At 51.9% G+C, this 57671-nt stretch carries 37 protein-coding genes (1 of these 37 running past the window's edge); 24 read left to right on the top strand and 13 right to left on the bottom strand.

The annotated features are described in order from the left end of the window. The 5 genes from ACTQ3A_RS09300 to ACTQ3A_RS09280 form a co-directional block, all read left to right on the top strand. Window positions 1-1068, top strand: partial view of a hybrid sensor histidine kinase/response regulator gene (locus tag ACTQ3A_RS09300; RefSeq protein ID WP_441101338.1) — the 3' portion only. The gene continues 537 nt to the left of window position 1, outside the view; only the last 1068 of its 1605 coding nucleotides appear in the window; its start codon lies off the left edge, out of view; it ends in the stop codon at window positions 1066-1068. Between the two features lie 96 nt (window positions 1069-1164). Beyond that, the gene (locus ACTQ3A_RS09295; RefSeq protein WP_441101337.1) at window positions 1165-1548 is read left to right on the top strand and encodes an Hpt domain-containing protein; all 384 of its coding nucleotides are present in this window, start codon (window positions 1165-1167) and stop codon (window positions 1546-1548) included. Window positions 1549-1806: 258 nt separating this feature from the next. Next, the gene (locus tag ACTQ3A_RS09290) at window positions 1807-2397 is read left to right on the top strand and encodes an AAA family ATPase (RefSeq protein WP_441101336.1); all 591 of its coding nucleotides are present in this window, start codon (window positions 1807-1809) and stop codon (window positions 2395-2397) included. 262 nt (window positions 2398-2659) lie between these two features. Continuing rightward, window positions 2660-5428: a bifunctional amino acid transporter/iron-containing alcohol dehydrogenase gene (locus tag ACTQ3A_RS09285; protein WP_441101335.1), complete on the top strand. Its 2769-nt coding sequence runs from the start codon at window positions 2660-2662 to the stop codon at window positions 5426-5428. Between the two features lie 201 nt (window positions 5429-5629). Next, window positions 5630-7000 carry an aspartate aminotransferase family protein gene (locus ACTQ3A_RS09280; protein ID WP_441101334.1) on the top strand — a complete coding sequence of 457 codons (1371 nt, stop codon included), beginning with the start codon at window positions 5630-5632 and terminating at the stop codon, window positions 6998-7000. A gap of 373 nt (window positions 7001-7373) precedes the next feature. Here the strand turns inward: ACTQ3A_RS09280 and ACTQ3A_RS09275 are convergent, their stop codons facing one another. The 4 genes from ACTQ3A_RS09275 to ACTQ3A_RS09260 all read right to left on the bottom strand — a co-directional run bounded on the left by ACTQ3A_RS09275 (window position 7374) and on the right by ACTQ3A_RS09260 (window position 13019). Then, window positions 7374-8519 (bottom strand): PDZ domain-containing protein, encoded by a 1146-nt coding sequence (locus ACTQ3A_RS09275; RefSeq protein ID WP_441101333.1) that lies wholly within the window; start codon window positions 8517-8519, stop codon window positions 7374-7376. Between the two features lie 220 nt (window positions 8520-8739). After that, entirely contained in the window at window positions 8740-9378 is a 639-nt protein-coding gene (locus tag ACTQ3A_RS09270; protein ID WP_441101332.1) for a DUF4340 domain-containing protein, read from the bottom strand. A gap of 210 nt (window positions 9379-9588) precedes the next feature. Next, window positions 9589-11850 carry a Gldg family protein gene (locus ACTQ3A_RS09265; RefSeq protein WP_441101331.1) on the bottom strand — a complete coding sequence of 754 codons (2262 nt, stop codon included), beginning with the start codon at window positions 11848-11850 and terminating at the stop codon, window positions 9589-9591. Then, complete coding sequence (locus ACTQ3A_RS09260) at window positions 11850-13019, bottom strand: ABC transporter ATP-binding protein (RefSeq protein WP_441101330.1); 1170 nt, start codon at window positions 13017-13019, stop codon at window positions 11850-11852. The genes ACTQ3A_RS09265 and ACTQ3A_RS09260 overlap by 1 nt, the downstream gene beginning before the upstream one ends. A gap of 382 nt (window positions 13020-13401) precedes the next feature. Here ACTQ3A_RS09260 and ACTQ3A_RS09255 point away from each other — a divergent pair, with 382 nt between their 5' ends. The 3 genes from ACTQ3A_RS09255 to ACTQ3A_RS09245 all read left to right on the top strand — a co-directional run bounded on the left by ACTQ3A_RS09255 (window position 13402) and on the right by ACTQ3A_RS09245 (window position 17345). Next, window positions 13402-14157, top strand: coding sequence for a cupin domain-containing protein (locus ACTQ3A_RS09255; protein ID WP_441495300.1), 756 nt, complete (start codon window positions 13402-13404; stop codon window positions 14155-14157). Between the two features lie 194 nt (window positions 14158-14351). Then, window positions 14352-15029, top strand: a complete 678-nt coding sequence (locus ACTQ3A_RS09250; protein ID WP_441101328.1) for a class I SAM-dependent methyltransferase — start codon at window positions 14352-14354, stop codon at window positions 15027-15029. A 120-nt stretch (window positions 15030-15149) separates the two neighbouring features. Further along, window positions 15150-17345, top strand: a complete 2196-nt coding sequence (locus tag ACTQ3A_RS09245; protein ID WP_441101327.1) for a Tex family protein — start codon at window positions 15150-15152, stop codon at window positions 17343-17345. A 275-nt stretch (window positions 17346-17620) separates the two neighbouring features. Here ACTQ3A_RS09245 and ACTQ3A_RS09240 read toward each other — a convergent pair whose 3' ends face one another. From ACTQ3A_RS09240 to ACTQ3A_RS09230, 3 genes are all read right to left on the bottom strand, one after another. Next, window positions 17621-18988, bottom strand: coding sequence for a sodium-dependent transporter (locus ACTQ3A_RS09240; protein WP_441494660.1), 1368 nt, complete (start codon window positions 18986-18988; stop codon window positions 17621-17623). Between the two features lie 27 nt (window positions 18989-19015). Next, the gene (pdxR, locus tag ACTQ3A_RS09235; protein WP_441100444.1) at window positions 19016-20200 is read right to left on the bottom strand and encodes a MocR-like pyridoxine biosynthesis transcription factor PdxR; all 1185 of its coding nucleotides are present in this window, start codon (window positions 20198-20200) and stop codon (window positions 19016-19018) included. A 362-nt stretch (window positions 20201-20562) separates the two neighbouring features. After that, window positions 20563-21426, bottom strand: a complete 864-nt coding sequence (locus ACTQ3A_RS09230; RefSeq protein ID WP_441100445.1) for a YitT family protein — start codon at window positions 21424-21426, stop codon at window positions 20563-20565. 376 nt (window positions 21427-21802) lie between these two features. On the opposite strand from ACTQ3A_RS09230, the gene ACTQ3A_RS09225 reads away from it, so the two are divergent. The 5 genes from ACTQ3A_RS09225 (at window position 21803) to ACTQ3A_RS09205 (ending at window position 28713) form a co-directional block, all read left to right on the top strand. After that, entirely contained in the window at window positions 21803-22837 is a 1035-nt protein-coding gene (locus ACTQ3A_RS09225; protein WP_441100446.1) for a 3-deoxy-7-phosphoheptulonate synthase, read from the top strand. 142 nt (window positions 22838-22979) lie between these two features. Beyond that, on the top strand, window positions 22980-24707 hold the full coding sequence (locus ACTQ3A_RS09220; protein ID WP_441100447.1) for a vWA domain-containing protein: 1728 nt from the start codon (window positions 22980-22982) through the stop codon (window positions 24705-24707). 290 nt (window positions 24708-24997) lie between these two features. Beyond that, window positions 24998-26506, top strand: a complete 1509-nt coding sequence (locus ACTQ3A_RS09215) for an ATP-binding protein (RefSeq protein WP_441494661.1) — start codon at window positions 24998-25000, stop codon at window positions 26504-26506. Between the two features lie 122 nt (window positions 26507-26628). Further along, window positions 26629-27159, top strand: a complete 531-nt coding sequence (locus ACTQ3A_RS09210) for a hypothetical protein (RefSeq protein WP_441100449.1) — start codon at window positions 26629-26631, stop codon at window positions 27157-27159. 189 nt (window positions 27160-27348) lie between these two features. Next, window positions 27349-28713, top strand: a complete 1365-nt coding sequence (locus tag ACTQ3A_RS09205) for an NCS2 family permease (protein WP_441100450.1) — start codon at window positions 27349-27351, stop codon at window positions 28711-28713. Between the two features lie 171 nt (window positions 28714-28884). Here ACTQ3A_RS09205 and ACTQ3A_RS09200 read toward each other — a convergent pair whose 3' ends face one another. Further along, the gene (locus tag ACTQ3A_RS09200) at window positions 28885-31320 is read right to left on the bottom strand and encodes a GH36-type glycosyl hydrolase domain-containing protein (protein ID WP_441494662.1); all 2436 of its coding nucleotides are present in this window, start codon (window positions 31318-31320) and stop codon (window positions 28885-28887) included. Window positions 31321-31710: 390 nt separating this feature from the next. Between ACTQ3A_RS09200 and ACTQ3A_RS09195 the strand changes: the two genes are divergently transcribed. The 9 genes from ACTQ3A_RS09195 to rsmA all read left to right on the top strand — a co-directional run bounded on the left by ACTQ3A_RS09195 (window position 31711) and on the right by rsmA (window position 48317). Beyond that, window positions 31711-32736, top strand: a complete 1026-nt coding sequence (locus ACTQ3A_RS09195) for a LacI family DNA-binding transcriptional regulator (protein ID WP_441494663.1) — start codon at window positions 31711-31713, stop codon at window positions 32734-32736. A gap of 262 nt (window positions 32737-32998) precedes the next feature. Continuing rightward, entirely contained in the window at window positions 32999-34483 is a 1485-nt protein-coding gene (locus tag ACTQ3A_RS09190) for a carbohydrate ABC transporter substrate-binding protein (protein ID WP_441494664.1), read from the top strand. Between the two features lie 135 nt (window positions 34484-34618). Further along, on the top strand, window positions 34619-35530 hold the full coding sequence (locus ACTQ3A_RS09185; protein WP_441100454.1) for a carbohydrate ABC transporter permease: 912 nt from the start codon (window positions 34619-34621) through the stop codon (window positions 35528-35530). A 16-nt stretch (window positions 35531-35546) separates the two neighbouring features. After that, on the top strand, window positions 35547-36416 hold the full coding sequence (locus tag ACTQ3A_RS09180; protein ID WP_441476535.1) for a carbohydrate ABC transporter permease: 870 nt from the start codon (window positions 35547-35549) through the stop codon (window positions 36414-36416). Between the two features lie 367 nt (window positions 36417-36783). Further along, window positions 36784-37767: an exonuclease domain-containing protein gene (locus tag ACTQ3A_RS09175; RefSeq protein ID WP_441495299.1), complete on the top strand. Its 984-nt coding sequence runs from the start codon at window positions 36784-36786 to the stop codon at window positions 37765-37767. Between the two features lie 102 nt (window positions 37768-37869). After that, window positions 37870-41061 carry an isoleucine--tRNA ligase gene (gene ileS / locus ACTQ3A_RS09170; RefSeq protein ID WP_441494666.1) on the top strand — a complete coding sequence of 1064 codons (3192 nt, stop codon included), beginning with the start codon at window positions 37870-37872 and terminating at the stop codon, window positions 41059-41061. Between the two features lie 311 nt (window positions 41062-41372). Beyond that, the gene (locus ACTQ3A_RS09165; protein WP_441100459.1) at window positions 41373-43871 is read left to right on the top strand and encodes a glycogen/starch/alpha-glucan phosphorylase; all 2499 of its coding nucleotides are present in this window, start codon (window positions 41373-41375) and stop codon (window positions 43869-43871) included. 83 nt (window positions 43872-43954) lie between these two features. Beyond that, window positions 43955-47161, top strand: a complete 3207-nt coding sequence (locus ACTQ3A_RS09160) for a hypothetical protein (protein ID WP_441494667.1) — start codon at window positions 43955-43957, stop codon at window positions 47159-47161. Between the two features lie 184 nt (window positions 47162-47345). Then, on the top strand, window positions 47346-48317 hold the full coding sequence (gene rsmA / locus ACTQ3A_RS09155; RefSeq protein WP_441495301.1) for a 16S rRNA (adenine(1518)-N(6)/adenine(1519)-N(6))-dimethyltransferase RsmA: 972 nt from the start codon (window positions 47346-47348) through the stop codon (window positions 48315-48317). Between the two features lie 222 nt (window positions 48318-48539). On the opposite strand, the gene ACTQ3A_RS09150 is transcribed toward rsmA, so the two are convergent. The 5 genes from ACTQ3A_RS09150 to proS all read right to left on the bottom strand — a co-directional run bounded on the left by ACTQ3A_RS09150 (window position 48540) and on the right by proS (window position 55139). Further along, window positions 48540-49118 (bottom strand): ferritin family protein, encoded by a 579-nt coding sequence (locus ACTQ3A_RS09150; RefSeq protein WP_441494669.1) that lies wholly within the window; start codon window positions 49116-49118, stop codon window positions 48540-48542. Between the two features lie 121 nt (window positions 49119-49239). Then, a complete protein-coding gene (locus tag ACTQ3A_RS09145) occupies window positions 49240-49698 on the bottom strand; it encodes a Fur family transcriptional regulator (RefSeq protein ID WP_441100463.1) in 459 nt (152 codons plus the stop codon). 255 nt (window positions 49699-49953) lie between these two features. Further along, window positions 49954-50478, bottom strand: coding sequence for an anaerobic ribonucleoside-triphosphate reductase activating protein (gene nrdG, locus ACTQ3A_RS09140; RefSeq protein WP_441494670.1), 525 nt, complete (start codon window positions 50476-50478; stop codon window positions 49954-49956). Window positions 50479-50993: 515 nt separating this feature from the next. Then, a complete protein-coding gene (gene nrdD, locus ACTQ3A_RS09135) occupies window positions 50994-53228 on the bottom strand; it encodes an anaerobic ribonucleoside-triphosphate reductase (protein WP_441100465.1) in 2235 nt (744 codons plus the stop codon). Between the two features lie 471 nt (window positions 53229-53699). Continuing rightward, window positions 53700-55139 (bottom strand): proline--tRNA ligase, encoded by a 1440-nt coding sequence (gene proS / locus ACTQ3A_RS09130; protein WP_441100466.1) that lies wholly within the window; start codon window positions 55137-55139, stop codon window positions 53700-53702. 261 nt (window positions 55140-55400) lie between these two features. Here proS and ACTQ3A_RS09125 point away from each other — a divergent pair, with 261 nt between their 5' ends. Continuing rightward, complete coding sequence (locus tag ACTQ3A_RS09125) at window positions 55401-56747, top strand: CCA tRNA nucleotidyltransferase (protein ID WP_441494671.1); 1347 nt, start codon at window positions 55401-55403, stop codon at window positions 56745-56747. 256 nt (window positions 56748-57003) lie between these two features. Further along, complete coding sequence (locus ACTQ3A_RS09120) at window positions 57004-57342, top strand: HU family DNA-binding protein (protein WP_441100470.1); 339 nt, start codon at window positions 57004-57006, stop codon at window positions 57340-57342. Window positions 57343-57671 lie beyond the last annotated feature (329 nt).

The following is a 57671-nucleotide window of genomic DNA, read 5'->3' as shown; positions in this document are numbered from 1 at the left end:
AGGGCTGCCGAGTCGGATCTCGGAAGCAATACCGCCTTTGACGATTATCTGCACAAGGTGTCCATGTCCGGAACCTACATGAACGAGACCATCAATGACGTGCTGGATCTCCGGAGAATCTCGAGAAATGAGATCGTCCTGAAAGAGGAGGAGATTTATCTCAAGCCGTTTTTTGAGGAGATACAGCGGATGATCGCTCCGTCCATGTACGAGAAGGGCCTGATCTTCCGCATGAACACGGAGAACGTGTCAGATCTGACGGTCATGGCAGATCATCACTGTCTGCAGCAGATACAGCTGAAGCTTCTGCAGAGCGCGATTAATTACACCATTCAGGGCGGGAGAATTGATCTGGATGTCAGGGAACTGTTCCGGACGCAGGAGATGGTCACGCTGGAGTTCTCGGTGAGAGACCGGGGAATCGTCATCGATCAGGAGCGGCTGAAGGTATTGTTCCAGCCATACGATTATCTGAAGAGCAAAATCGATTCCCATATCGGTTCCCTGGATATCGATCTGATTATCCTGAAAAGCTATGTGCGCGCCATGGGCACGGATACGCTTACGGCCGAGTCGGATGCTTCCAGAGGGACCCGCATCTCCGTCACGCTTACGGTTCCGCTGGCGGAGGAGCAGTATGACGAACGCCCGGATTCACAGGAGATGGATTTCAGCGGAAAGAGAGTGTTGGTGGTAGATGACAACGAAATCAATCTGGAGATTGTGCGCAAGATTCTGTACAGCAGGAACATTGAGGTTGTCAGCGCAAAGAACGGGCAGGAGGCCGTGGACCTGTTCCGCAGGGAAAATGGCCGTTATGACCTGATTCTGATGGACATTCTGATGCCGGTTATGGATGGCCTGGAGGCCACCCGTAAGATCCGGGCGATGCGCGATATTCCGGGTGCGGCGCATGTCCCGATCATCGCGATGACGGCAAATGCCTTCCGCGAGAATTTTGAAGAAAGCTTCAATGCCGGAATGGATGCTCATCTTGTGAAACCGATCGAGCCCGAGCGTCTGATCATGGTGATGTCGGATGTAATGGGCCGCAGGGAACAGGCCTGATGTGCGGTTCTGTCCGGCGGGAGATGGTGATCCCGGATGTAATGGGCCGCAGGGAACAGACCTGACGTGTGGTTCTGTCCGGCGGGAGGTGATGGTATGGATAAGCTGATCGAAGAATTAAAAAACTGGGGTGCGGATACGGATGCGGGCATTCAGAGGGTGATGAACGACGAGGAATTCTACCGGATGCTCGTTCTGAAGTTCGCGGATTCACCTGAGTTTGAGACGCTGGAGGATGCTCTCGACCGTGGTGACAGAAAGGCTGCTTTCGGCATCGCCCACAGCCTCAAGGGCGCCTCCGCCAACCTCAGCCTGACACCCTTCTACCGTGCGGTGGCCGCGGTTGTCGAGGATCTCAGAAAGTATTCCGGTGTTGGAAGAGAAGCTGCTGAAGAGGACACGGAACTCGAGCTGCATCTGCAGCAGTATCGGATGGAGAGGGATCTTCTGATGAATCTTACGAGGAAGTACGTCGGCTGACCGGAAACTGCCGGTTAATTCGTGGTATGTGCGGAGAGACTGAATCTACTGAAAATTAATTATTGAGATCCGTATCTTTAAGTGTTATCTTTCTTAATGTCAAATAAATCAGGTACGGATATTAAGACAAGGGCGTCTTGCTTATGACATGGTCATGTGCGAGGCGCTTTTGTTTATACATTTTTTAGATTTCTGCTTGTTTTTTATTAGTTCTCTATTCGTTGCTCCGGCCTGAGATTTCGGATAAGGAGGCGGCTGATGAACCATTTGGTTGTCACAATAGGATGTGAGTACGGCGCCGGCGGTCCCCAGATCGGCAGGATGCTTGCGGAAGCTCTGAATATCGAATATTACGACAGGGATCTGATCGATAAGGTTGTCGATCAGCTGGGCGTGGACAAGGAGCTGGTAAAAGAGGCAGATACCAAGGCAAATGTCAAGTACAGCTTTGAGACAAGCCTGGGGCCCAGATACGCGAACCTCACGAATCGCGTGATCTACACGCAGTACGAGGTCCTTCACAATATGGCGGAGAAATCCTCCTGTGTGATCATCGGCAGGAGCGCGAACTACATTCTGAAGGACAGAGATGATGTCCTGAATTTCTTTATCTATGCTCCGAAGGATGTGAGAATCGGTTCGATCATGGAACAGGATCATGTTTCAAGGGACAAGGCGGAAGCCGAGATCGACTATTACGATGAGATGAATCATTCGAGGCATAAGTATATTACCGGTACATACAGAGGCGACAGACGCGGAAGAGATCTGATGATCGACAGCAGCAGGCTTGGCTGGGAAAAAACCGCGAAATACCTTCTGATGTTCATAGAGATGCTTCATGAGTGAAAATCTGTAACATCGCCGTCAAACCAGGCTGCGATCCGCTTGCAGAGCATACGAATTCAATCGATGGAAGATGGACAAGGGCGTCCGGACAGATATATGGATCTGTCTGGGCGCCTTTCCTTGTATTTACGCGAACAGTGAGCCGCAGCCGAATGCGAAGTATTCGTGTGCGGCGAGCGTCGCGATAGCGAGATAAAACTCGCACAGCGTGTTTTATCTCGTTCGGACAGCACAGAGAATCCGGAAAGAAAAGGAGGCAGGTATGGAGAGCAAAAAAGAATCGGAATTTACGAAGGTTTTCAGCGCGTGGGATATCCTGGTTATTGCGTTCGGCGCGATGATCGGCTGGGGCTGGGTAGTCTCTACCGGTGACTGGATCGAGAGAGGCGGAGTACTTGGCGCCGTTCTGGGATTCGTTCTCGGCGGCGTGATGATATTCTTCATCGGCCTTACTTATGCGGAGCTGACGCCCGCGATGCCTGAGTGCGGCGGCGAGCACGTATTCAGCTTCAAGGCAATGGGCGCGAATGGCTCATTTGTCTGCAGCTGGGCGATCATCCTCGGATACGTCAGTGTCGTATGCTTCGAGGCCTGCGCGCTTCCGACGATTATCACCTACATCTATCCCGGATTCCTGAAGGGTTATCTGTATACGGTCGGTGGTTTCAAGGTATATGCATCCTGGCTTGCGGTTGCGGTTGCGATGTCGATTTTTATTACCTATATCAATATCCGCGGCGCGAAAACAGCGGCCGTCCTGCAGACGGTCCTCACCGTTATTATCGGAGGTGCGGGAATTCTCCTGATTGTGGCTTCGGTTATTACCGGAAGCCCGGCCAATCTGGAAGGTCAGATGTTTGTGGGATCCGGAAGCGGAATCGCGCGGAATATCCTGCGCGTGGCCATGATGAGCCCCTTCTATTTCATTGGTTTTGACGTTATCCCGCAGGCGGCGGAGGAGATCAATGTTCCGCTGAAAAAAATCGCGAAGATGCTTCTGCTTTCTATCGTACTTGCCGTTGCGTTCTATGCTCTGGTTATTTTTGCAGTCGGCTACGTCATGAATTCCGGCGCGATCGCCGCTTCTGCCTCCAGCGGATCCGGTCTGGTGACAGCGGATGCGATGGCTGCGGCGTTCAAGACATCGGTGATGGCGAAGGTACTGATCGTCGGCGGAATGTGCGGAATTGTAACGAGCTGGAACTCTTTCCTGATCGGTGGAAGCCGTGCGATGTATTCCATGGCAGAGTCCTATATGATCCCGAAGTTTTTCGGGAAGCTTCATGAGAAATACAAGACGCCGATTACCTCTCTGGTTCTGATCGGCGTACTCAGCTGCCTGGCACCTTTTGCGGGAAGAAAGATGCTGGTGTGGATCGTTGACGCGGGAAACCTCGCCTGCTGTCTTGCTTACTGCATGGTTGCGATGTCCTTCGTGATTCTGCGGAAAAAGTCTCCGGAAATGCCGAGACCCTATAAGGTAAAGCACTACAAGGTTGTCGGCTTTTTCGCCATTGTTCTTTCCGGTTTCATGGTGCTGATGTACATCCTTCCGGGAACCGGCGCTACGCTTTCTCTTCCCGAGTGGGTAATCGCAGGAGGATGGGGAGCGTTCGGAGTTGTTCTGTATGCGGTCTGCAAGGTGAAGTACGGCGAGAAGTTCGGAACTCTTGTCGATGTGGCAAACGATGAGCTGGATGCCGAGGCGGCGAGAGAACGTCAGGCAGCGGCCGGAATCGCAGCCGCAGAGGCGGGCGCAGAGCCGGCGCCGGCGATGGCATCAAAGACCATTTCTCCGGATTTCGCGAAAGCAAAAGCATTCAATGCAGCCGGAGCCGAAATGCTTCGGGATGCTTCAGCAATTCCGGATACCTTCCAGTATTTCCTGCCGGTGAACCTCGTGTTCGGATATGGAAAAACAAAGGAGGCCGGAGCGCTGGCCGGGAAGTATGGACATAAGGCACTGATTGTCACGGGACGTTCCAGCGCGAAGAAATCCGGACTGCTTGACAGAGTCCGTGACAGCCTGCAGGAAGCCGGCCTGGAGACCGTTCTGTATGACAAGGTTACCGCGAACCCGCTCACCACAACGGCACAGGAGGGCGCGGACCTCGCGAAGCAGGAAGGCTGCGATGTGGTTGTCGGCATCGGCGGAGGAAGCATCATGGACGCAGCCAAGGGCATGGCATTCATGGCAGTCAATGACGGAGCGTTTGACGATTACATCTACAATCGGAGGTCGAGTGATCAGGCACTTCCGCTCGTGCTGATCCCCACAACATGCGGAACAGGATCCGAGGGAAATGGTTTCGCGGTGTTCACGAACCCGGAAACCGGAGACAAGAAGTCGCTCCGCAGCCCGGCGATCGTTGCAAAGGCATCGATTGTAGATCCGGAGAATATGATGACGATGCCGAAGAAGGTGCTTGCTTCTGTCGGATTTGATGCCCTGTGTCACTGCATGGAGGCTTATACAGCCAGAAAATCACAGCCCTTTACCGATGCGCTCTGCATGTACGCAATCCCGCTGATTGTCGGTAATCTGGTGGATCTGTATCAGGGAAAGGAAAGCAGAGAAGCATGGGAGGCAATGTCAATCGCCAGCACCATCGGCGGAATGGTCATCAATACCGCCGGAGTCACCCTTGCCCATGCGATGGAGCATCCGGTCAGCGGTCTGAAAAATGTAACACACGGCGCAGGACTTGCTGCCATCACGCCTTACGCGATTGCAGCTTCCTGGGAGGGAAACCGTTTCAAATATGGAAAGCTTTCGAGAATGCTCGGGGGCTACACGGCAGAGGATTGTGCCGAGAAGGTGCGCACCCTGCTCAGGGAGCTTGATCTGAACATCACACTGGAGGATCTGGGAGTCACTGAGGGAGATATCCCGTGGCTGACACAGAACTGCTTCAAAGTATCGAAGGCAAACATCGATAATAACCCGACAATGCTCGCCGAGGAGGATGTGGCGGAGATTTACCAGAGAGCTCTTCACGGAGAGTCGCTGAATCTCGCACGCACCGCCTGAAACAACGGCATTGGTTCAGGCGATGATGTATTTATCTGATCGATGATGTGATCGTCAGGTCGATGAGTGCAGTTCACAAAACAGGTATTTCGTTTATTTTTCTAAAGAAGGCACGGACACGGGACAGTGGAATTTCCAAAGATCCCGTGCTCCATACCAGATATATATGTTAAATATTTTTTTGTACAGGAGGAAAAGAAAATGGCATTAGCAGAAGATTTACCGAAGATTGTAACTGGTCAGGTTCCGGGACCGAAGGCAAAGGCTATTCTGGACAGAAGAGATGCGGCGGTTCCAAAGGCTCTGTGCGGCCAGACTTATCCGGTCGTTATCGAGCGCGGCGCAGGCCCGATTGTGAAGGATGTTGACGGCAACGAGTTCCTTGACTGGATCGGCGGTGTGGGCGTACTGAACATCGGATATTCTCATCCGGAAGTCATCGAAGCGGTCAAGGAGCAGTCCGAGAAATATTTCCACACAATCTTCAACGTCATCTGTCATGAAGGATATATAAAGCTGGCTGAGGGACTGAACAAACTGATCCCGTGCCGCGGAGATGTGAAGAAGACCTATTTTGCAAACTCCGGTGCCGAGTGTGATGAGAACGCAATCAAGGTTGCAAAATCCTATACACACCGCGGAGGCGTGATCTGCTTCACCGGCGCTTTCCACGGACGTACAAACCTGACGATGGCACTGACCGCGAAGAAGGCATTCGCACAGGGCATGGGACCCTTCCCGGCTGAGATCTATCGTGCGCCGTATCCGTACCTGTACCGCGCACCGAAGGGATACAGCGAGGAAGAGGCGATCGAGTACTATCTGAACGGATTGAAAAAGGTATTCGACGAAGGAATCCCGGCAAATGAAGTTGCATGTATGATTGTTGAGCCTCTTCAGGGCGAGGGCGGATTCATCCCGGCTCCGATCGAATGGGTAAAGGCGGTCCGCAAGATCTGCGATGACAATGGAATCCTGCTGATCGCTGATGAGGTTCAGTGCGGAAACTGCCGTACCGGAAAATATTTCGCGTCTGAGTACTGGGCTGAGGCGGGAGCTGCTCCGGATATCGTTACAACCGCGAAATCTATCGCTGCAGGCATGCCGCTCAGCGCAATCACCGCAAGAGCAGAGATCATGGACGCTGTTCCGGCAGGAACCATCGGCGGTACCTATTGCGGCAACCCGGTTTCTGTCGCTGCAGGCAACAAGGTAATGGAGATCTATCTGAGAGATGACTTCCCGGCAAAGGCAAGACATATCGGCGAGATGATTATGGGAGGATACAAGGAGCTTCAGAAGAAATATCCGGTGATCGGCGATGTCCGTGGTCTTGGAGCGATGATCGGTATCGAGTTCGTAAGAGATCCGGAGACAAAGGAGCCTGCAACAAAGTTCACTGCAAACCTGATTCAGTGCGCGCTTCAGAAGGGACTTCTGATTGAGAATGCAGGAACAGCAAGCAACATTGTTCGTTTCCTGGCACCGCTCGTAATGACAGATGAGCAGACAAAGAAAGGACTTGAGATCTTCGAGGAGTCCATCAAGGAAGCACTTGCAATGGGTCTGTAATCAAGGATCCGTGATGAGACCGCGCAGTCATTGAAGGGATGGAGCCGGATGAAGGTTCGCCTTATGACAGAAGAGCACGACACCGGCTGCGCGGCATGAAGAGGGTACTTCGTACAAAATATATATATTTAACAGGGGCGGGAGCACGCCGGTCAGATACCGCGTGCTCCCGCTTCTTCGTTATACCTGCTGTTTTTGAAATCGGATCCGGTTTTTCAGGCACCTGCTGACTTCGAGATTGGCTCCGGTTTCTCTGATACCTGCAGAGTTCGAAATCGGATCCAGTCTCTCTGATACCTGCTGTCTCCGAAATCGCATCCGGTCTCTTACATAAGCTTCGTGTGTGACGAGCCTGGTCTGCGTTTCCAAGAGGTTAGCCCTGTGATTCTCCCTGTGCTTCCGCGTAGGAGATCAGTGTGGCATCGTGCGTGGAGGTCTTCCAATCATCACCGGCCTGACGCTCGATGGTGAGCTTGATCTTGTCACCGGAGGAATGTCCGGAGATGATTTTCTTGAGCTCGTCATAGGAGCTGACCGAGGTACCATCAACAGCCGTGATGATATCTCCCTCCTTAAGGCCGGCAAGAGATGCGGGGCTTCCGGAGAGGACGGTCTTGACATATACGCCGTCCGGATAACCGGAGGTATCGACATCGGTCAGGGAATCAATGTCCGCGCAGGTTATTCCAAGGAAGCCGGCGTTTTCATTTACCGAGGAGGAATCGTCGGAACTGCTGTCCACGCTGTTCTGATCGGAATTGCCGCTGTCGGAATCATTGTCATTACCGTTGTTTCCGGAGTTGTTTTGTCCCGGAAGCTGGAAGCCTCCGTTGTCCTGACTGAAATCAGGCAGGTTATCGGAAAGATCCGATTCGATGGATTTCTCGATCTTTGACGCTGCCCTGTCCATTGAGCTGCTTATGGCAGCCGGAATTGTCAGAGACAGGATCCCCGCTGCCACAACACCTGCGACGGCTCCGGTGAGAACGGTGAATCCGATTTTCTTCCCGGTGCCGCTGTGGTGTCTGCATCCTCCATTGGCGTAGGGATTGCTGTTCCAGGGACCATTGCCGGCATTGTTGTTCCATGGGCCATTTCCGGCAGAACCATTACTGCCATTGCCGTTCCATGGGCCGTTTCCGGCGGAACCATTACTGCCATTGCCGTTCCATGGGCCGTTTCCGGCGGAACCATTGCCGGCATTGCCGTTCCATGGGCCGTTTCCCGTAGACCCATTGCTGTTTCCGTTACTGTTCCAGGAGCTGCCGCCGTTTCCAACGTAGGGGTTGCCGTTTCCGTTATTGCTCCACGGATTGCGGCTTCCGGAGGAAGTGTCAGAGTTCTGGCTTCCCCAGGGATTGGGATTGCCCTGGTTTGTTCCGTTGTTCTGTGCGGATGAATCTGCAGCGCCATTCGCGTTATTATGGTTTGTTTCGCTGCTGTCCTGCCCCATTGCGTTACTGCTCTGGCTGCCTGTGTTGTTCTGATTCATCTCATTATTATTCTGGTCATCATACATGATTCATGTCTCCCTTCGATCGGATGCAGACCTCTTTTGTTCATCCGGTTATTTTCAATATCTGTGGTATGTCAATCACATCTAATGGTTATAATAATAGAAAATAAACGTGAAAAATAAGTGAACACAGGGTGAAAATCCGATGTAGAACGGAAAAGCTCCCGGCGCCGGCAGAATTGCCGGTATCCCGGAAGCTTTTTCAGACTGCAGCCGAAGGATTTTAGCTGGATGCGGATGTCGACGTGGCTGAAGTGCCGGCAGCGGATGATCCCGAGACAGCTTCCGTTGGTGTATCTTCGCTCGAAGAGGAAGATGTGGAGGCCACGAGATTCGAGGTCGTCAGGTTAAAGTCACTGTAGATCGTCGAGGATATGGTGTAGACCGTATCCGCGTCATCGACGCGCAGATAGTACTCAGAGATCTGGCTGTTGTAGTCGCCAACCTCAAGCTTATGCGTTGAGCCGTCTGAGAGGGTAATCGTGATTGTCATGACCGGACTGTCGAGACCATACTGCGTGAAGTCTGTCACATCTGTGATTTCGTTGTCCGAGCTGAGATCCGAGAGCGCATCGGTCATGGTCTTGATCTGTGTGGTATCCACCTTTTCATCCGGGAAGTCGGCAAAACTCCAGGTGTCGGTGTCAGCGTCATGATTGACGTTGAATCCGCCGGCGTCATTGGTTGCGGTAATGTTCTTAATTCCGGAGATATCATCGTCCGAGAGGGAGAGTGCGGTATAGGAGGTACTCTTTTCAGTTGCTTCCTTGTGGGCGCTGTAAGCCTTTGCGGCAAAATAGGCGCCAATGGCGCACCCCAGAATGACCAGAAGAGTAATCAGCTGAATTTTCTGTTTTTTCATTTTATCTCATCCGTTCTAATCATAATGTCTTGTCTGCTGTTGTCTGCTGTCCGTGCTGTATCCGGTCCGTACTGTATCCAGTCGGTGCTGTACTCAGCCGGTGCTGCATCCAGTCGCTGCTGTATCCAGCCTGAGCTGTATATACAGCCGGGTCCTGTCCTGCTTTTTTCTCTCCTTCGGGGAGGAATGCAGGGCAGGAACGGAAGCGTTTTATTTTTTCCTGCGGATAACCCAGATTGTGATTCCGAAGGCCAGAAGAACAACCGGGATCAGGATGACAAACAGGATGGTGAGAAGGACAGCGGTGCGTGTGGCCATGGTGATGGTGGTGTTGTCCATGGACTTTGACGGGATGGAAATCGTCGTCGTGTCGGAGGTCATAGCGCTGATCGAGCCGCTGAAGAGCGACAGGTTGGAGCCGGAAACCATCTGGTTTGCGTTATCGTTGAAGATGTACGGGGACGTATACACGACCGCCGTTGAGGTAATGGTATCTGTGCTGCTTTCCGCCGAGGAACTGCTGGATACGCTTTCCGCCGCCGAGCTTCCGGATACCGCCTCCGAGGATGACGAGGTTCCGGATACGCCGTTCGCTGTCGATGAGCTGGTCACGGTGTTGTCTGCGGCGCTTCCATCTGAACCGCTGATTGTCTTGACTGCCTTCAGACCGACGATTCGCGCGGCAAGCTGATCGCTGTCGGTTTGCTCCATGTCGGACTCGCTTGAAACACTGCTGTGCACATACGCGCTCTCTGAGGTTTGCAGAAGAGGTGTGTATGCAACCTGGCTGTTGGAGCTGTCGTAGGTGATCTCCTGAGAAAACGGCGACATGATGTATCCGTTTGTGATACCGGAGGTGATATCGTCGCTCTCCACATTCGGGAGAAGGTAGGAGGGATACTGATAGTAGCGGCTGCTGTCGCTGTCCAGAACAACGCCGTCATTCAGCGAGATTCCAAAGTAGGACAGAAGCGCCTTGTAATTCGTCATATCGCCGGTCGCCTCATAGTTTGTGACCGCGATGACATTTCCTCCTTTATTGAAGTAATCCTCGAGTTTCTTCAGATCGTCAGAGGACAGGTCAGAGGTCGGCGCGTTGATGATGACTGCCTGTGCGTCATCCGGGACACTGTCGTTCTGCATGAAATCCAGATCCTGTACCGTGATGTTCATTTTGCTTACGGCATCTGTGAAAGTACTGGACAGGGCAGTTTCGTTGTGCCCGGTCAATGTGTAGATGACCGGATTGCTGTCGCTTGTGACATAGTCAATGGCAGAGGTGATCTGGCCTTCACCGTCATATCCCGTAGTTTTCTGGGAATAGGTGGTGTAATCCGTGGAGGTCTCATACACATCGCTGAAATTGACAATCTTGCTCTTGTCACCGCAGGTGACGATCAGAGAGTTCATATAGACCTTGGAAGAATCATCAGTGTACTTTTGGATAAAGGTCGGATTTTCCGCAGGATCGACGTAGCTGACCTTGATATGCTTCGATAAAGCCTCATAACTCTTCAGTGTTTTATTCAAGGTCTTGTCGGATGCACTTTCCTTGTCAAGCACATAGATTGTGACATCGTCCTTCAGGCCGGAGACGAGATTCTTCGTATCGTCGGTGAGGGAGTAGAGACGACTTGAGGTGACGTCAATATTCTGCATCGAATCCGGAAGCTTTGTGACTGCCAGGTTCACGATAACGGTGATGGCGAGAACAACGACGATCATGACCGAGCTGTACGCTCCGAAGGAGATCGTTTTTTTCGAAATAGAATACCTTCTCTTCTGGATAATCTGCGTGGTCAGGAACAGGAAGAGCAAGATAACGGTTGCCATATAGATGATCGCGGTGATGTTCAGACTTCCGGAGAGGAAGTTCTCAAACTGCCCCCGGACATTGATGGCGGTCAGGAATTTCGTGAGTACGGTATTGGAAGAGACCATGTTCTGAATGGTCGGGATCAGATACATCACGAAGAGGAAGAGGAAAGACAGAACGGCCGCGATGATCGGGTTTTCTGTCAGAGAGGACGCAAAAACACAAATCGCGATGCAGGCCAGTCCGTAGAGCCACATGCCGAGGATGGCGATATAATCCGATCCAAAGGATACTTTTCCGAATGCCGACAGGATCAGAGGATAGATGCAGGTCATCAGAGTAGGAATTGTGTAGATTTCCGCCAGAGCCAGGAATTTCTGGAATACGACCTGTCCCACGGATACCGGGGCGGTGAAGAGAATCTGGTCCGTCTTCTGGCGCTGTTCCTCAGAGAAGGAACGCATGCAGAGGATCGGCATCAGGATCAGGAAAATGATCTCGACGGTGCTGATAGTTCCCGTGATGTCTGAGCTCAGGCTCAGAAAATTATAGTTCGATACAAAAAATGACAGGAAGGCCCAGAATACGGCGATAAAAAGCCAGCCCGTTACGGAATGAAAGTTTGATTGAAAATCTTTCTTTGCAATTGCCTTCATCAGTCAGACACCTCCTTGTGATCAGAATCCGCAGGATCCGGGCTGTGCTTCGCGGCACTCTTGTCATCCGAAGCGTCGGAATCCGGGCTGTGCTTCGCGGCACTTTTGTCATCCGAAGCGTCGGAATCCGGGCTGTGCTTTGCGGCACTCTTGTCATCCGAAGCGCCGGAATCCGGGCTATGCTTTCCGGTGCGCTTGCGATCAGAAGTGGGGCGTGCGTCATCACTGGTAAGAGACAGGAAGACATCTTCCAGAGAGCGTTCGCTCTGATTCATGGACAGGAAATACATCCCAGCGCCGAATACAGCCTGGGAAATGGCCGGACGGATATCCAGCGTCTGTTCCGAGTGAATGACCGCGTGAAGCTGGAGAGGTGCGCCCTTTCCGGGATCCTTTGCGACAGAGACGTTTACGCCGGATACCAGATCAATGCGGCGAAGCGCGTCGCCCAGGGTCTGCTCATTGTCTCCGAGAACGTCGATGATGACCTCCTGCTTATGGCTCATGGCCGTGCGGAGATTCTCCGGCTTATCACTGGCGACAAGCTGTCCCTTGTTGATAATCCATACGTAATCGCAGAGACTGCTGACGTCGGAGAGAATGTGAGAACTCAGGATGATGATGTGATCCTTCCGGAGCGTTCTGACATAGTCGAACATCTCCTTCTGCTGCTCGGGATCAAGTCCGACGGTCGGCTCGTCCAGAATGATGATCTCCGGATTGTTAATGATGGCCTGCGCCAGTCCGACACGCTGCTTATATCCCTTTGACAGGTTTTTGATCAGGCGGTTCTGCATGCCCTTTGTGCCTGTCTTCTGCATGGCATTTTCCACGGCGCCCGCTCGGTCCGCCTTCGGGACTTCCTTCAGTTCAGCCGCGAAAAAGAGGTATTCCTTCACCGTCATATCCGGATAAACCGGAGGAATCTCGGGCAGGTAGCCGATTCTTTTCTTGGCATCCTCAGGCTGCTTCAGAATGTCGAAACCGTCGATCTTAACGGTTCCGGACGACGGCGCCAGATAGCCGGTCATCATATTCATGGTCGTGGATTTTCCCGCGCCGTTCGGACCGAGGAAGCCGTAAATGGTGCCTTTTTCCGCTGTGAAGCTCAGGTCATTTACCGCAATGTGATCGCCGAAGCGCCGCGTCAGATGTTCAACTTCAATCATCTCGTAACTCCCTTCATATTGTCGTGTATGCGTGAAACGGGCTCTGTTTCCCTGTGCGGGAGAAGACAGGCCGATTTTCACACCATGAAAAAGAGTAAAAAAAATATGTGTTCTTTTGTGCATGCAACTGTGAAAAAACTGTGAAGTCTGTTCCGCGCGCGATATTTCGTACGAAAGCAATTGATTGTAATGAGGCGCCGGGAGTTTTATACTTATAATTATGGAAAGAACAGTAAGCCTGCAGGGTATGTTATAGAAAGACCAGTAACTACGCAGACGATATTATCGAAAGAATAGTAAGCACGCAGGCTATTTGTAGAAAAGGCAGTAAGCCCGCAGGGGCGATGCAAGGGGAAGATCAGACATTATGGCGCGCAGAACGATGCAATTATTATCACCGAAGGTTTTTAATGTGTATGACAGGGAGGGCTGGACCGTCCGCGATGACAGAGACGGCTGCAGATCAGAGTACAAGCCGATGATCAATGATACGCTGAACGGTGCGGTGATCTGGTTCTCACATTACCCGGAAGGGTACTGGAAGCCGGATCACAGGCACAATTGTGCTCACGGGATCTATGTGATCGACGGAGCCCTCCAGATGGGTGAGTCTGTTTTTAAGCCGGAGACCTTTATCTGGAATCCTGCCGGTTATCCGTGCGGCCACGGGGCGGCACCGGGAAAGGACTGCCATTTTCTGTTTGTGGCAAACCGGCCGTTTGACATCGAGTTTCTGGGAGAAGAGGAATCCCGGAGGGAACGTGTCATCCAGGAGCTGAATAAGGAGGAAAATCAGCTGAGAGTTTTCCCTGCCTTCGACAGCGAGATCTGGTGTGAAAAGGAGGAGCCGATCGGCAGCCGGTTCTACGCAAAGCCGCTGCTCATCGATCACGAGACCGGGATGACGGTGGAGTATGTCCGTTTTCCGGCGGATTTTGAGAGACCTGCCCACAGATACACCTGTGCTTACGGACTTTACATCATCCGGGGCAGACTGGTGACCTCCTTCGGTGTGTGCACGAAGGGAGATTTCATCTGGTTTCCGCCGCGCTATGTCAATGAACGGTTCCGGACCGACGATGAGGAATGCCTGGCGCTGATGATTACGAACAGGCAGTACAATGTGGTGATGATCTGAGAAATACTCTTCAAGGCAGGGAAGAAGCCGGTTTCATTGCAGATGATGTAAATCAGGGTGCCGCCGGGAGACCGGCAGAGGATGATGTAAATCAGAGTGTTCCGGGAGAAAACGTCCCGGGAGAGCATATGCGATTCCAGAACGTATCAAGAGCAAACACAAACATTATAAGCGATGTAAAGAAGGTCAGATGAATGATAGTGGAAGACAATAAGCAATACAGTGAGGATCAGGGAAAAAGTATAGAGGAGCAGAGGATCACGGAGGAGGGCAATCCGGCGAAGCCTTCGGGGAAGGCCGGGGCACAGATGCTGCACCGCATGAATGAGAGCCATGACGCCGTGACAAACTGGGGTCTGGACTTTTTGACGTTGCAGTCCCGGGACGTCGTCATGGATATCGGCTGCGGGGGCGGGGCCACGCTGCACAGACTTTCGGTGAGAGGAGCCGGTTATGTCGTGGGCGTGGACTATTCGGCGGTGTCTGTGCATCAGTCGCTGGAACTGAATCAGGAAGACGTCTCTGATGGAAAAATGTGTGTGCTGCAGGCGTCTGTGGAGGAACTTCCTTTTGATGATGAATTTTTTGATGTGATTACAACGGTGGAAAGCTTCTATTTCTGGCCGGACCCGCAGGAGAGTTTGAAGGAGGTCAGACGTGTGCTGAAGCAGGGAGGTCACTTTATGCTGATCGCGGACATCTACGACAACGGCAGACTGCCGGAAAGCGCGAAGGAAAACATCCGCAGGTATCAGATGACAGTCCCGACGGCAGAAGAGTACCGGACGCTGTTCCGTAACGCCGGCTTCTCCGATGTTCTGATTCACACAAAGGACGGGGAGAACTGGATTGCCGTAGAAGGAATCCGGTAAGGAACTTGCCGACCGCTGAATTTTCTAGTAAAGTATGTTGAGGATTGCCCTGTCAGCAGTGATGCTTTTGACAGGCGTATCATGAAATAAAGTAAAAAATAGTATTGGAGTATTGAACCGATGGATATTGCAAAGCAGATTGCGAAGGAACTGGAGATTGAGCCGTGGCAGGTGGAGGCGGTGATCAGCCTGATTGACGAGGGGAACACAATCCCTTTTATCGCCCGCTACCGGAAGGAAAAGCACGGGGAGTTGAATGACGAGCAGATTCGTAATCTGAGTGAGAGACTGGGGTATCTGCGAAATCTGGAGGACAGAAAGGCAGCTGTACGGTCTTCCATTGAAGAGCAGGGCAAGATGACAGACGAGCTGTCAAAGGCGATTGACGGCGCGGAAACGCTGGTGTCTCTTGAGGATATCTACCGGCCGTACAAGCAGAAGCGCCGGACGCGCGCGGTAGTCGCGAAGGAGAAGGGACTGGAGCCTCTGGCGCAGATCATCCTGGAGCAGAAGATTACCCGACCGGTTGAGGAAGAGGCGAAGGCCTTTATCAGCGAGGAAAAAGGTGTGAAAACCGCTGCGGAGGCAATTGCCGGCGCTTCAGACATCATCGCGGAGATGATCTCCGACAATGCGGATTTCCGCACCGGAATCCGCAACTTCACGAGAAAGACAGGTATCCTTGTTTCTCAGGCGAAGGATCCGGAGGTGAAGTCGGTTTACGAGATGTATTACGATTTTCAGGAACCGGTGTCGAAGATTACGGGTTATCGTGTACTCGCAATCAACCGCGGAGAGAAGGAGAATATTCTGACCGTCCGAATTGAAGTGGATGTGAGAAAAATCATCCTCTTCATCGGTCATACGCTGATCAAAAGCAACAACCAGTATACGATGCCGGTTCTGATCTCGGCCATGCAGGACAGCTACAAGAGACTGATCGGGCCGGCAATTGAGCGGGAGATCCGCAGTGAGCTGACGGAAAAAGCTGAGGACGGCGCGATCAAGGTCTTTGACAAAAACCTGGAGCAGCTTCTGATGCAGCCCCCGATTGCCGGACAGGTCGTTCTCGGCTGGGATCCCGGATATGCGCACGGCTGTAAGCTGGCAGTTGTGGATGAAACCGGAAAAGTGCTGGATACGGCGATCATCTATCCGGTTCCGCCTTCATCAAACATGAAGCCGAATCAGCGCAAGCTGGAGGAGGCGAAGAAGCTGGTCAAGAACTGGATCCAGAAGTATCATGTCACATTGATTTCACTGGGAAACGGAACCGCGTCCAGAGAGTCCGAGCAGGTCATTGTGGATCTTCTGAAAGAGATTCCGGACTGCAAGGTGCAGTATATGATCACAAATGAGGCGGGCGCGTCCGTATACTCCGCCAGCAAGCTGGCGGCCGAGGAGTTCCCGGATTTTGACGTGGAACAGAGAGGCGCTGCATCCATGGCAAGACGGGTCCAGGATCCGCTGGCCGAGCTTGTCAAGATCGATCCGAAGGCGATCGGAGTGGGCCAGTATCAGCATGACATGAATCAGAAGCGGCTCGGAGAGGCGCTCGGCGGCGTGGTCGAGGACTGTGTAAACCGCGTGGGCGTGGATCTGAATACTGCATCTGCTCCTCTTCTGGAGCATGTGTCTGGCGTCAGCAAGACGTTGGCAAAAAATATTGTCGAGTTTCGCGAGCAGAACGGCCGCTTTGTCAGCCGAAGGGAGCTCTTGAAGGTTCCGAAGCTCGGACCGAAGGCCTTTGAGCAGTGCGCGGGCTTCATGCGGATTGCGGGAGGCAGCGAGCCGCTGGACAATACCGGTGTTCATCCGGAAAGCTACGGCGCGGCGGACGCCCTTGTGGACGAGCTCGGTCTGAACAAGGAAGAACTCTTTGCGTCGACCGCGGTTACCGGAGCCGGACAGACCCGGAAATCCGGACAGAAGGTGGTCGTAAAGGATTATCCTTCGATGGCGGAAAAGCTCGGAATCGGCGAGCCGACACTGCGGGATATCGTAAAGGAGCTGAACGCGCCGGGAAGGGATCCCCGTGAGGATATGCCGAAGCCGATCCTCCGGAGCGATGTCCTCGGCATGGAGGATCTGAAGGTCGGAATGGTTCTCAAGGGAACGGTCCGCAATGTCATCGATTTCGGCGCGTTTGTGGACATCGGTGTTCACCAGGACGGTCTGGTGCACATCTCCGAGATGTCCGACCACAAGTTTGTAAAGCACCCGCTCGATGTTGTCTCCGTCGGGGATGTCGTAGAAGTCAAGGTCATCAGCGTAGATCTCGAGAAAAAACGGATCGGACTTTCGATGAAGATCTGATATATCGATGGAATCATTCGGTGCCATAAATGCAAGTGAAAAATAAGTGATAATAAGCCCCGGAAAGAAATGAAATCTTTCCGGGGCTTATTTACGCGAACAGTGAGCCGCAGCCGAATGCGAAGTATTCGTATGCGGCGAGCGTCGCGATAGCGAGATAAAACTCGCACAGCGTGTTTTATCTCGTTTACCGCTGAAGATACACAGACCGGGCATGTGCAGTCTGCTGAAGACAGACATCCAGGCATATGCAGTCTTGCGTTAGCAGGAAGAAATCAGAAGTAGGTCACGATACCGTACACAACCAGGAATCCGACAATCACCGGAAGCACATACTTGAAGTACCACTTGAGCTTCCCTGAGATCCGGATGCCGGAGCCCTCGTTGACCTCGCTGAGGTAATTCTCAAAGCCCCATCCGTATTTCCAGGTACAGAAGAGAATGATGACAAAGGATCCGACCGGAAGACAGATGTTGCTGACGAAGAAGTCCTCCATGTCCATGATTGTGTTGCCTGCCCTAAGCGGCTGGAAGCTGCTCCAGAGGTTGAAGCCGAGGGCGCAGGGGATTGAGCCCAGCGCGATGAGGATTCCGTTGATCAGTCCGGCTTTTTTGCGGGGCGTGTGGTGCAGGTCGATGGCGAATGCCTGAAGGTTCTCGAACACACCGATCATCGTGGAGAGCGCCGCGAAGAACAGGAAGATGAAGAACAGTGTTCCCCACAGTCTGCCCAGAGCCATCGAGGAGAAGACTCTCGGCAGGGTCAGGAAGATCAGGCTCGGACCGGCGTCCGGCGAGATGCCGTAGGCAAAGCATGCCGGGAAGATGATCAGACCCGCCGTGATGGCGACAAAGGTGTCCAGGCATGTCACGATGACGGCTTCCCCTGCGAGGCGCTTGGTCTTGTCGATGTAGCTTCCGAAGATCTCCATGCCTCCCATACCGATGCTCAGGGTGAAGAAGCTCTGATTCAGAGCGGCGTACATGACGTTCCACACGCCCGCCTTTTTGATGTTGCTGATGCTCGGCTTCAGATAGAAGGAAAAGCCCTTGCCGGCGCCGGGAAGAGTCAGGCTGCGGATTCCGAGAACGATCATGATCAGGATCAGGGCGATCATCATGAATTTCGTGATTTTTTCAACACTGCCCTGAAGCCCGTTGCTGCAGACCACGGCGGTTATAAGAACAATGATGAGCATAAAGCCCGTCAGAATCGCCGGTGAGGAGATCATGTGGGCGTAGACGGATGTGATCTCCACGGTGCTCTTTCCATCAAAGCGCCCGGCGGCCATCTGCACCGCATAGTAGAGGATCCATCCCGATACGACGGAGTAGAACATCAGAAGCACGTAGTTTCCTGCCATGGACAGATAGCCCATCAGATGCCATTTCGTTCCCTTCTTCTCGAGCATGCGGTACGCGGGAAGAATACTTCTGCGGCTGGCCCGGCCCATGGAGTATTCCATGGTCATGATCGGAATTCCGAGAATCAGCAGAAAGACGATGTAAATCAGCACAAAAAATCCGCCGCCGTACTTACCGGTTATGTAGGGGAATCGCCACACATTGCCGATTCCGATGGCACAGCCCGCCGACAGCAGAATGAATCCAAGCCTGGATCCAAGCGTTTCTCTTTTTTCCATATTTCCCCCAAAGTGTAAATGATAAAATTATAGAAGTTCGGTTGTTTCCCTTTCCTTCCGGCGTTTTCTGCGCACACTGTTGATATGCCGTTCGAAGTCTCCGCTGTTGATCAGGTCTGTCAGGACATACTGCTCAAAGGTGGGGACGGTGCTTGAATAGAATCCGACCTTTGTCTGAAACTGTCCCACAAGCTCCTCCGGCAGGATCATGTATCCGATACGGATGGAGGGTGAGACGGTTTTGGAAAAAGTGTTCAGATAGATCACGGTCTTCATGGGCTCCAGGGAGAAGAGCGTGTCTTCGGCCTTTGAGGATACCGTGAATTCCGAATCAAAATCATCCTCGATGATGGTTCCGTTCCTGTCTGCCGCCCACCGGATGTATTCCCTCCGCTTGGAGGCGGAAGCTGTGATGCCGCTCGGGAAACTGTTGAAGGGCGTCACATGAAGGACGGTGGCCTTTGTGGCCGCGAGTTCGGTGCTCAGAATACCCTCCGGTCCCATTTTGAGCATATCGCAGACGACACCGTTCGCCGCGTACATGCGGCGGATTTTCTCATAAGAGGGATCTTCGAGAGCGTAGATACGGTCATGGCCGAGCAGCTGAACGATCAGGCTGTACAGGTATTCCGCTCCGGATCCGATGATGACCTGAGATGGTTCGATGCGGATGCCGCGGCTTCTGGCCAGATAGGACGCGATCGCAATCCGCAGCTCGGGAATGCCGCTTCCGGGAGACTTGACCAGAACCTTCTCTCCCTGACAGGTCAGAACCCTGCGCATGGTCCGCGCGAGGATGCTGTACGGAATGCCGTCAGAGCTGTCCGAAACACCGGAGCGCGTCGTCTCATCCAGCACATCCCGTTCCTGTCGTTTCAGCCGCTTCTCGGAAAAACGCGGCGGATAAGGATGTGCGTGACCTCCGGCACCACCTTCGTGGGCTGTCATTCCCGCTACGGGAACGACGTCCGCTTCCCGGTAGCAGACATAATAGCCGCTTCGCTCTCTCGACTCAACATAGCCCTCGTCACACAGAATCGCGTAGCTGTGTTCGACGGTGATGATGCTGACCCCTACCTCTGAGGTAACCAGCCGTTTGGATGGCAGTTTCGTGCCGTAAGGATATGCGCCTGTCACAATGTCCTCCCGCATCTGCAGATAGAGCTGCATATAGGCGGGCTGTCTGGAATTTCGGTCGATTGAGTATCGCATGGCAGTTTACTGAGGATGGTGACTGCGCCGGTTTACAGCGCAGCAGTATAGTGACTGCGCCGGTTTACAACGCAGCAGTTTAGTGACTGCACCGGTTTACAGCGCAGTAGTATGGCGATTGCGCCGGTTTACAGCGCAACAGTTTAACGCGGAAAACACTCTCATGATTATATACGAAACATGAATGAATTTCAATTTTTTTGGGAGAATACTACATTACGGCAACTGCGGCCGGGAAAAAATCCCGGAGCAGGTCTGATTTACGCGAACAGAGAGCCGCAGCCGAATGCGAAGTATTCGTGTGCGGCGAGCGTCGCGATAGCGAGATAAAACTCGCGCAGCGTGTTTTATCTCGTTTCGAATCATAGCCGGGGCTGCTTGAAGTTGCCGACGAGCTTTTCGGATTTCACGACATTTATGATGGCGTGTGGATCTGCCCTGCGTATCACTTCAATAGCTTCGCTTGCCTCGTAGCTGGATGTGACGGCAAGCAGAAGACTGGTTTTTTCACCGGTATAGCCTCCGGTGCCGTCCAGAATGGTGACGCCATGGTCGAAGCGCTTTAGGTAGGCCTTTGTGACATCGGTCTTGTGCTTGGTGAATATCTGAAGCACGACCCGTTTGTAGCGGTTGTGGAAGGTATTAATCATCCGGGTGGATATAAACTGGAAGATAATCGAATAGCCGGCCTGGCCCCATCCTGCGACCGATCCGAAGATTGCCAGCTGCAGGCAGTTGAAGAAGAAGACCTGCATCCAGATCTCATTTCCCGTCTTGTTTGATACGTAGAGGGCGATGAAATCTGTTCCTCCGGTGGAGCCGCCACCCTGAAGGGCAATCGTGGTGCCTGCGCCCCAGATTACTCCGCCGAAGATCACATTGAGAATCTCCTGGTCAAAAATCCGGTAGTGAGGAAACAGATGCATGAACAGAGACAGCATCAGAATCTGGATCAGGGACAGCAGGACAAATCGCTTTGAGATATGGCGGATGCAGAAAAGCGCGACCGGAATATTCAGCCCCAGATACACAACGATCAGCGGGATATTTACATGGAACAGGCCGCCGATGACATGTGTCAGACGGGAGATGCCCATGACTCCGCCCGGGAGCAGGTTGGCTTCTTCAATCAGCAGGTTATTGCCGCAGGCCATGATAAAAGAGGAAAGAATCATGGCGCCCAGAGAGAACATATTTCTTCTGGTGAATATTTTGTTTTCAGTCATAGCGGATTCTCCTCGTTCGTTTGCTTCCTTCGATTAGTAATCTGAAGGATATCGAATTTCTACAGCTCTATTGTACAGGAAAAGATATCTGAAAGGAATGTATCCGGAGGGATTTTTTCAAAGGATGAATGGCTCTGTTCAGCGACATGGAACGCAGGTCAAGGTGGCTTGAGCCAGGGGCGGAGAGAAAATTTGGGCATATGTGTGCGACAACAGGGTGAAAATGTGAAATATCTGGCGGGATGTGAAAAAAATATCGTGCCGGGTTGATTTGATGTGTATTTATGGTATCATATAAAGACACGCTTCTTTTACACTTTAAAGCGCGAAAATAGATTCGGAACGATCCGATCATGAAACAAGGAGAGAAGACACTATGGAAATGCAGATGAATTTTATCCGGAAACTTCCGACACCGCAGGAGCTGAAGGCGGAGTTTCCGCTTGACCAGAGGCTGAAGGACATCAAAGAGCAGAGAGACCAGGAGATCGAAGCGATCTTTACCGGGAAGGATGACCGTTTTCTTCTGATTATCGGCCCCTGCTCGGCGGACAATGAAGATGCCGTTCTGGATTATATGAACCGTCTGGCAAAAGTACAGGAAAAGGTGAAGGACAGAATCTTCATCATTCCCCGTGTCTATACGAATAAACCGAGAACGCTCGGGACCGGATATAAGGGAATGCTGCATCAGCCGGATCCCGAGGGCAAGGAGGATATGCTCGCGGGCATCATCGCGATCCGGGATATGCACACGAGAGTGATCCGGGAGACCGGCTTCACCTGCGCGGAGGAGATGCTCTATCCGGAGAATCACAGATATCTGTCGGATCTGCTGTCCTATGTGGCGGTCGGCGCGCGCTCCGTGGAGGATCAGCTGCACCGCCTCGTGGCGAGCGGCATCGGCATCCCTGCAGGAATGAAAAATCCGACCTCCGGCGATCTGACGGTTATGATGAATTCCATCACAGCGGCTCAGTCCAGACAGAAGTTCCTTTACAGGGGATGGGAGGTTCAGACGACGGGAAATCCGATGGCACATGCTATTCTCCGCGGATATGTTGACAAATTTAACAACAGTATGCCAAATTATCATTATGAAGACCTTCGAAATGTCTGTGAGCTCTATGCGGAGCGGGATCTGAAGAACCCGGCGGTGATCGTGGACTGCAATCATGCGAATTCCGGTAAGAAATACATTGAGCAGATCCGTATAGCCAAGGACGTTCTTCACAGCATGCATGTATCTGAAGACATTCACAGGATGGTGAAGGGCCTCATGATCGAGAGCTATCTGGAAGATGGAAATCAGAAGATCGGTGAGGGCATCTATGGAAAATCAATCACAGATCCCTGCCTTGGCTGGGAGAAGTCCGAGAAGCTGATCTGCGAGCTGGCAGAACTGGTATAAGCTGACAGAACGCTCAGAAAATAAACAGACCAGAATAGCGCGTTCAGAACGCCCAGAAAATAAACAAACCCAAACAGAGCGTTCAGAAAACAAACAAACGAACCGGCGCAGCCTGCAGAACTGTGCGAAGAAGAGTAAGTGAATGATAACAGATAAGACGCAGAAAACTGAAAGGGATAAAACCGCGTATCCGGATTCGCGGGAGGCGCTTGCCGGGCAGATTCTGCAGTTCGCGCGGGACAAGCTGATCACGGAGATGCCATATCTGAACCGGGCGCTCCTGGCGATGCCGGTGGTCTTTTATACACCGTCCGCAGAGAGAGCTGATGAACCGGGAGACAGGATGAATCCGGCTCCGAAGGGCGTATTGCCGGGGTCCGGGACAGCTGGCTTAGGCCCGGTGAGCTCCGCTGGAGAGAAGGAAAAGACGGAGAGTGAGTTCCGGAATCCGGAAAGTGAGGGTGCAGAGCGTGATCAGGAAAAGAAGACCCTAGGGGAAAAGCTCGCCGGAAGCCTGCTCGGCATTGATGCCGGCGGGTACCGTCTGGCGGATCTTCCTGCGGGCATCGGAACTAACGGCAGCTACATTTACTGTGATGCGGAATCAGTGATCCGGTTGTTTCGAGAGGACCGGATCCGACTGATCCGAACCTTCCTTCACATGATTTTCCACTGTCTCTTTCGGCATCCGTTCCGGTATACGAGACTGGAGACGGGGCTGTGGGACCTGGCTGCCGATATCGCCGCGGAAAACGCGGTGGAGGAGTGCGGTCTTCGTGATCTGGAGCTTCCGGAAGACTGGGAGCGCAGAAACCGGATCCGCCAGCTGCGCAGATACACAGAGAAGATGACCGCCGAGAGCCTTTATCGTTTGTTCCTTGGAGAATCCGTACCGGAAAAGGATGGCAATGTTCCGGGAGAAAATCAGGTCACGAAGGATGGCAATGTTCGGGGAGAGAATCTGGCCTCGAGGGATGGTAATGTTCCGGGAGAAAATCTGGCCTCGGGAGAGGGCAATGCTCATAGAGAGAATGGAGCAGAGGAGCTCCGTGAGCTCTTTCGTTTTGATCTGCACGAGCCATGGCTGATGGAAGATCATGTCTGGAAGGAGATGATCATCCGCCGGGGCGGAGATTCGGTCGGACAGAAGTGGCAGACCATCAGCAGCGGCGTGCAGAAGGATATGGAGTCCTTCGAGAAGAACCAGGCAAGAGTTCCGGGTGGATTGAAAAAGGTTTTTCACGAGCAGTACCGGAAAAGCGGAGAGTATGAGTCGTTTCTCCGGAAGTTTGCGAGATCGGCGGAAGAGATTCACGTCAACCCGGATGAATTTGACTATATCTATTATACTTATGGCATGCAGCTGTACCGTAACATGCCGCTGATCGAGCCGCTTGAATATCGGGAGACCATGAAGATCCGTGATTTTGTCATCGCGCTGGATACCTCTGGCTCCTGCCAGGGATCGACGATCCGTAACTTTCTCCACAAGACGTGGTCCGTGCTGAAAACGACAGAGAGCTTTACAGAACGGATGAATCTTCATATTATACAATGTGACAGCGACATACAGGAGGACAGAAAGATAACCTCCGATGAAGAGTTTGAGCGGTACATGAAGAGCATTGAGATTTCCGGGTCCGGAGGAACAGACTTCCGGCCCGTGTTTGAACGGGTAGACCAGATGAGAGCTTCCGGAGAACTGAGAAATCTCCGGGGACTCCTTTATTTCACGGACGGATACGGGACGTTTCCACTGCGGAAACCAGAGTATCAGACGGCGTTTATTTTTGTCAGAGAGGGATTTGAGATTCCGAAGGTGCCGTCGTGGGCGATGAGGCTCGTTCTGGACGCGGAAGACTTCGGTTAGCGGAAGCAAAGCTGAAGATGCGTGAGCAGTAAGCCGCGTCCGCCGGGCACGCATCGCAAAAACGCTGACAGGCTTGCGGAACTGGCCCTGAAAAAGAGAACGTAATACAGACAGAGACGCAGACGGGGCCACGGACTGTAACACAAACGGAGACGCAGACGGGGCCACGAACCGGTACACAGCGGGAGATGCAGACGGGGCCACGGACCGGAACATAGACGGAGAAAGAGACACAGACCGGTACACAGTCGGAGACGCAGAAAGAGTCAGAGATACAGAAAGAGATAGGAATGAATATACAGCAGGCAAAGGAACAGATTCGTCAGGCAGTGATGATCTATCTGATGAAGGATGAATATGGAAATTACAGAATTCCTCTGGAGAGGCAGAGACCGGTGTTCCTGATCGGCGCGCCGGGAATCGGAAAAACTGCAATCATGGAACAGATCGCGAGGGAGCTTGATATCTCCCTCGTCTCATATTCCATGACACACCACACGAGACAGAGCGCTCTCGGTCTGCCGTTTATCTCCCGCAAGAGCTATCAGGGCGAGGCCTGCAATGTTTCCGAATATACGATGAGTGAGATTATCGCCTCCATGTATGAAAACATGGAGAAATCCGGAAAGAAGGAAGGCATACTGTTTCTGGATGAGATCAACTGTGTCTCGGAAACGCTCGGTCCTTCCATGCTTCAGTTTTTGCAGTACAAGACCTTCGGCACTCATCAGATCCCGCGGGGCTGGGTCGTGGTAACTGCCGGCAATCCGCCGGAGTACAACCGATCGGTGCATGAGTTTGATATCGTCACACTGGACCGCCTTAAGGTCCTGAAGGCGGAGCCAGATTATGCCACATGGAAGACCTATGCGGAAAAGCAGGGAATTCACAAGGCAATTCAGTCTTATCTGGATATCAATCCGGATGATTTCTATTCGATCGAGACGACGGTTGACGGCAAGAACTACGTGACGGCGCGCGGCTGGGAAGATCTCTCCGAGGCAATTTTTCTCTATGAGGAACAGAGTTTCCCGGTTGATGAGATGCTGATCGGACAGTATCTGCACCATCCGAGAATTGCCGCGGAATTTGCAACGTATTATCAGCTGTACCGGAAGTACCGGGAAGACTACCAGGTCCGCCGCATTCTGGACGGGACCGCGGAGAGCCAGATCGTGGCGAGAGCGGGGAAGGCACCCTTTGATGAGAGAATCACGCTTCTTGGGCTTCTGACGGAGGCGCTTCTGCCGGAAATCCGGCAGAACGTGCGGGAGGAAGACTGCCTGAAGGGTCTGCACGCCGGACTGGCTGAGATCGGTGCCGGGATACAGGAAAAAAATGCGCGGTCCGTCTCGGAGCTTCTGACAGAAGCTATGCAGAAAGAAGAGCAGAAGCTGGAGGAGCTGACGGCGGCAAACGGGATCACAGACGATGAGAGACTCCGGAGGCAGTACCCCATCGCCTTTGCCGGGGAGTGTCTGAAGGATTTTCGTCTGGAAAAGCCTGCGGGATCCGACAAAGAATTTGAAATTGTAAAAAGAATTTTCTCGGGGCGCGTCAGCTCTATGAAGGGGGAGACCTCCCGGATCAGCAGGGAGATTTCCAACGTATTCGATTTTGTCAGCCGCGCCTTCGGCGACGGGAATGAAATGCTTCTCCTGGTGACAGAGCTCACGGTCAACGATTACAGCGTCCGCTTTCTCAGTGCGCACGGGAATGAGGAATATTTCCGCTACCATGAAAAGTTCATGCTTTCCGAGAGGGAAAAGGAGCTGTCCCGGGAAGTGAATGCGATTTAAGGCAGAATGGTACCGGGAAAATGAATGCAATGCGAGAAAGAATGGTGCCGGGAAAATGAATGCAATGTGAGAAAGAATGGTGCCGGGAAGTGAATGTGTTGTGAAGCAGATTGGAATAGCGCATGGTATCGATAGATAAGTATTTAAAAAAAGACGCACTTCTGTTAAAATATGCACGTAGCGCGGGAGAAAACGAGACAGACAGAATAAAACTTCAGAATTCCGGCACGATTCTTGTGTTTCCGGTTGAGAATACCTACATGATGAATGATCTGCTCACCGGGTTCGGCAGAAACGGGAAGGAGTATGATTTCTCGGTCTATGACAGGGTGCTCGACCGTACCTGGATGGATTCCAGGAGAGTGGAAATGATTCTGATGCGTCTGAAGTATCCGGAGGATCTCGCCCCGGAGAAGGCGGCGGAGTACCGCGGCAGAATCAACGCAAAGCTGGAGGAAGTCCTGCGTCATCTCGCGGCTGACCGGAATCTTCCGGTACTGAAGCTTCTGGCGGAAGAGGGATTTTTCAATGCGGAAAATATTGAGGGCTGCATTAAAACTCTCGAAAGAGCCGGTGAGAGAGAAATGATGCTCTGGCTGATGAACTGGAAGAATCAGGAGATCGGAAGCGACGCGTTTGATTTTTCCCTCTGATGCGGCAGGCACGCGTATATGCGGTGGATTGCTGAGATGCGCGCCGCGGAATAAATGATGAATATGATTGAGTGGTTAATAAATCAGGATGATTGTTCCGCAGAGGCAGAATCTGCCTTTCGGATGAATCATAAATCAACTATTTAAAATTTTTTCAAAAGGAGGAGCCGGTTATTCCGGCGAGTGGAGATGGAGAAAATTTTCAAACTCAAAGAGCACGGCACAACCGTGAGAACTGAGATCATCGCTGGTCTCACAACTTTCCTGACGATGGCTTACATCCTTGCCGTCAACCCGAATATTCTGGGTACGGTTATGGATCGGAGCGGCGTATTCGTTGCAACAGCTCTTGCTTCGGCGATCGCTACCTTCATCATGGGATTCTTCGCAAATTACCCGATTGCTCTTTCCGCAGGTCTCGGACTGAACGCGTATTTTGCTTATACCGTATGTCTGGGCGAACTTGGAGGACAGGCAGATGCCTTCACGATCTGTCTGACTGCTGTATTCATTGAGGGCATTATCTTTATCATCATGTCCCTGTTCAAGGTACGTGAGCAGATCATCAACGGAATCCCGGCAAACCTGAAGAACGGTATTTCCGCAGGTATCGGTCTGTTCGTAGCGTTCATCGGTCTTCAGAACGCGAACATCGTCGTTGCAAATGATTCCACAAAGGTCGGCCTTGGAGACTTCAGCAAACCGGATGTCGCCTTGGCGCTGATCGGATTCATCATCATCCTGATCCTGGTGCATTACAACGTAAAGGGTTCTGTGCTGATCGGCATTATCGTAACCTGGGTTCTCGGAATGATCGCACAGGCAGCCGGCTGGTATGTCGTTGACGTTGACGCGGGCGTTTACAGTGTATTCCCGAACTTCTCCGCAGGTCTTCAGCTCGGAGGTATCGCGAACACAGCGTTCAAGTTTAATTTCGCATGGGCAGGACAGCATCTGATTCAGTTCATCGCGATCATGTTCAGTTTCCTGTATGTAGATCTCTTTGATACCGTTGGAACGGTTGTCGGCGTTGCAGACAAGGCGGGACTTCTGGATGAGAACGGAAATCTTCCCCGTGTAGGCCGCGTACTTCTGTCTGATGCTATTGGTACTGTTGCAGGTGCTTGTCTTGGTACATCCACGATTACTTCCTTCGTAGAGTCCAGCGCAGGTGTTGCTGCGGGCGGACGCACCGGTCTGACCGCGGTTACAACCGGTGTGATGTTCATCCTGTCCCTGTTCCTGAGCCCGATCTTCCTTGCAATTCCGAGCTTTGCTACAGCACCGGCTCTTCTGTATGTCGGCATGCTGATGATCTCGTCAGCGAAGAAGATTGAATTTGACGGAGATATCGCCGATACGGCAGCCGCGTACATGGCGATGCTGATGATGCCGCTGGCGTACTCCATCGCGACAGGTATCATGTTCGGTATCCTGTCATGGGTTATCCTGAAAGTATTCGAGAAGAAGGCAAAGGATGTCAGCCCGGTAATGTGGGTGGTATTCGTCCTGTTCTGCCTGAGGATTGTATCTCTGGTTACAAACTTCTCGTAACTCCATGCGATAAATCGATCCATCTGACAGATCTATCGATTGGATCCGTGAATCAGAGTCCTCTGTCAGATATACCGATTGAATTGCAGCGCAAAGAAAGGCTGTCGCGTCATCTCTGACGCGGCAGCCTTTCTTTGTGCTACTTAAAAGCTCTTAAAAGCTATAGAAAATTCATCCAAGTGTCACGACGACATTTACGTCAGTTTTACCCTGGACAGGCGGAATCACGTTGCCTTCGACCGGACTGCCGTCGATCGTCATGGATTTCACACCCTTCTGTACGTGAGCGGAGTTGTTCACGGTGATGTGATATCTGACGCCGCGGAAGGTTCGGTCAATGGTATATCCCTTCATGGTGTCAGGAATACATGGATCGATTTTCAATCCGTGGAACGTAGGCTGAACACCGAGGATGTACTGACTCATAGCCGTGAAGGTCCATGCGGCGGTGCCGGTGAGCCAGCTGTTTTTGCCCTCTCCGAAGGTGGGCGCGTCGATGCCGGCGACCATCTGACAGTACACATATGGTTCTGTGCGGTGAATCTCGCTGATATCTTCCAGGTAGATCGGACAGGTCTTGCGGAACACCTCAAAGGCGCGGTTGCCGTGGCCGAGAACGGTCTCCGCACAGGCAATCCAAGGGTTGTTGTGACAGAAGATCCCTGCGTTTTCCTTATACCCCGGAGGGTAAGAGGAAATTTCACCGAGCTCGACATGATATTTTGTGTAAGCCGGCTGCAGCAGGACGATGCCGTATTTTGTCTCGAGCTTCTGCTCAACACTTTTCAGTGCGGTTTCGGCCTTTCCGTCGTCTACTCCGACGCCTGCCATTACGCACATGCCCTGAGGCTCGATATAGATCTGGCCCTCTTCGCAGGTATGGCTGCCGACGGCCTTGCCGTATGCGTCATAGGCACGAACAAACCAGCTGCCGTCCCATCCGGCGTCCTCGATGGCTGTCTCCATTTCCTTCACATTCCTGCGGACTTCCGCAGCTTCTTCATCAAGACCGATCTGATCACACAGCTCCGCATACTCTGTTCCGTATTTAACATACATTCCAGCGATAAAAACAGACTCTGCCACCGGTCCCTCGCTCGGACCGAAGGTCTGAAAGCTTTCGCCGGGTTCCTCTGAGAAGCAGTTCAAATTCAGGCAGTCATTCCAGTCAGCGCGGCCGATCAGCGGAAGACTGTGGGGACCCCGGTGTGTTGAGGTGAAGCGGAAACTTCTTCTCAGGTGCTCCATCAGCGGAACTGCTCTGGAAAAATCACAGTCAAAGGCGCATTTCTCGTCCAGAATCGAGAAATCGCCGGTCTCGCGGATGTATGCGCAGACCGCAGCGATCAGCCACAGAGGATCGTCGTTAAAACCTCCGCCGATGTCCGCGTTTCCTTTTTTGGTCAGAGGCTGGTACTGATGGTATGTGCTGCCATCCTCGAACTGCGTATTCGCGATATCGATGATTCGTTCACGCGCCCTTTCGGGGATCAGATGGACGAATCCCAGAAGATCCTGACAGGAATCCCGGAACCCCATTCCCCTCCCGAGACCGCTTTCGAAATAGCTGGCGCTGCGGCTCATATTGAAGGTCACCATACACTGATACTGGTTCCAGATGTTCACAAGGCGGTTCAGCTTTTCATCATCGGTGTGCACGGTGTAGGTGGATAACAGCCGGCTCCAGTAATCCTTCAGTTCCTGAAATGCCAGATCCACCTGTTCGTCGGTCTGGTATTTTGCGAGAAGCTCATTTGCCGGCTTCTTGTTGATGACATTCGGAGCCTCGAACTTCTGATCTTTCGGATTCTCACAGTATCCCAGAACAAAAATAAAGCTCTCCGAGGCACCCGGGGCGAGATCGACCTTGAGATGGTGACTTCCGACCGGCTGCCAGCCGTGTGCGATACTGTTCCTGCTTTCTCCTGCAAGCACTGCCTCAGGATTGGCAAAGCCGTTGTAGAGTCCGATGAAAGCCTCTCTGCTGGTATCGAATCCGGCGATATCGCGATTCACGGAATAGACGGCATAGTGGTTCCGGCGTTCACGATATTCGGTCTTGTGGTAGATCGTATTTCCGAGTACCTCCACCTCACCGGTGGAAAAATTGCGCTGGAAGTTTGAAGCGTCGTCCTGTGCGTTCCAGAGACAGAACTCGACGAAGCTGAACAGATCCAGATGCCGCTGGGAAGAGGAGTTGTTCGTCAGAATGATGCGGTTGATCTCACAGTTGTCATGAATCGGTACAAATGCCTGAAGGGTAGCCTCGATCTGGTTTTTGGTCCCGGTGATGATGGTGTATCCCAGACCATGCCGGCAGGAATAGCTGTCAAGCTCGGTCTGAGTCGGCTGCCATCCGGGATTCCAGATCGTATCTCCGTCTTTAATATAGTAATAACGCCCGCCGTTATCCAGAGGACAGTTATTGTAGCGATATCTGGTGAGCCGCAGGAGCTTCGCGTCTTTATAGAAGGAGTATCCTCCGGCCGTATTTGAAATCAGGCTGAAAAAATCCTGTGAACCCAGATAATTGATCCAGGGAAGGGGAGTACGTGGCGTGCTGATCACGTACTCTTTGTTCGCGTCGTCAAAGTGTCCGAATTTCATCTGATATCCTCCTTTCAGATGGCTCTGTATATGCATACATAATCACATATTATAAGATAGTTCTTTTGCGCGCCGTGCGACAGGCGGCATTGTAATCGACGAGATTTATCATCTGTCAGAACTCTTGCGCGTGCCGTGACAGCCGCCAGACTGGATTTTCAAAGAATCTGTACGAATACGTTTTCGTAACTAGCTTTAGCTCATTATAAGCTTCAATTATTTGAAAGTAAATAGAGAAAACGTTTTCAAAGATAAAGTATATGTAAACTAGACAAAAATATCGGAATATAATTGTGAAATGAGAATAATTGACGAATAACCGAAAACGATTTAGAATGAGAGCAACGAAAACGATTAAGTGAGACAGACCAAAGGAGAGATCAGGACATCATGGTGACGATTAAAGATCTATCAAAAATGTGTGAGGTTTCTCCGGCGACGGTCAGCAAGGCGTTGAACGGCTACGGCGACGTAGGAAAAGAGACGACGGAACGGATCCTGAGGGCAGCCCGGGAGATGCATTACATGCCGAACGCAGCCGCGAGACAGCTGAAGACCAATATCTCACATAATATCGGAGTCGTATTTGAGGACGAGACCATGAGCGGTCTGACTCATGAATATTTTTCGCAGATTTTGAACAGCGCGAAGAATACGGTAGAAGCGCTGGGGTATGACATTACCTTTATCAGCCAGGCCATCGGCGGGAGATCCTTCACGGAACACTGCAGATACCGCAAGTGCGACGGAGTGTTGATCGCCAGCGTTGACTTCACAGGTCGCGCGGTTCGGGAACTGATTGACAGTGAGTTTCCGACGGTAACGATAGACTATACGTTTAATAATCACAGCTGTGTGATGAGTGACAACGTGAACGGTGCGTACCAGCTGGTGCATTACCTGTATGACAAGGGACACCGGAGGATCGCATTCATTCACGGAGAACAGACGTCGGTTACACAGAAACGGCTGAGCGGATTCTACAAGGCGTGCGGTGAACTCGGAATCGATGTGCCTGAGGAATATGTCATCGAGGGCAGGTATCACGACACAAAGGTATCAGCAGAGGCGACGCGCCGGCTTATGGAGCTGAAAGAACCGCCGACCGCGATCATGTATCCGGATGATTTCTCGTACATCGGCGGAAGCAATCAGTGTGAGCGCATGGGGATTTCCATTCCGGGAGACCTGAGCGTGGTCGGATACGATGGCATCAATCTGTCGCAGGTGATCCGCCCGAAGCTTACTACGTGGTATCAGGACGCGGCAAAGATCGGAGAGGTTTCCGGGAGAAAGCTGGTCGAGTCCATCGAGCACAAGAAGAGCTGCGTCGCAGAGGAGCTTCTCGTTGAGGGAAAGCTGCTGGAGGGGCAGACGGTCAGAGATATTTCCGGGGATCCGAAGACTTCCGTGTAAGTGGTGCGCCGGACCGGACGTGATCGGAAAGGCATGGAATCGTCTTCCATGAGTCTTGCATGTGAGTGATGTGAATGCGCCAGAAGAGCAGTTGAGCTGATGAAAGCCCCGCCGCGCAGGACGCGGATGAGATTTGCAGGCAATAACATTGCACCAAGATGTAATACATAGAGGTAACCTGTTGTTTTTGTTTCTAAAATAAACTCTGTATCAAAATCCAAATCATGACAGCAGAGCTATTTAATGTAAGGGAGGAAAAAACATGAAGAAACGTATGAGAACATTACTCAGTCTTGCAATGGCGGCGGCACTGGTAGTGCCGATGGCAGCGTGCGGCAGCGGCTCCACTGCTTCCTCATCCGCGGCATCCTCGTCCGGATCGTCCGCAAGCAGTGCAAGTACATCTGCTTCTTCCAGTGCGGAGGAAGAGACCACGGCTGCTTCCTCAAGCTCGGCAGCCGAGGCGACGTCTTCGTCTGCGGATGCTTCCGGAGAGGGAACTGTTCTGAATATCCAGTGCTGGAATGATGAGTTCGCGAATCGTCTTGCGGCTCACTATCCGGGATTTGAGGCTGCTGATCCGAATGATGCCACGAAGGGCGGCAAGATCGGCGACGTTACCGTGAAATTTACAGTTACTCCTTCTGATGACAACGCATACCAGAACAATCTGGACACCGTACTTCCGGAGAACGCGGATGCATCAGCGGACAAGAAGGTTGATATCTTCCTGGTAGAAGCGGATTACGCGCTGAAGTATATTGACGCTGACGCGGATGTTGCGATGAAGCTCTCAGACCTTGGCATTACCGATGACGATCTCTCCAAGCAGTATCAGTATACAAAGGATGTCGTGACGGACGCGAACGGAGATATCCGCGGTTCCTCATGGCAGGCATGCTCCGCAGGACTGATCTTCAACCGTGATATCGCGAAGAAGGTTCTCGGAACAGATGATCTGGACGCGGTTCAGGATGCGGTTTCCAGCTGGGACAAATTCAATGAGACCGCCAAGAAGGTAAAGGATGCGGGCTATCAGATGTGCTCCGCTATGGATACCTATCGTGTATATTCCAACAACGTTTCCGGACCGTGGGTTCAGGACGGCAAGGTTGTCGTTGATGACAACATCAAGGCATGGGCAGATGATTCCAAGGCTCTTGTAGACGCAGGCGAGGAGAACTCCTATGAGCTGTGGTCCGACGACTGGTCAAAGGGATTCTTCAAGGATACTCCGGTATTCTGCTACTTCGGACCGGCATGGCTGATCAACTTCTCGATGCACAGCGATGAGGACGGATCCGTCGGCAAGGACGGTGGCTGGGGTCTGGTAACAGGACCGCAGGGCTTCTACTGGGGCGGCACATGGATCTGCGCGGCAAACGGAACTGACAACCCGACGCTCGTAAAGGATATCATCCTGAACATGACGACAAACGATGATATCATGAAGGAAATCGCTGTTGATGATTCTGACTGTGTAAACAACAAGACCGTTCTGGATGCTCTCGCAAACGACGAGTCCTTCGGAAACCCGATCCTCGGCGGACAGAATCCGTACGCGATGCTGTCAGCAGGTGCTGAGAAGGTAGATATGAGCAACATCTCCATTTACGATCAGGGATGCAACGAGGAATTCCAGACCGCGATGAAGAACTATTTCGATGGAAATGCTTCCTATGACGATGCACTGGCGCAGTTCAAGAGCGCAATTCAGGAGAAATATCCGGATGTCAGCGTAGACTGACGGAAGGAAAAGGAAAGGAGCGATGGATCCGTGAAAGCTTAAGGATCCGTCGTCCCGGTCGGGGATCTGCTCTGACGGATCCCCGTTTTTATACGCAGATATAAATCGGAGCCATTTGAGTCGGGAGGTCAGGGTATGGAAAAGCATAAGAAAAGCAGGATCAAAAGGCATAACCGGTACGGATATATTTTTCTGATACCCTTTATGGCGGTGTTTGTAATCTTTCAGATGATTCCGCTGGTTTCTACCATTTACAACAGTTTTTTTGAAAATTACAGATCGGGTCTGAAGCAGATCGGACCGAATTTCATCGGACTTGCAAATTACGCAAAGCTGTTTACGAGCGGTGATCTGCCGAAGTATTTCGCGAACACCATGATCATGTGGGTGCTTGGATTTGTGCCCCAGATCGTAGTCTCGCTGGCGCTTGCAGCCTGGTTCACCGATCCGTCCCTGCACTTGAAAGCGCAAAGATTTTTCAAGACTGTGATTTATCTCCCGAACCTGATTATGGCATCGGCGTTTGCCATGCTGTTCTTCACCCTTTTTGCGGACAGCGGGCCTGTCAATTCGATTCTGATGTCTCTGCACCTGATTGCGAAGCCCTATAAGTTCATGTCTCATATCGGAAGCGTCCGGGGTATGGTCGCGTTTATGAACTTCCTGATGTGGTTCGGCAACACGACGATCCTCCTGATGGCAGGTATGCTGGGCATTGACTCGTCGCTGTTTGAGGCGGCCGAGGTAGACGGCGCCAATGCGAGACAGATTTTCTTCCGCATTACGATGCCGATTCTGAAACCGATTTTTGTGTACGTCATGATCACATCCCTGATCGGTGGTCTGCAGATGTTCGATGTTCCGCAGATCCTGACGAACGGAAGCGGAGATCCGATGCGTTCTTCGATGACGCTTATCATGTATCTGAATAAGCATCTGTACAGCAAGAACTACGGAATGGCCGGTGCCCTGTCGGTGATTCTGCTGATCATTACCGGTTTACTGAGTATGGTTGTGTTCAAGACAACAGCGGACAAGCAGGACTGAAAGGAGGGGACAGGAGATGGCTGCAGTACAAAATAACGAAGAAAAAACAGCGAAGGGAACTGTCAGGGGAAGAAGAATTTTTTCCTATATAATACTCATCCTTCTGACCTTCCTGTGTCTGATCTGGTTCTACATTCTGTTCATCAATACCACCAGATCCAACGGCGAGCTGGGCAAAGGGTTTACACCGGTCCCGAGTTCACATTTAATTGAGAATCTGTACAATATGCTGCACGGATCGCTTCCTTTCGTGCGCGGCATGCTGAATTCGCTGATCATTGCCGGCCTCAGCGCCCTGTGCAGCACGTATTTCAGCACGATGACTGCATACGCAATTCACGCATATGACTTCAAGGGAAAGAAGGCGATTTACACCTTTATTCTCGCGATCATGATGATTCCGACGCAGGTGTCCGCGCTTGGTTTTGTACAGCTGGTCAGCAAGATGAATCTGATGGATCACTATCTCCCGCTTGTAGTTCCGGCTGTCGCGTCGCCGATTGTATTCTTCTATATGAAGCAGTACATGGACTCAAACCTTCCGGGTTCTCTTCTGGAGGCCGCGAGGATTGACGGAGCCGGTGAATTCCGGATCTTCAACACCATCGTTATGCCGCTTATGAAACCGGCAATCGCGGTGCAGGCGATCTTCACCTTCGTCAACAGCTGGAACAATTACTTCACTCCCGCGCTGATTCTGCACAAGGAGAGCATGAAGACGCTTCCCGTGCTAATTGCAGAGCTCCGTTCCGCGGACTGGCTGAAGTTTGATATGGGACAGGTATATGCGTCCATCACCTTCTCCATCTTCCCGGTCATCTTCGTATATCTCTTCCTCTCGAAATATATCGTCGGAGGAGTTACGGCCGGAGGCGTGAAGGGCTGATCCGGTATATAACAGGAGTTACGGCCGGAGGCGTGAAAGGCTGATCCGGTATATATCCGGAAATTGAATACTGATTCAGAAAGAGGCTGTGAAAGCGGGTACGCTTGAGCAGCCTCTTTGTTTACGCGAACAGTGAGCCGCAGCCGAATGCGAAGTATTCGTGTGCGGCGAGCGTCGCGATAGCGAGATAAAACTCGCGCAGCGTGTTTTATCTCGTTGTGCCCGGGAAAGTTTTTCTGTATACGCACCGCTTAAGTTCTTGCCGTACATAGATGGGGCGTACAGTAACTGGGCGGGTGGAGCTTTAGAAAGTAGTGCGGGTATGCATTGCGCGGCAACAAAGGGATGTGCTATGATAAAACTATCTATGCAAAAAGGACATGAAACAATGAATTATATTGTCTTTGATCTTGAGTGGAACCAGAGCCCCTACGGCAAAAGCCGGGAGGTGAAGCGTCTTCCGTTTGAGATTATTGAGATCGGGGCCGTAAAGCTGGATGAGAACCGGGAGATTGTCGATACGTTTCAGCGTGTGATACGGCCGGTTGTCTATAAATCTTTGAATTACCGCACACGGGAGATTGTGCATATCGGCAGAGAAGAACTGAAGAACGGCGACTATTTTCCGGATGCGGTCCGGCAGTTCCTGGCCTGGGCCGGTCCGGAATCGATTTTCTGCACCTGGGGCACCGTTGATCTGACAGAGCTTCAGCGAAATATGAAATATTATCAGGTGCTTGAACTGTTGAAGGGACCGCTTCATTACTATGATGTTCAGAAACTGTTCGCGGTTCAGTTCGAGGATATGAAGAGCCGCAGAGCACTGGAATACGGGATTGATTACCTGAAGCTCGGAAAGGACGAGGAATTTCACCGGGCGCTGTCAGATGCCAGGTATACCGCGCTGATTTTTCAGAAGATCGACATGGATGTCGTGCTTGCCTACGACTCCATCGACGTGTATCAGAACCCGAAGAAGAAAACCGAGGAAATCCACACGATTTACAACGGGTACAGCAAATACATCTCCAGGGAGTTCAAAACCAAGGAGGAAGCGATGAAGGATCCGGAGGTCTGCAGTACCTACTGCTGCAGATGCGGAAGGAAGTCCCGGAAGAAGATGCGCTGGTTTTCCGTGAATTCGCGGAACTACTACAGCGTGGCCTGGTGTCCGGAGCACGGTTATCTGAAGGGAAAGATCCGGATGAAGCATACCGATGAGGGAAGGGTCTACGTGGTGAAGACCATCAAGATCAGCAGTGAGGCTGAGGCGGATGTGATCCGCAGCAAACGGGACGGACTTCGCGCGAGAAGGCGCAAAAAAAGGCATGAAACCAGTGGAATGGCTTGACAATGCTTCAGCCGTCTTTTTATAATAGATTGCCTGAAAGGCATATATGGTTTTTTACATGTGACGAGAAAACATTGTAAACCAAAGGAGGAAATTACTGATATGTACCGAAAAGTCGATACAAACCTCAACTTCGTAGAGAGAGAGGGAGAGACAGAGAAGTTCTGGGAGGAGAACCGGATCTTCGAGAAAAGTGTAAAGAAAAATGAAGGGCATCCTATGTATATGTTCTATGACGGTCCGCCAACGGCGAACGGCAAGCCGCATATCGGACATGTACTGACCCGTGTGATTAAGGATATGATTCCCAGATACCGCACGATGAAGGGATATGAGGTCCCCCGGAAGGCCGGATGGGATACGCACGGACTGCCTGTTGAGCTGGAAGTTGAGAAGGAAATCGGCATTGAGGGCAAGGATGAAATAGAAGCCTACGGAATCGAGCCCTTCATCAAGAAGTGCAAGGAATCCGTATGGAAATACAAGGGAATGTGGGAGCAGTTTTCCGGTAAGGTCGGATTCTGGGCCGATATGGACAACCCCTACGTTACCTACTATGATGATTATATCGAGTCCGAGTGGTGGGCGCTGAAGGAAATCTGGAAGAAGGGTCTTCTGTACAAGGGATTCAAGGTTGTTCCTTACTGCCCGAGCTGTGGAACGCCGCTCTCCTCCCATGAGGTTGCGCAGGGATACAAGACCATCAAGGACCGCACCGCGATCGTCCGCTTTAAGGTAAAGGGCGAGGACGCATATTTCCTGGCATGGACCACCACGCCGTGGACGCTTCCCTCCAACATCGCGCTCTGCGTGAATCCGGAGGACGCGTACGCGAAGGTGAAGTGCGCGGACGGATATACCTATTACATGGCGGTCGCTCTTCTGGACAAGGTTCTCGGGCCTGTCGCGAAGGAGGAGGGAGAAAAGCCATACGAGATCCTTGAGACCTTTAAGGGAAAGGATCTGGAATACAAGGAGTACGAGCCTCTGTATCAGTGCGCGGCGGATGCAGCCGCGAAGCAGCACAAGAAGGCATTTTTCGTGTACTGCGATGATTATGTAACGATGACCGATGGTACCGGTATTGTTCATATCGCACCGGCATTCGGTGAGGACGATGCCCGCGTCGGGAGAAAGTACGACGCTCCGTTTGTTCAGATGGTAGACGATCACGGCCGTCTGAAGCCGGAGACCGGAAAGTTTGCGGGAATGCGCTGCAAGCCGACCGAGCACGAGATGAAAGATGAGGGTACGGTCAGCGCGGATCCCGAGGTCCTGAAGGATCTTTCCGAGAGAAAGCTTCTGTTCGCGGCTCCGAAGGTAGAGCATGATTATCCGCATTGCTGGAGATGCGACACTCCTCTGATTTACTATGCGAGAGAGTCCTGGTTCATCAAGATGACAGCCGTTAAGGATGATCTCGTGCGGAACAACAAGGAGATCAACTGGATCCCGCCGACGATCGGAGAAGGCAGATTCGGAAACTGGCTGGAGAATATCCAGGACTGGGGTATCTCGAGAAACCGTTACTGGGGCACGCCGCTTCCGGTATGGACCTGTCCGGACTGCGGAAAGCAGATCTGTGTCGGCTCCAGAAAGGAACTCGCGGAGCTGACCGGAAATCCGGACGCGGAGCACACCGAGCTTCACAGACCTTATGTGGATCAGTTCACGATCAAATGTCCGGACTGCGGAGGCGAGATGCACCGTGTGCCGGAGGTTATCGACTGCTGGTTTGATTCCGGAGCGATGCCCTATGCGCAGCTTCATTACCCATTTGAGAATAAGGAGCTGTTCGAGAGGGAGTTCCCGGCGCAGTTTATTTCCGAGGCGGTGGATCAGACCAGAGGTTGGTTCTATTCTCTGCATGCCGAGTCCACACTGCTGTTCAACAAGCCTGCGTACAAGAATGTAATCGTGCTCGGCCTTGTGCTGGACAAGGACGGCAACAAGATGTCCAAGTCCAAGGGCAATGCGGTGGAGCCGATGTCCGCGCTGCGCAAGTTCGGAGCGGATGCGATCCGCTGGTACTTCTATATCAACAGCGCACCGTGGCTTCCGAACAAGTTCCATGACAAGGCTGTGATGGAGTATTCCAGAAGATTCATGGGAACGCTCTGGAATACCTATGCGTTCTGGGTACTTTACGCGAATATCGACAATTTTGATCCGACAAAGTATAAGTTGGATTACGACAAGCTTTCTGTCATGGACAAATGGCTTCTGTCCCGTCTGAATTCTACGATCAAGGAGACGGACGCGGATCTCGATCAGTATCGTATCCCGGAGGCTGCCAAGACTCTGGAGTCCTTCGTCGACGACATGAGCAACTGGTATGTGCGCAGATCCCGTGAGAGATTCTGGGCGAAGGGAATGGAGCAGGACAAGATCAATGCCTACCTGACGCTTTATACCGCTCTTGTCGAGCTCTGCAAGGCAGCGGCTCCGATGATTCCGTTCATGACGGAGGACATCTATCAGAACCTCGTCCGCAGCGTCGACAGCAGTGCTCCGGAGAGCATTCATCTCTGTGATTATCCGACCGTGAACGAGGCGTGGATCGATAAGGATCTCGAGCAGAACATGCGTGAGGTTACGAGAATTGTTGTGCTCGGCCGCGCCGCGAGAAATGCTTCCGGTATCAAGAACCGTCAGCCGCTTTCCAGAATGTATGTCAAGGCGGACTTCCGTCTGGATGACTTCTACACCAAGATTGTGACCGATGAGCTGAATGTAAAGTCCGTGGAATTTTCGGATGATCTGAAGGTGGAGTACAGCATCAAGCCGCAGCTGAAGACAGTCGGCCCGAAGTACGGAAAGCTGGTCGGAGGCATCCGGAAGGCTCTTTCCGGGCTGGACGGAGCAGAGGCGGTAGCGGAACTCAACGCGAACGGTGTGCTGACGATTTCTGTTGACGGGCAGAGCATTTCTCTTGCAAGAGAGGATCTCCTCATTGATATCGCGCAGACTGAGGGTTATGTGGCGCAGGCGGATCAGGGCGTGACCGTGATGCTGGATACCGCGCTGACTCCGGAGCTGATTGAGGAGGGCTTCGTCGCGGAGCTGATCAGCAAGATTCAGACGATGCGCAAGGAAGCCGGCTTTGAGGTTATGGACCGCATCAAGGTCTACGCAAAGGGCAACCGTCATATCGCGGACATTCTGAAGGCGAACAAAGAAAAGATCTCCAGAGTCGTTCTGGCCGATGATATCGTGATCGGCGAGACGGCCGGCTATACCAAGGATTGGAAGATCAATTCTGAGGAAGTCACTCTGGGTGTCGAGAAACAGTAAGGATATTTCTGGGAGCCCGGATCTGCCGGACTCCCTAATGTCATACCTGCAGGATTGCGGGAGCGAGGAATATCGAAGCGATTGATGATCGTATAATTAGAATGTCATACCTGTGAGATCGCGGGAGCGGCGGGTGCAGAGCGGTCCGCGGCTTTACAGTTTGCCGAGAGATGTGGCGTATGGCTGTTTCACTCAGGTGAGCGTCGCGGCAGCGGGACGAAAACCGGAGAAGTGGCAGAGCGCATGTATTCCGTTATCCGCGGATACGCCGGTGCGTTTCCGGCAGTGTTTTTTCAGTGAAAGGGGAAAGAATGCTTAATCCGATATTCAAGAAAGATAATTTCAAGAAGGAAGTTAAAGATGAGATCAGAAGACTGTTCCGGACGACTCTGGAGGAAGCGAGCAATCATCAGATCTACCAGGCGGTATGCTATGTCGTCAAGGATGTCATTATTGACAACTGGATGGCGACCCAGCAGACCATGAAGAAGGATGATCCGAAGATCGTTTACTACATGTCGATGGAATTTCTGACCGGAAGATATCTCGGCAATAACCTTCTGGCGCTTACCGCATACGGTGAGGTAAAGCAGGCACTGGATGAGATGGGAATTGATCTGGATGCCATCGAGGATGAAGAAAGAGACCCTGCACTTGGAAACGGCGGACTTGGCAGACTGGCTGCCTGCTTCATGGATTCGCTTGCCACCCTCGGCTACACCGCTTACGGCTGCGGAATCCGTTATCACTACGGCATGTTCAAGCAGGAGATCAAGGATGGGTATCAGATTGAGAAGCCGGACAACTGGCTGAAGGATGGAAGCTACCCCTTCGAGCTGAAGCGTCCGGAGTATGCGAAGGAGATCAAATTTGGCGGGTACGTCGCGGTTGACTACGATGAGAAGACCGGCAGAAATTACTACCACCAGGAGGGCTATCAGTCGGTACGTGCCGTTCCCTATGATCTTCCGATTGTCGGCTACAATAACAATGTGGTAGACACCCTGCGCATCTGGGATGCGGAGGCCATCAATGATTTTTCGCTGGATTCCTTTGACAAGGGTGATTATTACAAGGCAGTGGAGCAGGAGAATCTGGCGCAGACGCTGACCGAGGTTCTCTACCCGAACGACAATCATATGGCCGGCAAGGAGCTTCGCCTGAAGCAGCAGTATTTCTTCGTTTCCGCAAGCATCCAGACCGCGGTGAAGAAGTTCCTGAAGGGACATGATGATATTCATAAGCTTCCGGAGAAGGCGTGCTTCCATATGAACGACACACATCCGACGCTTACCGTCCCGGAGCTGATGCGGATTCTTCTGGACGAGCAGCACCTGGAGTGGGATGAGGCCTGGGAGATTGTGACAAAATCCTGCGCTTATACGAATCACACCATCATGGCCGAGGCTCTGGAGAAATGGCCGATCGAGCTGTTCTCCCGTCTGCTTCCGCGTATCTATCAGATTGTCGAGGAGATCAACCGCAGGTTCTGTGAGGCAGTTAAGATCAAGTATCCGCAGAACAGTGATGAGAAGATCCGCAGCATGGCGATCATCTACGACGGCCAGGTGCGGATGGCAAACCTTGCGATCGTAGGCGGATTCTCGGTAAATGGTGTTGCGAAGCTTCATACAGAGATTCTGGAGAAACGTGAGCTGAAGGATTTCTATGAGATGTATCCGTGGAAGTTCTCCAACAAGACAAACGGAATCACGCAGCGGCGCTTCCTGCTTCACGGAGATCCGCTTCTGGCAGAGTGGGTAACCGGTCACGTCGGCAAGGAGTGGGTGACGGATCTGTCCACGATCAGCAAGCTTGCCATCTATGCGGATGATGAGAAGGCGCAGGCGGAATTCAGCAATATCAAGTACCAGAACAAGCTGCGTCTGGCAAAATATATTCAGGAGCACAACGGAATCGAGGTCGATCCCCGTTCCATCTTCGACGTACAGGTAAAGAGACTGCATGAGTATAAGCGTCAGCTGCTGAACATTCTTCATGTGATGTATCTGTACAATAAGATCAAGGAGCATCCGGAACTTCCGTTCTACCCGAGAACCTTCATTTTCGGAGCGAAGGCAAGCGCGGGCTATGAGCGGGCGAAGAAGATCATCAAGCTGATCAATAATGTCGCGGATGTGATCAATAATGACGCGAGCATCAAGAACAAGATCAAGGTTGTCTTCATTGAGGACTACCGCGTGAGCAACGCGGAGATTATTTTTGCGGCGGCGGATGTATCCGAGCAGATTTCCACCGCGAGCAAGGAGGCATCCGGAACCGGAAATATGAAGTTCATGCTGAACGGCGCTCTGACGCTGGGAACGATGGACGGCGCAAATGTGGAGATTGTCGATGAGGTCGGTGAGGATAACGCCTTTATCTTCGGACTGACGGCGGAGCAGGTCATCGATTATGAGAAGAACGGCGGCTACGATCCGATGCAGTATTTCAACAACGACGCCGATATCCGTCAGGTTCTCATGCAGCTGATCAACGGCATGTATTCCAACGGAGACATGGAGATGTTCCGGGACATCTACAATTCCCTTCTGTATCCGCAGAACGGGAACCGTGCGGATGTTTATTTCATTCTCGCGGACTTCAAGTCCTACGCGGCCGCTCAGGAACGCGTGGAATCAAAGTACCGCAATTCGGAGGAGTGGTATAAGAGCGCGATTCTGAATATTGCGCATTCCGGAAAGTTCAGCTCGGACCGCACCATCCAGGAATATGTCGATGACATCTGGAAGCTGGACAAGATCGAAGTGAAGTCATCTGATTTTCATGGAGAGGTTTCACCGGAATAACCAGTTGTGCCCGGGGAGCGCAGGCAGCGCATGGATAAGGGGTTTCAAGGAGTATAGATAATATTAACGGGAGGCGATAAACCTTGGATAAAGAGGAATATCATCAGAAATTAGACGAACTGACGGCTTATGTCAGGGAGAAGGATTATGAAAACGCCCTGAGCATCGTCGATTCGATTGACTGGCGCCGTGTCAAGAGCATTAACACCCTGAACATGGTGGCAGATGTATATGAAGTGAATAAGGACTATGAGAGCGCTAAGGATATACTGGTTCTCGCGTACAGCCGCGCCTCCATCGGGCGTAATATTCTGTACCGCCTGGTAGAAGTCTGCATCCGTCTGCATCAGATCGATGAGGCGGAAAAATATTTCCGGGAATTTTCCAAGGTCGCCAAAAACGACAATTCACGCTGTCTTCTGCAGTATAAGCTGTTCAAGGCAAAGGGCGCGCCGCTGGAGGCACAGATCGATGTTCTGGAGGAATACAAGGAACGGGAGTATACCGAGCGATGGGCTTATGAGCTTGCCGTCCTGTATTCGAAAGCAGGTGATACAAAGAAGTGCGTGGAAACCTGTGACGATCTGATTCTGTGGTTCAGCGAGGGCAGATATGTCATGAAGGCGATGGAGCTCAAGAAGCAGTACGCGGCTCTGACACCTTCACAGGAACAGAACTATAACCGGATGAAGGCAGCGGCAAACCGCAGGAAACAGGAGCAGAGCGCAGGGGCGCCTTCTGAGGATACAGAGAGCACAGAGGAGGACGCTTCCGCGAGAGCCGGCATATTTAAGGAAGAGGAAAGGGAAGTCCCGGAATCTTCCTCATTCATGAAGCGTGACAGAAATCGCGCGGAAGCCGTTGGTTCTATGGAATCCGACAATCAGAGCTCCGGAAGAGGAACGGGTTCGGAGCAGGAGCATCCGGCAGAGTCCGCGGCAGTGGAATTCAAGGACAGACTGGAAAAGGGCTTCCATCATGTAATACACTCCTTTACAGAGGAAAGTGTTGATTCCGGAAGAAATCGGGATCAGAATGCTACCGTCGATTCCGGAAGGAATCCGGGCCGGTATGCGGGATCTGATCTTCGCGGAACTTCAGATGCCGGACGGACAGCCGATACAGAGAGATACTCAGATGAAGATCTGCGATCGGATTTCCGGAGGAGCACTGACGAATCGCAGGCTTCGAGTGTCGGTGGAAGTGCGAGACCGTCGAATAATCCGGAATTAAAGCAGCAGAATTCTGTTTCAGAGAGAAAAATGACGCCGGCGGCTGCCGCAGCCGAGAAGGCGCGCAGAGAAGGAACCAGCAGGAAGATGAATACCGGAGATTTTAATCTGGATGCATTTCTCGCTGAGACAGCAGGATCCTTCTCGAGTGAAATCGCGGCGGGAGCTGCGAAGAAGGAGACGGCAGGCACTGCGAAAGCAGATGCTCCGGCGGAAGAAAGAGGTGCTTCAAAAGCAGAGGCTGCCGCGAAGACGGCAGATACCGTGAAAGCAGAGACCCCGGTGGAAGAGACAGGTGCTTCAAAGGCTGAGGCTGCCGCGGAAAAGGCAGATACCGTAAAAGCAGAGGCTCCGGTGGAAGAGGCAGAGGCCGTCGAAATCGAGACTCCTGAAGCAGAAGCTGAGATTGTAGAGGAAAAGGTCTCTGACGGGACAGGGGTTAAGACCGGGACCCGGTTTGAAGAGGCTGAAGTAGTCGAGGAAGAATCACCGGAAGAGGCTGAAGTGGTCGAGGAAGAATCACCGGAAGAGGCCGAAGTGGTCGAGGAAGAATCACCGGAAGAGGCCGAGGTGGTCGAGGAAGAATCACCGGAAGAGGCTGAAGTGGTCGAGGAAGAATCGCCGGAAGAAGCCGAAGTAGTCGAGGAAGAATCGCCGGAAGAGGCCGAAGCGGTCGAGGAAGAAGCCGAAGTAGTCGAGGAAGAATCGCCGGAAGAGGCCGAAGTGGTCGAGGAAGAATCGCCGGAGGAAGCCGAAGTAGTCGAGGAAGAATCACCGGAAGAGGCCGAAGTGGTCGAGGAAGAATCGCCGGAAGAGGCCGAAGTGGTCGAGGAAGAATCGCCGGAAGAGGCCGAAGTGGTCGAGGAAGAATCGCCGGAAGAGGCTGAGGTGGTCGAGGAAGAAGTACCGGAGGAGACAGAAAAATCGAAGGATCTGGCGGGCGGAATCCGCCTCCGTGATCTTGAAGAAGAAGATCTGTCCAGAGAGGTCACACCAGAGACACTGAAGGCTGGGGCTGGGTCTGGGACAGAAGGAGCTGCTGCAGGCGCCGGAAGCGTACCGTCGAAAGAGGTCAGAACAGATGAAGCGTCAGCAGACGCTGATTCTGCGAAACCAAAGAAAAAGGAAATTCATTACATCGAGGAGCTTGAGATTCCGGATCCGCAGCCAAGCGAGGAAGAGAGAGCCTCTCATACGCATACGATACCTCTGGATACCATCGGCGCTAATACCGTGCCGATTTCAATCGACAAGATCCTGAGCGAAGAGACTCCGGAGGAGCGCCGGATCCGTATCATGAACCGGGCAAAGCCGACGCGGATGAATGAGGAACAGCGAAAGATCTTCACATATTTTGCAAGAATCCCCGGAATGGACGCTCAGATTCTGGAAGCGATCAGCTGTGTATATGAGCATGCAGGTGAGAAGACATCCCTTCACGGCAATATCGCGGTCATGGGGGCTCGTGGAACCGGAAAAACCCGTCTGACACACGGACTCGTCGTCGCGATGTGCAAGGATCTCGGCATGGATGCGGCAAAGGTTGCCAGAGTCAAAGGCGCCGATCTGAATGAGAAGGATCCTGCGAAGGTTGTAGCCAGAATGGCGGGCGGTTTCTTCGTTATCGAGGATGTCTCGGGAATGAACGAGGCTACCGTTGAGAAGCTGAGCCAGGCAATGGAATTCCGGACGGACTGCATGATCACAATCATCGAGGATGAGAAGGTTGCAATGCGTGCGTTTCTTAAGAAATATCCGCGTTTTGCCGCGAAGTTCGACCGAGTCATCTCTATTCCTGTTTTCACAAACGATGAATTGATCACATTCGCCAGAACCTATGCGACAGAAAATGGTTATAAGATCGACGACATGGCGATCCTTGCGCTCTACACCATGATCGGCAATATGCAGACAGAGGAAGAGCCTGTGACCATTTCGATCGTGAAGGACATGATTGACAAGGCGATCAGCCGCTCCTCGGCGAAGCGCCGCAGAAGCAGGAAAAACAAAAAGGATAAATGGCTTGTGCTTCAGGAGAAGGATTTCAATCTTACCTGAACAGGCAGAGAATCTCTGGCCGCACCGGAAACGAAGCCGGCGCGGCCAGCTTCATAAATCCGTCGGCGCCTGCTTGCGGAGCAGGGACAGCAGAACCAGGGATCGCAGAACCGGAGACCGCAGAACTGGAGACCACAGAACCGGAGATCGCAGAACCGGAGACAACACGACCAGAGACAGCATCATGCTGTATTTTTTTCAGGGGACAGAGGAATTGAGTGAATCAAGAAAAGAGCCCTGGCTCGGTACGCCGGCCAGAACAATTGAAATATTGCAGAAGTACGGCTTTCGATTTCAGAAGAAATACGGTCAGAACTTTCTGATCGATCCCCACGTGCTGGAGAAGATAATTCGTGCTGCAGGGATCGGACGGGATGACTGTGTGGTGGAAATCGGACCGGGAATTGGAACACTCACCCAGTACCTTGCCTATGCTTCACGCGAGGTGTATGCGGTGGAAATCGACCGCAATCTGATACCGATCCTGGAGGACACACTTTCGGACTGGGACAATGTGACGGTGATCAATCAGGACATTCTCACAATTGATCTGAACCGCTTTGTGGAGGAGCACAACGGCGGAAGACCGGTTAAGGTTGTGGCAAACCTTCCATATTACATCACGACCCCTATTCTGATGGAGCTTCTTGAGAAGAAGGTTCCGCTGGAGTCCGTGACTGTCATGGTCCAGAAGGAGGTTGCGGAACGGATGCAGGCATCCCCTGGAACAAAGGATTACGGGGCTCTGTCGCTGGCAGTTCAGTATTACTCCAGACCTGAAATTGTGGCAAATGTGCCTCCGAACTGCTTCATGCCAAGGCCGAACGTAGGAAGCGCGGTGATCCGTCTGACCGGCCGGTCAGCGGAAGAAAGAGTTCAGGTGCAAGATGAAGGACTGATGTTCCGTCTGATCCGGGCATCGTTTGCGCAGCGGAGAAAGACACTTTTCAACGGACTGAGAAACAGCCGCGAGCTTGATTATTCCAGAGAACAGATTGAATCTGCCATGGAGAAATGCGGGCTTTCGGAGAACATCCGGGGCGAGGCACTGGATCTGAAGCAATTTGCGGATCTTGCGGACGCGTTGTCCGGCAAGGAGGACACTGCGGATTATGTGGATTCCTCGTCGGGAGTAAAGCATACTCCGGTCATATGACAAATATTTTTCAGACCATGCAGTCTTCAGCAACAAAACTGCTATATCCCTGAAGATGGGTAAATCTCTGGCTGCCTGGCACCCTTTGGCAGAATACCATATTTCCGAATACAAAAAAATCCCCGGCATCAGCTGTTCGCTGCCTTGGCAGTTTTCAGCTGTGATGCCGGGAATTTTATATATCAGCTTTCTCGAATTATTCTCTCGGAATATTCTTTTGAATTATTTTCCGAAATATCTCTTCAGAAGTCCCTCGAATGCCTTGCCATGTCTTGCCTCATCACGAGCCATCTCATGAACAGTGTCATGGATTGCGTCCAGATTCTCAGCCTTTGCTCTCTTTGCAAGCTCGAACTTTCCTTCGGTTGCGCCATACTCAGCCTCTACACGAAGCTCAAGGTTCTTCTTTGTGCTTGTGGTTACAACCTCGCCAAGGAGCTCGGCAAACTTGGAAGCATGCTCTGCCTCTTCATGAGCAGCCTTCTCATAGTACAGACCGATTTCCGGATATCCCTCGCGGAATGCTACACGAGCCATTGCCAGATACATTCCAACCTCAGAGCACTCACCTTCGAAATTAGCCTTCAAGCCTTCCTTGATATCTTCCGGAACGTCAGCGGCAATGCCTACTACATGCTCGGCAGCCCATGTGCGCTCAGCAGTCTCATCGATCTTTACAAATTTGGATTTCGGCTGTTTGCAGGTCGGGCACTTCCAATCAGCAGGAAGATCCTCGAACTTTACGCCTTCAACCTCTTCATCATAGATGTGTCCACATACTGTACATTTCCATTTAGCCATTTGAGTTACCACCTTTCTTAAAGAAAAATTGTGCTGTCGTTTTACCTCCTCAGGGTAATCGGACAAAAACCATCATAACCAACTGAAACAATTACACAACAAATCTTATTGGAGTGACAGCTTATGCTGTGGGCTGAATCCCGACGGGGTGCTGCGTCTCAGAAGAATATTCTTCTTCAGACAGGTTCATCGCTTCCTTTTTCTTGCAGTCTGCGCAGATCCCGTAGAAAACAATACTGCAGCTTTCAATTTCGCCGTCAAAGCGGCGGGCTGCTTCCTCCTTGAACCGTTCCGTATCCACAAAATCCATATCTGTCATAGCTCCGCACCTGCGGCAGATAAAGTGATCGTGTGGAAGGACGTTTCCGTCGAACCGGTCCGCGACACCGTCTGCGGCAAGCTTCTGGATTTTGCCAAGATCAGATAAAAGGGAGAGGTTACGGTATACAGTTCCAAGACTGATATTCGGAAATTCCTTCCGTATATCCGCAAAAATCATATCCGCTGTGGGGTGATCCTTGCGATTCTGGAGATTATTGTAGATAGCTTCCCTCTGGCGGCTGTGTTTCAATACTGCCATGCCTTTATCCTTTCTTTAAAATAATAATGAGAACGATTACTGTTTATAGTATAGGCCTGACCTCCCTTGTTGTCAACAGGTAATTCAAAAAAGTTTTCTTTTTCTTTTCTTTTTTTTGGCTTATACCAGGCAGTGATGCTTTAAAAGCTTTGCGCTGGTATAAGCCAAAAAAGGTGCTTTAAAAGCTTTGTCCTTGATGATAAAAGTCTGGGAAAAAAGTCAGGCTTACCTGGTGCGAGTGGGCAGTGATAATGATCATTTCTTAAGATTGTGCTTCCGTTCCTCGGGAGCCTTGTACCCATGCAGGCCGATGAGACGCTGGTTGCGGCTTCCGCGGAAGAGAAGGGTGACATCCTTCTGCGCTTCAATGAACTCACCGTCGACGATGAGGTCGATGTAGGAGAGCATCTCGTCCGTGACATCGGTGTACACTTTGCCTCCCTCCATCAGATCGACATCATAGGTGTAGCCGGTGTAGCACCAGATATCCTTGGAGGGGTATGTCTCACGGATCCGCTTCAGAAGTCCGACAAGGACCCGCTGGTTCTCCGGCTCAAAGGGTTCGCCGCCCAGAAGCGTGAAACCCTGGATATAATCCGGTCTGAGAGCCTTCAGAATTTCTTCTGTGGTTTCTTCGGTAAAAGGCGTTCCATAATTGAAATCCCAGGTCATGGAATTAAAACAGCCCTTGCAGTGGTGTCTGCAGCCGGAGACGAAGAGACTGACTCTGACGCCCGGGCCATCCGCTATGTCAAACTCCTTGATGTTCGCGTAATTCATAGACACAATCCTTTCGTAAATACTTGTTCAGTTTCTTTAAAAAACATTTTAGACACCTGATGAATTGTTTGACGGATTAACTTTTGTATTATTTTTCCAGAGGAAAAAATATACTGCAGAAAGAAACTGTCACATGCCGCCACAAGCTCCGGCAACTCCGGATCACCCCGCGATCACCTGCGTTTATGATGCGTGATGCAAAAGAAACCGCCGCACCGGCCGCTTCCATGATTCCGTGTGTCGCCTGGTCCGCTCTGGTGTTCCGGATGACGGAGTCGGGCAGTGGCTGCTGCCGGAGACACATGCGGGAGACATATATTCATGGAAGGTGGCTGGTGTGGCGGTCTTAATCAATTCGTAGCTTATACCTGTCAGCGGCACGGAAGCTGTGAGGCAGCTCTCGTGCCACGGGGACATATACCGTGCGAAGCACGGAGCAATCCTCAGCATATACAGTGTGTGGCACGGCTTATCGTATGAGGTTTACTGTATATTACAGCGCTAAAGAACACAGATTATAGGTGAAGGACTCTGTCCTTGATTTCCTGTGTGCGGCCCTGGTTCCAGAACTGGGTTCCGATGTATCCGCAGGTGCGGCGCGCGACGGACATCTTGCTCTGATCGGTGTTTCCGCAGTTCGGGCATACCCAGATCAGTTTTCCGTGCTTGTCCTCCTTGATCTGGATCTCTCCGTCATAACCGCAGACCTCGCAGTAATCGCTCTTGGTGTTCAGCTCAGCGTACATGATGTTGTCGTAGATGAACTGCATCACCGAGATTACGGCGGGGATATTGTCCTGCATGTTCGGAACTTCGACATAACTGATGGCTCCGCCCGGGGAAAGCTTCTGGAAATCGGCCTCGAACTTAAGCTTCTGGAAGGCATCGATCTTCTCGCGGACGTTGACATGGTAGCTGTTCGTGATGTAGTTGTGGTCGGTGACATCCTTTATCACGCCGAAGCGCTTCTGCAGGCACTTCGCGAATTTGTATGTGGTGGATTCCATCGGGGTTCCGTACAGGGAGTAGCTGATATGCTCCGCGGCACGCCACTCGGCGCACTTGTCGTTCAGGTGCTGCATAACCTTGAGGGCGAACGGTTTTGCCTCAGGGTCGGTGTGGCTCTTTCCGGTCATGTATACGCACATCTCATAGAGACCCGCATATCCGAGACTGATGGTGGAGTAGTTGTTGTACAGGAGCTTGTCGATGGTTTCGCCCTTCTTCAGTCTCGCGAGCGCGCCATACTGCCAGAGGATCGGGGCAACATCGGAAGGTGTCCCCAGAAGTCTCTCGTGGCGGCAGCGGAGAGCACGGTGGCAGAGCTCAAGTCTCTCATCAAGGATCTCCCAGAACTTGTCCATGTCCTTCTTGGAGGAGCAGGCCACATCGACAAGATTGATGGTAACGACGCCCTGGTTGAAACGTCCGTAGTACTTGTGCTTTCCGTCGATGTGATTTCTGGATCCGGACTTGTTGTCGTTGTCGCAGAGACCTTCCGGTACACTTTCGTTGTCCGGTGTGAGGAAGCTTCTGCATCCCATGCAGGGATATACATCGCCGTTTTTGTATTCCTTCATCTTCTTGGCGGAGATGTAGTCGGGAACCATGCGCTTTGCGGTGCATTTCGCCGCAAGCTCGGTGAGATAGTAGTACTTTGAGTCGGGATGGATATTGTCCTCGTCCAGAACGTAGATCAGCTTCGGGAAAGCAGGGGTGATCCATACACCCTTCTCGTTCTTGACACCCTGCATTCTCTGAACCAGAACCTCACGGATGATGGCGGCGAGATCGGTTCTCGTCTGTCCGTCCGGAACCTCATCCAGATACATGAACATGGTTACGAAGGGAGCCTGTCCGTTGCAGGTCATCAGAGTGATGAGCTGGTACTGGATGGTCTGGATGCCGCTCTTGATTTCTTCCGCAAGGCGGCGCTCAGTGATGAGGTTGATAATCTTCTCATCCATGTCCTCTCCGCATTCCTGACGCTCGGCGATGACCTCCTTGCGGATCTTCTGCCGGCTGATGTCCACGAAGGGCGCGAGGTGGGCGAGGGTAAAGGACTGACCGCCGTACTGGTTGGATGCAACCTGAGCGACAATCTGTGTGGTGACATTGCAGGCGGTGAAGAAGCTGTGGGGCTTTTCAATCAGGGTCTCACTGATGACGGTTCCGTTCTGCAGCATGTCCTCCAGGTTGATCAGGTCGCAGTTGTGCTCCTTTTGCGCGTAGTAATCGGAGTCATGGAAGTGAATGATTCCGGCTTCATGGGCCTGCACAATATCTTCCGGAAGGAGAATACGCTTTGTCAGATCCTTGCTGACCTCTCCGGCCATGTAGTCACGCTGGGTGGAGTTGATGACAGGGTTCTTGTTGGAATTCTCCTGCTTCACCTCTTCATTGTTCTGCTCGATCAGCGAGAGAATACCATCGTCCGTGGTGTTTGATTTTCTCGCGAGCGTCCTCTTATAACGGTAGCGGACATACTTCTGCGCAACCTCAAAGCCGCGCATCTCCATGATTCCGGTCTCTACCATGTCCTGGATATCCTCGACGTTGACCGCGTGAGGGGACTGGCTGACGCGGTCCGCGACATTGTCAGCGATCGCCTGAATCTGATACGGATTCATCTGATGAATCTTGTCGACTTCATTGTTGGCCTTTGCAATTGCGTTGCAGATCTTCGTAATGTCGAAGGTAACCTCTTCGCCATTTCGTTTGATGACATTTGTAGTAACTTTCTTTTCCATTTCTAATCCCCCTGGGTAGTGAAAAAACAGATTCTGGAACTCTGCCTGTTTGAATGTACTATATTTTGTTAAAAACAAAAAGTAGGGCACAACATCTTGTGTGCCCTACTATAATAACCTAACACTTGCAGAATGTGAAGGGGAAACTTGCGAAAAAAGTTCACAAGAAATCTCCGGTAAATTCAGCGTTTTTTAGTGTATAAGCTCTTCGAAAACGCAGAAGGGCTCGACGCACGCGAAGCGTGCGAAAGAGTCCGGATGCGATTTCGAAGGCAACAGGTATGAGGATGAAGCGCGAATGCGCGAAATCCGAATACCTGTTAGCGGCACGGAAGCTGCGGAGCAGCGAAGTGACGCGAAGCTTATACAGAGTAATAAAAGAGAGCTCTTCGAAAACGCAGAAAGGCTTGACGCACGCGAAGCGTGCGAAAGAGTCCGGATGCGATTTCGAAGGCCATAACAATTATATTTTTAGTACGCTTTTGCCCAGATAACCTCATGCTTTGCCGGCTTTCCGCAGCATACACACCGGTCGCTGATCCTGATCTGCTTGAAGGGGATGCAACGGGAGGTAGCCGTGGTATCTGCCTTGATCTTGTTTTCGCAGGCTTCATCACCGCACCACATCGCTCTCACGAAGCCTGGCTTTTCTGCAACAGTTTTGCAGAAGGTGTCATAATCAGTCGCGTCATAGATATGGGTGTCCAGGTGCTCCTTTGCGCGGCGGAACATGTCAGTCTGAATGGTTTCAAGCAGAACGGGAACCTGCTGCGGGATCTCTTCGATCGGGACGATGGTCTTTTCGCGGGTGTCGCGGCGAACCAGAACAGCCTGACCCTTCTCGATGTCCTTCGGTCCGAGCTCGATACGGATCGGGATGCCGCGCATCTCCTGCTCGGAGAACTTCCAGCCGGGACTCTTCTCTGAATCATCGAGATTCACACGGACGCCGGCAGCGGCAAGCGCCGTTTTTACTTCGAGAGCCTTGTCCATGACGCCCTCGGCATCCTGGCGGATCGGAATGATCATGACCTGAACGGGAGCGATATGAGGAGGCAGTACGAGACCGCTGTTGTCGCCGTGTACCATGATCATGGCTCCGATGACACGGGTGGTCATTCCCCAGGAGGTCTGATGCACATACTTGAGGGTATTGTCCTTGTCGGTGAACTGTACGCCGTAAGCCTTTGCGAAGATGTCGTCAAAGTTGTGGCTGGTGCCGGACTGAAGGGCCTTTCCGTCGTGCATCATGGCTTCGACGGTGTAAGTGTGCTTTGCGCCTGCAAATTTCTCCTTCTCGGTTTTCTGTCCTTTAATTACAGGGATAGCCATATCCTGCTCCAGGAAATCGGCATAGACGTTCAGCATCTGAACGGTTCTCTCTTCCGATTCCTCTGCGGTTGCGTGAGCGGTATGACCCTCCTGCCACAGGAATTCACGGGAGCGGAGGAAGGGACGGGTTGTCTTCTCCCAACGCAGAACGGAACACCACTGGTTGTATAATTTTGGAAGATCTCTGTGGGAATGGATGTCTTTTGCATAAAAATCGCAGAACAGTGTCTCGGAAGTCGGGCGCACACAGAGACGCTCAGTCAGCTTCTCGGATCCGCCCTGGGTGATCCAAGCAACCTCCGGAGCGAAGCCTTTCACAAGCTCCGCCTCCTTGTTGAGAAGGCTTTCCGGGATCAGCATCGGCATATATACGTTCTGAACGCCGGTCGCTTTGAAGCGGGCGTCGAGATTATTCTGGATATTCTCCCAGATCGCATAGCCGGCGGGTTTAATCGCCATGCAGCCCTTTACGCTGGTGTATCCGATCAGATCGGCCTTGACGCAGACATCGGTATACCACTGCGCAAAATCGTCTTCCATCGACGTGATTTGCTCTACTAATTTCTTATCCTTTGCCATAGTGAACTCCTGATTATTTATCGATCATGTACATAACGGTACTTAATGTGGTTGCGGTTTCTTCGCGAACGCAATCAGCATAAATTCTAACCTCAATAGAAATGGTTGTCAAGGCTGACGGTACTGCTTCGCTTGACAGTCTCTTGACAGGCTGACGGTACCGCTTCGCTTGCATCAGGCTGTAAAACGGATTATTATGGTAGAAGTTCAGACGGAGAAGCTCCGGAAAACTGAAGTGAGAGTGGAAAGGTACTTTGTAGTATGAAGATAAGAATACCGGCGACTGTCCGCATGGTTCTGGACAGCCTGCATGCAAAGGGATATGAAGCTTATATCGTAGGCGGATGTGTGCGTGATTCCATTCTGGGAAGAAGGCCGGAGGACTGGGATATCACGACGTCGGCGCTCCCGGAGCAGGTGAAGCGGATTTTTGTGAAGACGGTGGATACCGGAATCGAGCATGGAACGGTGACGGTGCTTGTGGGCGGCAGAGCGCATGAGGTGACGACTTATCGGATTGACGGTACATATAAGGACAGCCGTCATCCGGAGAACGTTACCTTCACGGCGAGTCTGCCGGAGGACTTGAAGCGCCGCGATTTCACCATCAACGCGATGGCATACAATGAGGAAGAGGGTCTGATTGATCTCTACGGAGGAATGGATGACCTGCAGCGCAGGTGCATCCGCTGTGTAGGAAACCCGGAGGAACGCTTTTCAGAGGATGCTCTTCGGATTCTGCGCGCGGTTCGTTTTTCTGCGCAGCTGAATTTCGGAATTGATCCGGAGACGATCGCGGGAATTGTAAAGCTGGCTCCGAATCTGGCGAAGATCAGTGCAGAGCGCATCTGCGCGGAGCTCACAAAGCTGATTACGTCGGACCACCCGGAGTATCTGAAGGTGGCTTATCAGGCCGGGATCACTAGGATCATCCTTCCGGAATTTGATGAGATGATGCGAACGCCGCAGAACAATCCGCATCACATGTACAGTGTCGGCGAGCATACTCTCGTCTCCATGGCGGAGGTGAAGAACGACAGAATTCTGCGTTTCACGATGCTTCTTCATGACGTGGGAAAACCGGCATGCAGAACGACAGACGCGAATGGAATTGATCATTTCAAGGGGCACGGAGAGAAGGGCGCTGCCATGGCTGTGAAGATCATGCGGCGGCTGAAGATGGACAACGACACCATCCGCCAGGTGCGGACGCTCATCATCTATCATGACTGGAGAGTAAAGCCGGATGAGAAGCAGGTCCGTCATCTTATCAATAAGGTAGGGAAGGATCTTTTCCCGCTCTTCATCAGGGTACAGGACGCGGATACGATGGCGCAGAGCGAGTGGAAGCGCGAGGAGAAGCTTCGCCGTGTGATCGGGGTGGCTCAGGTAGGAGAGAGGATTATCAGCGAGAATCAGTGCGTGGATCTGAAAGGCCTGGCGATTAACGGCAGGGATCTGATCAACGCAGGAATTCCGAAGGGACCGGAGATCGGCGTCTGTCTCCAGAAGGCACTGGAGCTTGTGCTGGATGATCCGGAGAAGAACAACCGGGAATTTCTTCTCGGCTTCTGTACGGGCTCGTCTGAAGAACGGAGCAATCGGTAGCTTGTACAGCATGTGGCATGATGTATCGCATGGCGGTTTATTGTACTGAAAATGCAGGTGAGAGAGCGGGCGTGAGTTCAGACGATTTTCAAAAAATGCCCTGATCATGACGAGAAATTTAAATTCAGACAGAGATCGTGAATCCGTGCGCAGGAAAAATCCTGTGCAAATCGGGAAAAAACAAAAAGGCGGTTGTCAGAAGCCGGAGGATGGTATAAAGTAAACTCTTGAGGATGCTTGAAACACCTGGATTTTCTTGACAAATCAGGCGTCTGAGAGTATAAAAAGACCATATATTGTAAATTTTAGGAGGAAGTATTACATGAACAAAACCGAATTAGTGGCAGCAATCGCCGAGAAAACGGGACTTTCGAAAAAGGATTCTGAGAAAGCTCTTGGCGCATTCATTGATACTGTAGCAGAAGCGTTGAAGAACGGAGATAAAGTGCAGCTTGTCGGATTTGGAACCTTCGAAGTATCTGAGAGAGCGGCGCGCAGCGGAAGAAATCCGCAGACAGGTGAGACCATCGAGATTGCGGCATCCAAATCTCCGAAGTTCAAGGCAGGAAAAGCTCTGAAGGACATGATCAAATAACAGCAGCTGCTGAAGAACGGTTGTTTTTTGTAACCAAAAATTTTTTATAATGTTCATGAACATTATAATTTGGTTCGAATGATTTTTGGAAAATCGTAATTGGCTGAAAAGCAAAAAAACGGGAGCTGGATTTCATGATCCGGCTCCCGTTCCATAATTAATTTTGAAACACAACAGAAAAGGGCGTGTGAAAAAACGAAATGTTTTTTCACACGCCCTTTTTACAAAGTGTCTTCCTGGAGATGGTCAGACTCTGCAAAGAACTGGCTTTTTACTGACCATTTGCCGCAAGTAAACCAACTGCAGTGCCAAAGTAAGTGATGGTCTGA

This window comes from Bilifractor sp. LCP21S3_F8 (assembly GCF_052117805.1).
Classification (GTDB): domain Bacteria; phylum Bacillota; class Clostridia; order Lachnospirales; family Lachnospiraceae; genus Bilifractor.
The sequence above is the reverse complement of the archived record's forward strand: the minus strand, read 5'-3'. Positions and strand labels throughout refer to the sequence as shown.

Bases quoted from the DNA above. Each gene is read 5' to 3' on its own strand.
- ACTQ3A_RS09295 (WP_441101337.1), top strand. From the start codon at position 1,165: ATGGATAAGCTGATCGAAGAATTAAAAAACTGGGGTGCGGATACGGAT.
- ACTQ3A_RS09290 (WP_441101336.1), top strand. From the start codon at position 1,807: ATGAACCATTTGGTTGTCACAATAGGATGTGAGTACGGCGCCGGCGGT.
- ACTQ3A_RS09285 (WP_441101335.1), top strand. From the start codon at position 2,660: ATGGAGAGCAAAAAAGAATCGGAATTTACGAAGGTTTTCAGCGCGTGG.
- ACTQ3A_RS09280 (WP_441101334.1), top strand. From the start codon at position 5,630: ATGGCATTAGCAGAAGATTTACCGAAGATTGTAACTGGTCAGGTTCCG.
- ACTQ3A_RS09275 (WP_441101333.1), bottom strand. From the start codon at position 8,519: ATGTATGATGACCAGAATAATAATGAGATGAATCAGAACAACACAGGC.
- ACTQ3A_RS09270 (WP_441101332.1), bottom strand. From the start codon at position 9,378: ATGAAAAAACAGAAAATTCAGCTGATTACTCTTCTGGTCATTCTGGGG.
- ACTQ3A_RS09265 (WP_441101331.1), bottom strand. From the start codon at position 11,850: ATGAAGGCAATTGCAAAGAAAGATTTTCAATCAAACTTTCATTCCGTA.
- ACTQ3A_RS09260 (WP_441101330.1), bottom strand. From the start codon at position 13,019: ATGATTGAAGTTGAACATCTGACGCGGCGCTTCGGCGATCACATTGCG.
- ACTQ3A_RS09255 (WP_441495300.1), top strand. From the start codon at position 13,402: ATGCAATTATTATCACCGAAGGTTTTTAATGTGTATGACAGGGAGGGC.
- ACTQ3A_RS09250 (WP_441101328.1), top strand. From the start codon at position 14,352: ATGATAGTGGAAGACAATAAGCAATACAGTGAGGATCAGGGAAAAAGT.
- ACTQ3A_RS09245 (WP_441101327.1), top strand. From the start codon at position 15,150: ATGGATATTGCAAAGCAGATTGCGAAGGAACTGGAGATTGAGCCGTGG.
- ACTQ3A_RS09240 (WP_441494660.1), bottom strand. From the start codon at position 18,988: ATGGAAAAAAGAGAAACGCTTGGATCCAGGCTTGGATTCATTCTGCTG.
- pdxR (WP_441100444.1), bottom strand. From the start codon at position 20,200: ATGCGATACTCAATCGACCGAAATTCCAGACAGCCCGCCTATATGCAG.
- ACTQ3A_RS09230 (WP_441100445.1), bottom strand. From the start codon at position 21,426: ATGACTGAAAACAAAATATTCACCAGAAGAAATATGTTCTCTCTGGGC.
- ACTQ3A_RS09225 (WP_441100446.1), top strand. From the start codon at position 21,803: ATGGAAATGCAGATGAATTTTATCCGGAAACTTCCGACACCGCAGGAG.
- ACTQ3A_RS09220 (WP_441100447.1), top strand. From the start codon at position 22,980: ATGATAACAGATAAGACGCAGAAAACTGAAAGGGATAAAACCGCGTAT.
- ACTQ3A_RS09215 (WP_441494661.1), top strand. From the start codon at position 24,998: ATGAATATACAGCAGGCAAAGGAACAGATTCGTCAGGCAGTGATGATC.
- ACTQ3A_RS09210 (WP_441100449.1), top strand. From the start codon at position 26,629: ATGGTATCGATAGATAAGTATTTAAAAAAAGACGCACTTCTGTTAAAA.
- ACTQ3A_RS09205 (WP_441100450.1), top strand. From the start codon at position 27,349: ATGGAGAAAATTTTCAAACTCAAAGAGCACGGCACAACCGTGAGAACT.
- ACTQ3A_RS09200 (WP_441494662.1), bottom strand. From the start codon at position 31,320: ATGAAATTCGGACACTTTGACGACGCGAACAAAGAGTACGTGATCAGC.
- ACTQ3A_RS09195 (WP_441494663.1), top strand. From the start codon at position 31,711: ATGGTGACGATTAAAGATCTATCAAAAATGTGTGAGGTTTCTCCGGCG.
- ACTQ3A_RS09190 (WP_441494664.1), top strand. From the start codon at position 32,999: ATGAAGAAACGTATGAGAACATTACTCAGTCTTGCAATGGCGGCGGCA.
- ACTQ3A_RS09185 (WP_441100454.1), top strand. From the start codon at position 34,619: ATGGAAAAGCATAAGAAAAGCAGGATCAAAAGGCATAACCGGTACGGA.
- ACTQ3A_RS09180 (WP_441476535.1), top strand. From the start codon at position 35,547: ATGGCTGCAGTACAAAATAACGAAGAAAAAACAGCGAAGGGAACTGTC.
- ACTQ3A_RS09175 (WP_441495299.1), top strand. From the start codon at position 36,784: ATGCAAAAAGGACATGAAACAATGAATTATATTGTCTTTGATCTTGAG.
- ileS (WP_441494666.1), top strand. From the start codon at position 37,870: ATGTACCGAAAAGTCGATACAAACCTCAACTTCGTAGAGAGAGAGGGA.
- ACTQ3A_RS09165 (WP_441100459.1), top strand. From the start codon at position 41,373: ATGCTTAATCCGATATTCAAGAAAGATAATTTCAAGAAGGAAGTTAAA.
- rsmA (WP_441495301.1), top strand. From the start codon at position 47,346: ATGCTGTATTTTTTTCAGGGGACAGAGGAATTGAGTGAATCAAGAAAA.
- ACTQ3A_RS09150 (WP_441494669.1), bottom strand. From the start codon at position 49,118: ATGGCTAAATGGAAATGTACAGTATGTGGACACATCTATGATGAAGAG.
- ACTQ3A_RS09145 (WP_441100463.1), bottom strand. From the start codon at position 49,698: ATGGCAGTATTGAAACACAGCCGCCAGAGGGAAGCTATCTACAATAAT.
- nrdG (WP_441494670.1), bottom strand. From the start codon at position 50,478: ATGAATTACGCGAACATCAAGGAGTTTGACATAGCGGATGGCCCGGGC.
- nrdD (WP_441100465.1), bottom strand. From the start codon at position 53,228: ATGGAAAAGAAAGTTACTACAAATGTCATCAAACGAAATGGCGAAGAG.
- proS (WP_441100466.1), bottom strand. From the start codon at position 55,139: ATGGCAAAGGATAAGAAATTAGTAGAGCAAATCACGTCGATGGAAGAC.
- ACTQ3A_RS09125 (WP_441494671.1), top strand. From the start codon at position 55,401: ATGAAGATAAGAATACCGGCGACTGTCCGCATGGTTCTGGACAGCCTG.